This window comes from Brevibacterium sp. CFH 10365 (assembly GCF_009299785.1).
GTDB lineage: Bacteria > Actinomycetota > Actinomycetes > Actinomycetales > Brevibacteriaceae > Brevibacterium > Brevibacterium limosum.
Genome location: NZ_VIGO01000009.1, coordinates 1 through 57,671, shown reverse-complemented (window position 1 = coordinate 57,671; position 57,671 = coordinate 1). Strand labels below are relative to the sequence as shown.

Genomic DNA, 57,671 nt, shown 5'->3' with positions numbered 1-57,671 from the left:
CGGCAAGGACAAGCTCGAGAAGGACGATGTGCTCGCCGGCATCACCGCCGTCGTCACCGTGCAGCTGTCCGAACCCCAGTTCGAAGGGCAGACCAAAGAGGTCCTCGGCACCGCAGCAGTGCGACAGATCGTGGCGAAGACCGTCGAGACACAGCTCGGAGAGGTGCTCGCCTCGACCAAACGTGCCGAGAAGCAGCAGGCCGCGGTCCTCATGGAGAAGGTCGTGGCCGAGATGAAGTCACGCATCTCTGCCCGCACCCACAAGGAGAATCAGCGACGCAAGACCGCGTTGGAAGCCTCCTCGCTGCCGGCGAAGCTCTACGACTGCCGCGACAACGGAGTGGAGAACACGGAACTGTTCATCGTCGAGGGCGACTCGGCGATGGGCACGGCAAAGGCCGCCCGCAACTCCGACCACCAGGCGCTGTTCCCCATCCGCGGGAAGATCCTCAACGTGCAGAAAGCGACCTTGGCCGACATGCTCGCCAATGTCGAATGCTCAGCCCTCATCCAGGTCATCGGCGCCGGCTCCGGGCGCAGCTTCGATATCGATGCCGCCCGATACGGACGCGTCGTCATCATGACCGATGCCGATGTCGACGGTGCCCATATCCGCACTCTGCTGCTCACCCTGTTCTTCCGGTACATGAAGCCGCTGGTCGAAGCCGGTCGTGTCTTCGCCGCAGTGCCTCCGCTGCACAGAGTCGAAGTCGTGACGAAGCGCGGAACGCCCAACGACATCATCTACACCTACACCGAAGCGGAGCTCCATTCTCTGCTGAAGAAGCTCGAGAAGCAGAAGAAGACCTACAAGGAACCCATTCAGCGCTATAAGGGCCTGGGTGAGATGGACGCCGACCAGCTGGCCGAGACGACCATGGACCCTGGCATGCGCACCCTGCGTCGGGTGACGATGGCCGATGCCGAGATGGCGGAGAACACCTTCGAACTCCTCATGGGATCGTCGGTCGGTCCGCGCAGGGAATTCATCGTCTCCGGTGCCGCCGTCCTCGACGCCGAACGCATCGACAGCTGAGACCGACAGCTGAGTCAGTCCGTCCCCTCTGAGCCCAGGCCGATCAACGGCTCGGGCTCAGATGCCGAATGCGGACGGTGTGACGATGAGCAGAGTCGGCAGGAGCAGAAGCAGCACGGCCAGTCCGATCGACATCAGCCGCACGGGGATCCGCGCCGGATCCAAGGGACGTGACAGCCGTCGGATGCGCTGGGCGGACAGATCACTGCGGTGTTCGGGACTGATCGCCGCGGCCGAACTCACCGCCTGAGCCAGGATCTGCGGATCGACGTGGTCGCGCGCCTGATCATCGGCCATGAGTTCGATGAGCTGATTCACCGAATTCAACCCGATCGCCGTGGCCGAGAAGTAGGGCAGTGCCCGATGCCATGCGGCAAATGGAATGACGAGCACATCGTGCCGGAAATCCAGATGCGCCCTCTCGTGAGCGATGACGGCGGTGCGCTCATCCTCGTCGAGCGCCTTGAGCAGACCGGTCGACAGGACTGCAGTGCCCTTCCGCGGCCCCTTGGGCAGGCAGTAGGCAACGGCCTCATCGGTGGTGATGATGCGAGTGTCGGGGTAGGTGATCGACGGTTCGCTGAGCAGATGCAGGATCTCGTCGTGGCGCAGACGGGTCTTGCGCGCGGAATAGAGAGTCAGGACCAGGCAGCCGAGCAGCCGGCCGATGAGGAGCACGGCGATGACGAGGAAGATCCACGCCAGCAGCGACAGCTGAGTGTGGTCCTTGCCGCGCAAGAGGTCGAAGAGCCCCTGTGGAAGACTCGTCGTGCCCGGGGCGACGGCGAATGCGAGGGCAGCGCCGATGAGGGACAGTCCTCCGGAGAGTCCGACGGCCTGCCAGAGGACGACCTCGGAGATCGGGTCACCGCGGAAGCGAGCGAGTGCCGCAGGAATGGGCCATGCCAGCAGAAAAGCCAGCACGGCCAGAACAAGTCCTACGATGGTCATTGAGGTGACCGGCCTGGGTCAGGACTGCGTCGAGTGATTGCGCCCGAGCAGATTGCGCAGCGCCTTGGTGTCGGCCTCCGAGACGGTGCCGAGGAAGCGCGCGAGGACAGCCTGACGGTCCGGTGCCTGAGACAGCATCTCGGTCATCAGCTCCGCCACATGATCCTCACGGGTCGAGACCGCGATATAGCGGTGCGGACGGATGCTGCGATCACGAGTGACGAAGCCCTTCTTCTCGAGTCGAGACAGGACCGTATGGACCGTCGTCAGCGCGAGCTCGCGGTCCGAGAGGACTTCGCGGAGTTCGGCGGCGCTCAACCCGTCGTCGTGGACCCAGATGGCGTCCATGACGCTGCGTTCGAGTTCACCCAGTGTTCCCACAGTTCTTTCGCCCTCAATTTCTTTGTCGGTCTGATCGCTCCAGTATATCTCTACAGTCTGTCGAATTCCACACAGGCACCTGGGGTTTCGGCGGAGCGGTGATCCTGGTCAGGTGTCCTTGCGGGAAGGCATACTTGGAACCGGGAGTCTTGAATGATGAAACCATGAGGGCACTGTTTCTACGGGTTGTAGAATTCTACGTGACGTAGAAACAATGCTCTCGTGAAACCTGAATGGAGCGCCCATGGAGCTGGATCCGGTCCTCATCGGTCGGTGGCAATTCGGAATCACAACGGTCTACCACTTCTGGATGGTGCCGTTGACCCTGGGACTCGGCATGCTCGTGGCTGTCCTGCAGACGATCTACCACCGCACCGGCAATGAGGTGTATCTGCGGAGCACGAAGTTCTTCGGCAAGCTCTTCCTCATCAACTTCATCATGGGTGTGGCCACCGGCCTGGTCCAGGAATTCCAGTTCGGCATGGCCTGGAGCGAATACTCTCGCTTCGTCGGTGACGTCTTCGGGGCCCCCTTGGCTCTGGAGGCCCTGCTGGCGTTCTTCCTCGAGTCGACTTTCCTCGGCCTGTGGATCTTCGGCTGGGGTCGCCTGCCCCGCGCAGTCCACCTCGGCTCTCTGTGGTTGGCCGTCATCGGCACGTGGATCTCGGCCTACTTCATCATCGTCGCGAACTCCTGGATGCAGCATCCCGTCGGCGTCGACATGGTCGACGGTCGGCCTGTGATGACCGACGTCTGGGCGGTGCTGGGCAACAACACCGCCATCGCCGCCTTCACACACACGATCTTCGGTGCCCTGGCCGTCGGCGGGTCCTTCCTCCTCGGCATCTCCTGGTACCACCTCTACCACCGGCGCAAGGCTGGAATCGACAGCGTCGGAGCCGACGGCAAGGTCCTCGTCGGCTCGTCGGAGGAACTGCCCGGGCGGGACAAGACTGACCACACGGTGTGGATCAAGTCTCTGCGCATCGGCGCGATCGTCGGCGTCATCGCCTTCGCCGGAGTCTCGATCACCGGTGATGTCCAAGCCAAGCTGATGTTCGATCAGCAGCCCATGAAGATGGCCTCCGCCGAGGCGGCCTGCCACGACGGCACCCAGTTCTCCGTCCTCACGATCGCCGACCCCTCCTCGAACGACTGCGACGGAGTGCAGAACATCTTCGAGATCCCCGGTCTGCTGTCCTTCCTGGCCAACGGCGACTTCGACACCCCGGTCCACGGTGTGACGACGCTGCTGCCGGAATACCAGGAGCGCTACGGCACCCATATCCCCGACGATCCGCGGTACGGCGACCATGCCGGCGAACCGGTCGACTACCAGCCGATCATGATCGTCACCTACTGGGGCTTCCGCATGATGATCGGCTTCGGCGCCCTGGCCGCCGGAGTCTGCGTCATCGGACTGTGGCTGGCCCGCAAGGGCACGGTGCCCGAGTCGAAGTGGCTCAGCCGGGGCTTCGTCCTGGCCATCACGGCGCCGTTCCTCGCAAACTCGGCCGGCTGGATCTTCACCGAGATGGGTCGTCAGCCCTTCGTCGTCGCCCCAAACCCGGCACAGCTCGATGGGGTGTACATGTACACCCAGGCGGCACTCTCACCCGAGGTGACACCGGCGATGCTGCTGTTCTCACTGATCAGCCTCACCACCGTCTACGGGATTCTGATGGCCGTCGAACTGCGTCTGATCACGAAGTACGTCAAGGGCGGAGTCGCCTCGGCGATGCCTGAGCTCGACCAGACGAATACGAAACCCACGATCACCGACAACGGCGACGACGTCCTGTCGTTCGCGTACTGAGGGAAGGGAAGGTCACGATGGAAATTCTCGCCACTATCTGGTTCGTCCTCATCGTCGTGCTCTGGATGGGATACCTGTTCCTCGACGGCTTCGACCTCGGTGTGGGCATGATGATGCCCTTCCTCAGCCGCAGCGAACGCAGCAAACGCGTGCTGCTCAACTCGATCGGTCCGGTCTGGGAGGGCAACGAAGTCTGGCTGATCACCGCGGCCGGTGCGATGTTCGCGGCCTTTCCACACTGGTACGCCTCACTGTTCTCCGCGCTCTACATTCCGCTGACGCTGTGCCTGCTCGCGCTGATCTTCCGTGCCGTGGCCATCGAATACCGCGGAAAGGGCCACTCGGAGAGGTGGAAGTCCTTCTGGACCTGGGCGCTGGCGGTGGGCTCGGCCGGAACAGCCTTCTGCATCGGTGCGATGCTCGCACTGACGACCATCGGACTGCCGCTCAATGATCACGGCGATCTGATCGGCGGAGCCTTCGCCTGGATGTCCTGGCCGGTGCTCGCCGGCGGTCTCGGCGGACTCGGCTTCTCCCTGGCCCACGGGCTCATCTTCCTCGGTCTCAAGACCCAGGGCGAGGTCCGGACGAGGTCGCGGCGCTGGGCCGGAAGGATCATGCTGCCGGCCGCGATGCCGTTCCTCATCTGGTTCGCCTACTCGATCACACAGCGGACCTGGCTCGTCGTCCCGGTGCTCGTCGCTCTTGCCGCACTCATCGCCGCGTTCTTCGCGGTCCGCGCCGGTGCCGAGAAGCGGGCGTTCCTTCTGCACGGGATCTACCTCATCGCCGGTCTGGCCGCGGTCTTCGCCGGCGTCTTCCCGAACGTGCTGCCCTCGACGATCGATCCGGCGAACTCGCTGACGATCGCATCGGCCTCCTCGTCGGACTACACCTTGAACGTCATGCTCATCGTGACCATTGTGATCCTGCCGATCATCATCGCCTACCAGATCTTCAGCTACCGGATGTTCCTCGGCCGCATCGCCGAGACCCACATCCCGGAAGCGCACAAGCTGCCGGTGGCGATCCGGTCGTGAGCTCGCCCCTGTCGATCCTGCTCGAACTGCCCACCGGTCGGCGGGGGTTCGCGCTCTCGGTGTTCTCCGCCCTGTGCCGGGCGGTGGGAATCGTCCTCATCGCCGAAGCCCTGGTGCGAGCCGTCATCGGCCACACCACGCCCGGGCTGTGGCTGATCCTCGGAGCCCTCGGCGCCTTGCTGCGCGGCGGTGGCCTCTGGCTCGACCGGGGTCTGGGCACCTCTCTGGCCGCCGAATCGAAACGCGGTCTGCGCTCCTCGATCCTCGCGGGTCTGCTGCGCGGTCAGGGACGGCCAAGGACGAACGCGGCAGTGACGGTCACACGGGGAATCGACGATCTCGACGACTACTTCACCACGGTGGTGCCGGCCCTGACCGCAGCCGCAGTCGTGCCCATCGTGCTGCTGGCGCGCATCGTCTTCAGCGATGTGCTCTCCGCCGTCATCATCGCCTTCTGCCTGCCGCTGGTGCCGATGTTCATGGTGCTCATCGGCCGCTACACGGCAGAGTCGACCTCGGAGACGATGGCCGCTCTGGAGCGGCTCTCGGACCATCTGGCCGAGCTCGCCGAGGGGCTTCCCGTCCTCATCGGCCTCGGGCGCTCACGCGACCATGCGCGCCGGCTGCGCGAGCTGGGGGAGCGTTACCACCAGGCGAACCTGTCCACGCTGCGCATCGCCTTCCTCTCCAGCCTGGCTCTCGAACTCATCGCCACGATCTCGGTGGCACTCGTGGCCGTGGTCATCGGTCTGCGTCTGGTGAACGGGACGATGGATCTCAGCGACGGACTGCTCGTCCTGCTCATCGCGCCCGAATGCTTCATCCCGCTGCGCGAGCTCGGCGCCGGCTACCATGCGAGCGAGAACGGTCGTGAAGCCCGAGGGAGAGCCCAGGCACTGCTGTCAGAGACACAGCCGACAGATGCGGCGACGACGGTGGAGACCGGCCCTGAGACCGCCGGCCGGCCGGGTGAGCAGCGGGTCCTCTATGCCGACGGCACGCTCATCACCTGGTCGGGCACCATCGACACCCGGCCTGGAGTGACGACGATCAGCGGCCGGTCAGGGTCGGGCAAGACGACTGTGCTCAGTGCGTTGGTCGGCAGTCTGCCTGCCGATGCGCACACCACCGTCGCGCCCGTGACCGCGGCCTATGTGCCGCAGGCTCCACGCATGTTCGCCGAGACCATCGGCACCGAACTGGCCCTCTTCGGGCTCGACGAGGACAGAGCGCGGACTGCTCTGTCGGCCGCCGGGCTGCCCACCGATCTGCAGGTGCAGACGGCGGCGCTCAGTCCCGGCCAGCAGCGACGACTGGCACTGGTGCGTGTGCGAGACCACCTCGGTGACGGTGCCGAGGTGCTCGTCCTCGACGAACCGACCGCCCACCTCGATGCCGACAATGCCGACATCGTCATCGCGATGATCGCCGAGGCGGCCGCCACCCACCGAGTGATCCTCGCCAGCCATGACGAACAGGTCCGCGCCCTGGCCGACACCGAGATCCGTCCGGAGCAGGTCCGGACCGAAGCGGTCGGGAATGCGGATTCAGCGGCGTCGGCACCAACCGCGGCGGCGGACCAGGGCCGGGCCGACCCTGCCGAGGGTCCTGCCGCTGGGACGTGGGAGGGAGCTCGCGCGTCGGAGGCCCGGGCTGGCTCCGGAGACGAACCCCGCACTCGGTCCGTGACCGAGAGGCAGCCGGACGTCGAGAACCAGCAGTCCGCGGGCGAGACCTGGACGTCGGCTCTGCGTCGTCGTTGGTCGATTCTGCACTCGAGCCTTCCGCTCTTCACCCCGACCATGCTGGTGGCAGCCCTCACCGCCTGCGCCTCCAGCCTCGCGGCCATCGCATTGACCGCGGTCTCCGCGTGGCTCATCGTTGAAGCCTCCTACCAGCCGCCGATCATGCTGCTCATGGTCGCCATCGTCGGTGTGCGCTTTTTCGGACTCAGCCGGTCCGTGCTGCTCTACGTCAGCCGACTCAGGCTCCACTCGGCGATCTTCTCCGCACTCACGCGACTGCGCACGCGGCTGTGGAAGCACTTCGAACGCGTCGGTATGAGCGATCGGCGTCTGCTGACCTCGGACTCGGCGCTGCGTGCGATGGTCGCCGACGCCGATGACGTCCGCGACCTGGTGCCGCGGACCCTGTTCCCGCCGCTCGTCTCCGTCATGGTCGTCATCGGCGTGAGCATCACCGCGGCGCTCCTCGATTCGGGTTCGCTGGGCTGGTTCGTCCTCGTGGGCGCCTTCAACCTCGTCATCGTCCCGATCCTCGCCGTCCGGGCAGAGAGCCGGCTGGCATACGGAATCCGGAACGACCGCAATCGGATCCTGTCCGTGCTCACGCGTGCTCTGCACGCGAAAGACGATCTGCGCACGAACCGGATCGACACCCGAGTCCTCGACCTGTTGGCCGGTCTGGAGAACGACCTCGAAGCGAAGCAGAAGGCCTCTGCCCGAAATTTCGGGCTCGCCCAACTGTGGCTGCAGCTGAGCACGTTCGTCACCGCTGTGATCCTGGCAGCCACCACGGATGCTCCGACCGAGATCGTCGCCGTGCTCTCCCTCATGGCGCTGGGGTTGGGCGAAGTGTTCGCCTCGGCGCTCGAGGCATTCCGTCAGATGCCCGGCCTGGGAGCGGCACTGGACTGCCTGCCGACGCCGGACATGTCGCAGGATCGTGACTCCCAGAGGGCGGGCTTCGACGCCGATGCGACGGCCCCTGCGGCTGAGGATTCGACCCGTGGCCCCAGCGACGCGACGGAGCTCGATGGCGTCCGATCACTCGAGTTCGACTCGATCACCGTGGGCTGGGACGACCTCCCCGTCGTCGCAGGACTCGACCTGAGAGCCGAACGCGGCGGCTGGACCGTGCTGTGCGGCGACAGCGGAACCGGCAAGACGACGAGTCTGAGTGTGCTGCTGCGGTTCCTCGACCCCTGGTCCGGCCGCTACAGTGCCCGTGACCGGAACGGGACCGACCACGATATGCTCACGCGCTCACCGGCAGACCTGGTCGGCCGAATCGCCTGGTGTCCTCAGGAAGCACACGTCTTCCGCTCCACCGTGCGCGGCAACCTCGCACTGGCCCAGCCGACGGTGCCCGGAGACGACGAGATGATCTCTGCGCTGAGAGCCGCAGGACTGAGCGACTGGGCCGATGCCGAGGGGCTCGACCGGTGGGTCGGCGACCGAGGGGCGGAGATCTCCGGCGGTCAGAGGCAGCGATTGGCAGTGGCGCGAACCCTTCTGACCGGGGCTGATGTGATCGTCCTCGACGAACCGACAGCGCACCTGGATGATGAGACGGCGCGTCTGCTCATCGGTGACCTGCGGGGGAACCTGAGCGACCGCACGGTCGTCATGGTCACCCACGACAGGCGACTGATCACGGACGGCGACGAGGTCGTCGACCTCGGCACGCGCATTCCCGGCGCCGAGCACTCGGGTGTCTGAGGTCAGTCCCGCTTCGAGCCGAACATGATCTCGTCCCAGCTCGGGATCGAGGCGCGCGAGTTCTTCTTCGACTTCGGCTTCGAATCCTTCGTCGGAGCCGAGTCCTGGAACTGATCGGCGTGATCGCTCACCCCGGGCTCGTTGAGCAGCGAGAGCTGATTCTCATCGTCGAAGACACCGACCTTCTCGGTCGGCTCCTGCGGCTCATCGGCAGACGGAGCGGAATCCTCGAACGCGAAGACCTCGTCGTCGGTGGCGGCTTCGGGCTGCCCGGGAGCGGTGTGCGCACCCTGCGGATGAGTCTCGGGATCCTCGGTGACCGCACGCAGACGGGTTCTCGGCTCCTCCTCGGCGTGGCGGCGCTTGCGCAGGTTCTCCAGGATCCGACCGGTCTCGGCCTGGTGATCGCGGGCCTGCTGCGAAGGAGCCGAACCGGCGGTGGGACGGACCGGACCGTCCGCGGCGATCGAAGCGGAGGACTGATCCGCGCGGGGGAGGACGTCGACCTCCTCGGTGTTCTTCTGGCGTTCGGCACCGCTGCCGTAGTTCGGGATCGGGCCGGTGTCGGTGGGACCGGAATCGGCGAGCCACTTCGCCTCATCGTCGATCGGGGTCAGCGAACGGCGGTAGTAGTGCCAGCTGGCGGTGCGCACACGGTCGGCGGCAGTGAAGCTGAGCTGGATGTACCAGTTGCCGTCCTGCTGTTTCCACGAGTCCCACTCCATCGTCTCGATGTCGACATCGCGCATCGCCAGACGTTCCTGACAGAGCTCGATGAGCGGAGTCGGCTCACCGTTGGGATCATGATCGGAATAGATGGGGTGTCGGCTGGCGAGGTAGGCGGTGCGTGAGCGTTCGGCCTTGGCCGGACCTTCATAGGTGCGCACGTATTCGATGTCGGCACCGGTGGAGGCGACGACCTCCTCGGCGTCCATGCCGCCGCGGATCATGGCTTGGATCTCTTTGGGGCGCACGGGAGTCTCGGCCTTGGACTGGGTGCGGTCCTTACGGACCGCGGCGATGAGAGCCTCATCGAGGACGACTCGGTACTGAAGCCCGTTATCGTCGTTCAACAGCAGATGGGTGCCGTCTGCGTTGACTCCGTTCAAGATCAGTTCACGCATTGCCTTAAGCTCCTTTGTCGCGTCTCAGAAGCATCGTGTCACGTTCGGTGCGACGCGCCGGGCAGATTTCCGCGCGAGTCGCGAAATCACGGGCCGGTTCGGCTCTGAACGGAGTGAATCTGTGAGACCGGCCACGAATGTGTCGGACGCGACCGTTCGTGCCGGGCCGGTCGGCGCCTGTCGGCCCCGTCGGCGTCTATCGGGCCGGTCGGCGTCTGTCGGCCCGGTTCGCGTCTGCACCGTGAGTGGGCACGGCTCACTCTGCGGACAGCGGGCCGAGTTGAGGCGCAGTCTGTAAGATCGAAACCGTGAATACGACTGCACCCATCGACGCCCTGGTCCTCATGTCTTTCGGAGGACCGGAGGCCCCAGAAGAAGTGGTTCCATTCCTTCGCAACGTCACCGCCGGCCGCGGGATTCCCGAGGAGCGGCTCGAGGAGGTGGGGGAGCACTATTTCGGCTTCGGAGGCAAGTCGCCGATCAACGATCAGAACAAGGCTCTGCTGGCCGCGCTGCGTGCCGAACTCGATCGCCGCGACATCGAGACTCCGTTGATCTGGGGCAACCGCAACTGGGACCCCTATCTCACCGATGAGGTCCGCAGCCTGGCCGAAGACGGTGCCACGCAGTTCCTCTCGATCGACACCTCCGCCTACTCGTCGTATTCGTCGTGCCGTCAGTACCGCGAAGACTTCGCGAAGACGATCGACACGCTCAAGGACGAGGGCCTCACAGTCTCGATCGACAAGATCCGTCAGTTCTACAACCACCCCGGATACGCCGACGCCTGTGCCGACCGCCTGAGCGAAGGCCTCGCCGATTTCCGAGCCCAGGCCGGACAGCTCGACGCGGCCGAGCACCGGATCCTCTTCGTCACCCACTCGATCCCGAACGTCATGCAGGACGCCTCCGAGGTGACCACCAACGGCTACCGTGCCCAGCACGAAGAGCTCATCGACCACCTCATGGGGCGTGTGGACGAAGCGGATCGTGTTCCCTCCGAGCTCGTCTACTGCTCGCGTTCGGGTTCGCCCGAGGTGCCGTGGCTCGAACCCGATGTCAATGACCGGATGACCGAACTCGCCGAGGAAGGGGTGACCGGTGTCGTGCTCGTGCCCATCGGATTCATCTCCGACCATATGGAGGTCGCCTTCGACCTCGACACCGAGGCGAAGGAGACCGCCGCAGAGCTCGGTCTCGACTTCACCCGGGTCGGCACCGTCGGCACTCACGATGCCTTCGTCAGGGGGCTCGTCGACCTCATCGAGGAGCGTGTCGCTCAGCTGCGCGGAGAAGACGTCGACGCTCCCGCCCTGCCCGGAACGAAGGCCCTGGTGCCCGGCAGCGGAGCCTGCAGCATCGACTGCTGCCGCGGCCGCATCGAACGTGCGACCTACCCGAACTGGATCGTCGCGAACTGAGCTCGGACGCAGAGAACCCTCCCTCGCCGATTCGGCGGGGGAGGGTTCTTCTTCAGGTGTTTCTGTTCGTCAGCAGTCGTCCGGGCTCGGAATGACGGGCAGAGCGCCCGTCTCGGCCTGGATCACCTCGGCGATGGGGCCGGTGTCGACATCATTGCGACCGGCCAGTTCCATGAGGTTCTGCAGGTCGTCGATGAGATTTTCGACGAGGAAGTCGTCACCGGCGGACCGGGCCTCGTGAATGCGATGACGGACATCATCGATTCGGGTGTCGAGCTGATCAGCGAATTCACTCATTGTGGATCCGTCCTTCCTCGGGCCGCCTCCACAGGGGACGAACCCGGTAATCTGCCGACAGAGCGTGCTGCCGGCGCTGTCCATCACAAGCATTCTTGCAGAGGTCTTCGTGAACTCTATGTGTGCTCTGCCTCTGCAGACAAGCTGGTGACGAGAATCACCGTACTCGGTCTTCATTCCATCTTGCCAACGGCAAGCATACAGTGCACAATGCTGGGGACACATCCCGGAAGAGGAGAATATGCTCCTCTTCGGCACCCCCTCCGGACAGAGAGCGATGAGGCCACATGGCAACAGACTACGACGCACCTCGCAAGCAAGACGATGAGATCAAAAGCGATTCGATCGAGCAGCTGAAGGCCCAGCGTTCCCAGGACCAGGCGAGCAAGATCGACGAAGACGAGACTGCAGTAGCCGAAGGCTTCGAACTTCCCGGTGCGGACCTGTCGAACGAAGAGCTCTCCGTTCGGGTCCTGCCCAAGCAGAACGACGAGTTCACCTGCATGGAGTGCTTCTTGGTCCGCCATCGTTCGCAGCTTGCGACCGAAGAAGGCGGTGTCCCGATCTGCACGGACTGTGCAGGCTGATTCGCTTCTCTTCGCAGAAAACGGAACGCTTCTTAGGACGCGTTCCGTTTTTCTCTCCCCTTGCTACCTGACGGCGGCCCAGCAACCTCGCGCGAGGTTGCTGGGCCGCCGTCAGGTAGTAATTGGGGGTGTCAGGTGCTGAGGGCGGCTGCGAGCTTGTGCGGGTGCCGCGAGGATACGAGCCAGTACGGGGTGGGATCGGAGTCATCGTCGAGGTCGATGCGGACGACGGACTTCGCCCACGGGCGGATCTTGAGGAAGGCACGAGCATCGAGGTCGACACCGCGGGCCCGGCGGGCCTCCTCGCCGTCGAAGGCAACCGCACTCGGGACGAATGTGCGATCGATATGAGCCTCGCCCACGAACAGCTGACGTTCGGTGACGATGATCGTCAGCGTCAGCGAGTTCAGCCACCAGGCGAAGAGGATGAAGCTGACGACGGGAAGGATGATGGTGCCGAGCTGCCAGACGGGCATGACCATGAGCGCCGTCGACGCCGCCGCCACCACGACGAGGATCCACATGCCGATCGAGGGGCGGACCTTCTCCTGATAGACCACATGGGTTCCGGATTGAGTTGTTGCCATGGGCCCATTGTCCCACAGCGAGAAGTTTGGCCGCGCTCAGGCTGGAGCGTTAGAGTGCATCTTTGTGACGGAAACCCTGAAGATCAACCTCCAGCTCCTCGACGCGGGCATGAGCGCACCCGCCTACGCGCATGCGAGCGACGCCGGTGCGGACCTGCGTTCGACGATCGACTTCGTCCTCGAACCCTTCGAACGCCGAGTCGTGCCCACCGGAATCGCGATCGCGCTGCCGGAGGGCTATGCCGGCTTCGTCCACCCGCGGTCGGGACTGTCGAGCAAGCACGGGGTCACCGTCGTCAATGCGCCGGGCACCATCGATGCCGGCTATCGCGGCGAGATCAAGGTGCCGCTGATCAACCTCGACGCGAAGACTCCGCTGCGCGTCGTCCGCGGCGACCGCATCGCCCAACTCGTGATCCAGGCGATCGCCCACGCCGGCTTCGACATCATCGAATCCCTTGACGACAGCACCCGCGGTGCCGGGGGATTCGGATCGACCGGCGGATTCGACGCCGGTCTCAGCGAAAAGGAGAAGTGAGGACTCATGGGACTGTTCTCCCGGTTCAAGAAATCCACACCGACGACCGATGACGACGTCCGCACCGACGACGAACTCGCCGACGATGATGAGCTCGAGACTCAGGACGCAGCCGCCGAGGCTGACGATCGTGAGGACGATGACGCCGATGTCGACGACGCGGAGTCCGATGACGACCTCGACGACGAAGAGGCGCTGCTGGAGAAATCCGCTCCCTTCGACCGGTCCGAGAAGGGCCCGTTCGACATCTCCGAGGAATATCCGGAACATGACCGCCTCGACCTCGGCGCACTCAAAGTGCCCGTCGTCGACGGAATGCAGGTGCGTCTGGACACGGACGATGATTCCCAGCGCGTTCTGGCCGTGACCCTCATCCACGACGGGGGAGGCATCCAGCTCCAGGCTTTCGCGACACCACGGTCGGAAGGACTGTGGAACACGGTGCGTCGACAGCTCGCTGAATCCGTGACGAAGCAGGGCGGCGAATCGACCGAACTGCACACCTCGCTCGGCAAGGAACTGGCCATCGAGGTTCCGGCGAAGACGGAATCCGGTCGCCCCGGCAAACGCGCCATGCGCTTCGCCGGCATCGACGGCCCCCGCTGGTTCGTCCGCGCGGTGTTCTCCGGAAAGGCCGTGACCGATGACGAGGTGCGTGCCGAACTCTCCGCGCTCTTCCGCGGAGTCGTCGTCGACCGCGGTGACGAAGCCATGGCTCCGCGCGAGCTCATTGCGCTGACCGCACCGCAGGTCGACCAGGACGAGACGGAGGAGAAGGACGAGGACGAGCTCAACCCGTTCGAGCGCGGCCCCGAGATCACAGAGATCCGCTGAGCGACGATGCGGAACCTCATTCCCCGCCTCGTGCGCGACTTCGGATCCCGTGAGGCCGAGGCCCGGGCCGATCTGCGTCTGGTCAGTCAGATCCCGGGAGTCATTCCGGTCGAAGAGCTCGAAGCGCGCAAGACCGCACGCATCGCCGGAGTCGTCTCCGCGACCACGCAGTCGTGCAGCGCCGACAGCCCGCGCCTCGACATCACCGTCGCCGACGGCACCGGCGAAGCCCGGGCCCAGTTCCTCGGACGCAGGGAGATCAGCGGCATCCGTCCCGGATCCCTCATCGTCCTCGAGGGACGATTCTGCGGCAAAGACGGAGTGCTCACAGCACACAACCCCGTCTACGAACTGCTGCAGACGCGCGATGACTCAGACGACTGACGGGATTCGTCGGACTGGACAGTGCCGGTCGGACTGCCACCGTCGACCGAGCTGACACAGCCTCATGACCTGTCTCAGTCGTCGGCGTTGTCTGCCGTCGTCGTCTCCTGCAGCAGCGCCAGCAGCTCCGGTTCCTGATCGGGGGAGGAGAGGAAGAACAGTTCGTCTCCGGCTTCGATGACATCATCGGCACTCGGGGCGAACGCCCGCGAGTTGCGGATGATGGCCACCAGCACCGTATCGAGCGGGAAGGTGATCCCGCCGACGCGTTCGGCCACGAGTTCGGCGTTCTCGTGCACAGTGAACTCGAGCAGACCTGCCTGACCGCGTTCGAAGCTCATGAGATGGACCAGACCGCCGACCTCCACGGCCTCCTCGACGAGTGCCGTCATCAGACGTGGGGTGGAGACGGCGACGTCGACGCCCCAGTTGTCGTCGAAGAGCCATTCGTTCTTCGGATTATTCACTCGCGACACCGTCCGCGGCACCCCGAATTCGGTCTTGGCCAACAGGGACAGCACCAGATTGGTCTTGTCGTCTCCCGTCGCGGCCACGACGACATCGGCGTCCTCCAGCCCCGCCTCGGCGAGACCGGCGAGTTCGCAGGCATCGGAGAGCAGCCATTCGGCGCCCGGAATGCGCTCATGGCCCAAGGCCTCTTTGCTCTGGTCGATGAGCAGGACCGAATGGTCCTTGTCCAGCAGCTCCCTGGCCACCGAACGTCCGACGGAGCCGGCTCCGGCGATGATGACCCTCATTCTTCTTCCTCCACGGTGCGCACGGGCTGATCGAGGATCCGTTCGATCTCGCCGAGGCGGTCGACCGGAGCCATGAGATGAACGAGGTCCCCGTCCTGGAGGAGCAGATCATCGTGGGCGACGATGCCCTCGGACAGACGGGTGACATAGGCGACCCGGGCCTTGGTCCGTGTTTCGATCTCCTTGATCGGACGTGCCACCCACCCGGGATCCAGATGCACCTCGGCGAGGACGAGGTTGCCCGAAGGCTCGCGGTATTCGGTGATCGACCCCTGTGGGACGAGCTTGCGCATCACCTGCTCGGCCGTCCATCGCACCGTGGGCACGGTGGGGATGCCGAGGCGTTCGAAGACCTGAGCTCGGTCGGGATCGTAGATGCGGGCGGCGACATTGCTCACGCCGAAGGTCTCACGGGCGACACGCGCGGCGAGGATATTCGAGTTGTCACCGCTCGAGACCGCTGCAAAGGCGAAGGCCTCGGAGGTCTTCGCCTGGGACAGGGTCTCGCGGTCGAAACCGACTCCCGTGATCGTCGAGCCGCTGAAATCCCGACCGAGTTTGAGGAACGCGTCGGGGTCCCGGTCGACGACGGCGACGGAATGCCCATTCGCATCAAGGGCCTTGGCCAGGGAAGCCCCGACTCGGCCGCAGCCCATAATCACGAAGTGCATGGGTTTTCCTCTCCGCAGTGATCTACCATTGGTTGCCGTGGCCAGCAGTTTTTCTGATGCCGTCAAAAGACTACTCGTTGGACGGCCCTTCCGCAGTGAGGACAGGCGTGCGCCTGCGCTGAAGAAGCGCATCGCGATGCCCGTCTTCGCCTCCGACATGCTCTCCTCGGTGGCCTATGCCCCTGATGAGATCCTGCTGGCGCTGTCGCTGACCTCACTCGTGGCGCTGACCGTGGCCCCGTGGATCGGTGTGGCCGTGGGCATCGTCATCCTCGTGATCGTCGCCTGCTACCGCATCAACGTCAAGGCCTACCCCTCCGGCGGCGGAGACTACGAGGTGGCCTCGAAGAACCTCGGCTCCGGTGCCGGTCTCGTCGTGGCGGCGGCCCTCCTCGTCGACTACGTGCTCACCCTGGCCGTGTCGATGACGGTCTTCGCCGCCTATATCACCACGGCGTTCCCGATGCTGGCGCCCTACCGTGTGCCCGTGGCCATCGTCGGCATCCTGCTCATCAGCTTCGCCGGACTGCGCGGCTCACGTGCCACCCCCATGCTGCTGGCCGTGCCGACCTACCTGTTCCTGGGGGCCGTGTTCCTCACGATGTCGGTCGGTCTCATCCGGGTCGGGCTCGGCGACACCCCGCACGCCCAGACCGCCGACTACACGATCGTGCACAGCAGCATCAGCGACCAGGCGACGCTCGGACTGGCCACCGTGCTCATCGTCCTGCGCGCGTTCTCCTCCGGAGCCGTCGCTCTCGCCGGTGTGCAGACCGTGGCCACGGCCGTTCCGGCATTCAAGAAGCCGCGCGGCAAGAACGCCGGCAACACCCTGCTCCTGTCGGGTCTGCTCGCCGCCCTCATGCTCACGGGACTGACCTATCTGGCCTCGGTCACCGGCATCAAGTACGTCGACGACCCGCATCTCTACCTCGTCCGCTCAGACGGCAGTCCGGTCAGCGCCGAATACGAACAGGAACCCGTCCTCGCCCAGCTCGCGCACGCCATCTTCGACAACGCGCCGGTGATGTTCTTCATCGTCGTCCTCATCACCGCGCTCGTGCTCATCGCCGCTGCGAACACCGCGGTCGAAGGCTTCCCCGGTCTGGCCTCGCGTCTGGCCCGCGACGAATTCCTGCCCCGGCAGCTGGCGACGAAGGGCGACCGACTCACCTTCTCCAACGGCATCCTGCTGCTGGCCGCGGCGGCGATCGTCCTCGTCATCGCCACGTCCGCCTCGGCGACTGTGCTCATCCAGCTCTACCTCGTCGGGGTCTTCGCCAGCTTCGTCCTCGGCCAAGCGGGAATGGTCCTGCACTGGCGCAAACGGCTGCGGCTGGTCATCGACTCGAAGACCCGAATGCGGATGCACTTCAACCGGGTCGTCAACTCCCTCGGCTGCGCGCTCGCCGCCGGCGTGCTCATCGTCGTCATCGTCTCGAAATTCCTCGCCGGAGCCTGGCTGGCAGTCGCCGCCATGGCCGGGCTCTACCTCGTCATGGGCGCCATCCACCGCCACTACTCGCGAGTGACACGCGAACTCGCCCCCGATGCGGACGTGAACTCGCGGACGATCCCGTCGAACACCCACGCCATCGTCGTCGTCAGCGGAATCGACAAACCGACGATGCGCGCCCTCTCCTACGCCCGAGTGACCCGCTCGAGCCAACTCGAAGCCGTCACCGTCGCCGTGGACGAAGACGCCGCCGCCGGTCTGCAGAAGCGGTGGAACGAGATGGAGCTGCCGGTGCCGCTGACCGTGCTCGGCTCACCGTACCGCGAACTCGTCCGCCCGATGCTCGCCCATATCCTCGCCATCCGCCGCAGGTCGCCGCGGGACCTCGTCATCGTCTACATTCCCCAGTTCGTCGTCGGCCGCTGGTGGGAGCACATCCTGCACAACCAGGTGGCCCTCAAGCTGCGCACCCGACTGCTGCTGGTGCCCAACGTCGTCGTGGTCTCCGTGCCCTGGCGGCTGAAATCCTTCTCCCGACAGTACGGCGGAGACGGACCCGATTCCGACACTTCGCTGTACAGACAGGCATAGAACACGCATGAGCGACACCTCGGTCCCCGCCCAGGAACTCACCCTCGACATCGAGACACCCGCAGCCGGCGGCACCTCCATCGCCCGACATGACGGACAGGTCGTCTTCGTCTCCGGTGCCCTGCCCGGTGAGAAGGTCCGAGTCCGCACCGAGGCCGGACCGGCCGCCCGGTTCCTCCGCGCTACCGTCACCGAGGTGATCGAGGCGTCGGCCCACCGCGTGCCCGACCGTCGCCTCGACTATGCCGCCACCGGACCGGCCGGGTTCGGAGGCATGGAATTCGCGCACGTCGACCTCGCCCACTCCCGCACGCTCAAGGCCGAAGTCCTGGCCGACCAGCTCTCGCGCATCGGCCATATCGACCACGACGCCGAGGTGCTGCCCGCGCCGGGGGAGACCGATGGCACGGACTGGCGCACGCGTGTGCAGCTGGCCGTCGACGATGAGGGACGCGCCGGAATGCTCGCCCCCAGATCACACGAGGTCATCCCCGTAACCACGCCGCCTCTGGCCGCCGGGCCCCTGCACGACCTCGACATGACGACACTGCATGTGCCAGGAGTCCGCAGACTCGAATTCGCGTGGGCCGGCGACCATGGGGCGCTCATCGTCCGCGGTCGGCCCACCGCGCAGATCCTCGATGAGATCGAGTCCTGGCTGCCGACCTCCTTCTCCCTCCTCGCCGAGGCGTCCGAACCGGAGAAGAGTCGTCGCCGTGGGCGCGGTGGCCGTGCCCACGGGCGCGGTCGTGCCCATGCGTCCGCACCCGAACTGCGAGTGGCCCGCGGCGAGGCCACCCTGACCGAAACGGTCGACGGCCGTGACTTCACCGTCGGCGCCGATGGGTTCTGGCAGGTCCACCGGGATGCGGCCGCACTGCTGAGCTCCGAAGTCGTCGACGCCCTGCCCGCCGAAGTCGATGCGATCACCGACCTCTACTGCGGGGTCGGCCTCCTCGGCATCTCCGCGGCCAGGGCGGCCGGCGCACCTCTGTTCGGGGTCGAAGGAGTGGAGACGGCCATCGCACATGCTCGAGACAACGCCGCCGATCTCGACGCCAGGTTCCTCGCGCTCGGCGTCGACCGGGCCCGACTGCCCGATTCGGACGTCGTCATCCTCGACCCGCCACGGGCGGGGGCAGGGAGGAAAGCCACCTCGGCGATCATCGAATCAGCCGCGCGCACCCTTATCTACGTCTCCTGCGACCCGGCCACGCTGGCCCGGGACCTCGCGGCGCTCACGGGCGGGGGATTCACGATCGAGAGCCTCACCGGCTTCGATCTCTTCCCGCTGACTGCGCACGTGGAGACGGTCACCGTCCTGCGGCGGTGACCGTGCGGCGGGGGAGGAGGACGAGGACGATGAGGGCGATGAACGTCGTGAGGAATCCCCACAGCCCCCACCAGCCGCCCGACCGGCCCTTCTCTTTTGCGAAGGAGCTGCAGACGACGGCGAAGATGATGCCGACGAGCAGTGCGCCGAAGCCGAATCCGGCGCCGAGGGTGAACGGGTCCATGGGATCTCCTCGGTGGTGTTGAGCGAGCGCGATGATGTTCCGACCGCGGTTCTCACGCTAGGTCGTGGGGCCCGTCTGCGTCCCTGGTGATGCCCGCACGAGGGCCTGCGGAAAACCCGATCGAAGCGAATCGCGGCTCCGTGTGCCACGGTGGTCAAAGGCCCTCAAATGCGATAGAATTTATCTTGACGTCAAGATACTTTTGGAAACATATGTGTCGCGTAAATCGGTGCGCGATGCAAGGGTCCGACCGCCGAGTCGGACGGACCCGGTTTCTTGGATGAGTGTCGGATGAAACAGGAGAATCACGATGAGCAACGTCGATACGTTCAAATCGAAGAGCACCCTGACCGTAGGCGATAAGGATTATGAGATCTATCGCCTGGACAAGGTCAAAGGGTCGGAGAAGCTTCCCTTCAGCCTCAAGGTGCTGTTGGAGAACCTGCTGCGCACGGAAGACGGCGCCAACATCACTTCGGAACATATTGAAGCCCTCGGCAGCTGGGACCCCAATGCCGAACCCGATACGGAGATCCAGTTCACCCCGGCCCGCGTGGTGATGCAGGACTTCACCGGTGTGCCCTGCATCGTCGACCTCGCCACCATGCGTGAGAAGGTCGTCGAGCTCGGCGGCAGCCCTGATCAGGTCAACCCGCTGGCTCCGGCCGAGCTGGTCATCGACCACTCGGTGCAGATCGACCGCTTCGGCACCGCCGACGCCGTCGAGCTGAACATGGACATCGAATACCAGCGCAACGGTGAGCGCTACCAGTTCCTGCGCTGGGGCCAGACCGCATTCGAAGACTTCAAGGTCGTGCCTCCGGGCATGGGCATCGTCCACCAGGTCAACATCGAGCACCTGGCTCGCGTGGTCATGCCGCGCGAGGTCGACGGAGTCCTCCGGGCCTACCCGGACACCCTGGTCGGCACCGACTCGCACACCACGATGGTCAACGGCCTCGGTGTGCTCGGTTGGGGCGTCGGCGGCATCGAGGCAGAGGCCGCCATGCTCGGCCAGCCCGTGTCGATGCTCATCCCGCGCGTCGTCGGCTTCAAGCTCACCGGTGAGATCCCCTCCGGCGTCACGGCCACGGATGTCGTCCTCACGATCACCGATATGCTGCGCCAGCACGGTGCCGTCGGCAAGTTCGTCGAGTTCTACGGCAAGGGCGTCGCCGAGGTGCCGCTGGCCAACCGCGCCACCATCGGCAACATGAGCCCCGAGTTCGGTTCGACCGCCGCGATCTTCCCGATCGACGAAGTCACCATCGACTACCTCAAGCTCACCGGCCGTTCGGAAGAGCAGATCCAGCTCGTCGAGGACTACGCCAAGACGCAGGGACTCTGGCACGATCCGGAGAACGAAGTCGAGTACTCCGAGTACCTCGAACTCGACCTGTCCACCGTGGTGCCCTCGATCTCCGGACCGAAGCGCCCGCAGGACCGCATCGAGCTGTCTGATGCCAAGAGCCAGTTCGCCAAGGACATCCACAACTACGCCGCTCCCGGCGAGGAGTCGAAGTCCGTGGACGTGAGCACCGCCGACGGACGCAACTTCGAGCTGGCCAACGGTGCCGTGGCGATCGCTTCGATCACCTCCTGCACCAACACCTCGAACCCCTCGGTGATGATGGCCGCCGGCCTGCTGGCACGCAATGCCCGCAAGCGCGGACTCAACTCGAAGCCGTGGGTCAAGACCTCGATCGCACCGGGCTCGAAGGTCGTCACCGAGTACTACAACAAGGCCGGTCTCATCGAGGACCTCGAAGCGCTGAACTTCTACATCGTCGGCTACGGCTGCACGACCTGCATCGGCAACTCCGGTCCGCTGGACTCGGAGATCTCCGACAGCATCCAGGACAACGACCTCTCGGTCACCGCAGTCCTGTCGGGCAACCGCAACTTCGAGGGTCGCATCAGCCCCGATGTGAAGATGAACTACCTCGCTTCGCCTCCGCTGGTCATCGCCTACGCGCTGGCCGGAACCATGGACTTCGACTTCGAGAACCAGCCCCTGGGCAAGGACTCCGACGGCGTCGACGTCTACCTGGCCGATCTCTGGCCGTCGCCGGAAGAGGTCGAGTCGGTCATCGCCTCGTCGATCTCGACCGATATGTTCGACAACGAATACGGTCGCATCTTCGACGGTGACGAGCGCTGGCAGCAGCTCGACACCCCCGAGGGCAAGGTCTTCGAATGGGACGACGAGTCGACCTATGTGCGCAAGCCCACCTTCTTCGACGGCATGGGCCTCAAGCCCGAAGCCGTCAAGGACATCAAGGGTGCTCGCGTGCTCGCGAAGCTCGGCGATTCGGTGACCACCGACCACATCTCGCCCGCAGGTTCCTTCAAGGCCGACACCCCGGCCGGCAAGTACCTCGTCGAGCACGGCGTCGAGCGCAAGGACTTCAACTCCTACGGCTCGCGCCGCGGCAACCACGAAGTCATGATCCGCGGAACCTTCGCGAACATCCGCCTGCAGAACCAGCTCCTCGACGGAGTCCAGGGTGGCTTCACCCGCGACTTCTCGCAGGAGAATGGTCCGCAGACGACGATCTACGACGCCTCCGTGAACTACCAGGCCGCTGGCACCCCGCTGGTCGTCCTCGGCGGCAAGGAGTACGGTTCGGGATCCTCGCGTGACTGGGCCGCCAAGGGCACCAAGCTGCTGGGCGTCGAGGCCGTCATCACCGAGAGCTTCGAGCGCATCCACCGCTCGAACCTCATCGGCATGGGCGTTCTGCCGCTGCAGTTCCCCGCCGGTGAATCGGCTGATTCGCTCGGACTCGACGGCACCGAGACCTTCTCCATCGCAGGAGTCACGGAGCTCAACGAGGGCAAGACCCCGGCGACCGTCAAGGTCACCGCCGAGAAGGAAGACGGCACGAAGATCGAATTCGACGCCGTCGTCCGCATCGACACCCCGGGTGAAGCCGACTACTACCGCAACGGCGGCATCCTGCAGTACGTGCTGCGCCAGCTCGCCGACGCCTGATCACAGGAGTCGCGCTGAGTCACGGTGACTCTCCGGCTCGCGGCAGGAGGCCCGTGCTGAGTTGCTGAACCGGAACACAACGAGGGCCGGTGGGAATCTTCCCACCGGCCTTCGTCGTCCCCGGACGCAAGCGGCGCACACAGTGGTTCGCTCGACGTCCGGTGCCCTCCGCAGCACGTCCTACAGGCAGTTCGGCAACCGTCACCGTAAGCGCCGTCGCGCCCCGTTGCGACGGGGTGGTGTGCGGCCGACGGTGACGGGTGTTCACAATCGGGCAGGAAAGTGAGGGGCGTGAGCGATTCTGCGGGGGACGGGCGAAGGCGTCCGCCCGCCTCGGCGAAGGTGGTATCCGGTCGCGAGCACGAGAATCACGCACCGGTGGCCGCATAACGACCTGGTGCGGCGGGGTGGTGTGCTGTGACGGGTGAGTGATGCGTTGCCAACTGTATGAACTGCCGTCAGCAAGGTGGTGTGCGGCGAACAGTGACGGATGGGGCGGGGAGTCACCTGGGTTGGAGAGGCACCTGGGTGGGGGAGAGACCTGGGTTGGAGAGCCACCTAGGCCGCGGAGCGCGCTAGGCCGCGGAGCGAGCTGGGCGGCGGAAGTGACGTGCTGCGGCAGGGGCGCACGAAATGGGATGAGTCACTTCCTGCGGTGAGGGATAGGATGGGGCGAATGGAATCTGTCCGCCAACGATGCCGTCAGAAGAGTGAGACCGCATGACATTTCTCGACAACATCGGCTCACCGGCCGATCTGCGTCGACTCGACGCGCCGGAATGCGACGTGTTGGCCAAGGAGATCCGCGACCATCTCATCACAACCGTGTCCGGCACGGGCGGACACCTCGGCCCCAACCTCGGCGTCGTCGAACTCACCATGGGCATCCACCGCACCTTCGACTCGCCGCGCGACACCATCATCTTCGACGTCGGCCATCAGACGTATGTGCACAAACTGCTCACCGGCCGCCGCGAGGAATTCTCCACGCTGCGACAGCGCCACGGACTCTCCGGGTATCCGAGCCGGCGTGAGAGCGAGCACGACGTCGTCGAGAACTCCCATGCCTCGGCGTCCCTGTCCTGGGCCGACGGCATCGCGAAAGCCCGCCAACTCACCGGTGAGAACGACCGCCACGTCGTCGCCGTCATCGGCGACGGCGCCCTGACCGGGGGAATGGCCTGGGAGGCGCTCAACACGATCGCCGCCGACACCTCCACCCCGCCGAGGCGGCTGGTCATCATCGTCAACGACAACGGCCGCTCCTACGCCCCGACCGTCGGCGGATTCGCCGCCCACCTCGACGAACTGCGAACCACCTCGAGCTACGAGAAGCTCCTGAGCTGGGGCAAGGAGACCCTGCGCCAATCGGGTCGACCCGGCCGCGCCGCCTACAGCGCCATCCACGGCGTCAAACGTGGACTCAAGGACATGGTCAGCCCGCCCGAGACGGGAATGTTCGACGAACTCGGCATCAAATATCTGGGACCCGTCGACGGCCATGACCTGCCCTCCGTCGAAAAGGCCCTCCAACTGGCCGAACAGTACGACGCCGGGCCCGTCATCGTCCACATGATCACGCAGAAGGGCCACGGATACGATCCGGCCGTCAACGACGACGCCGACCAGTTCCACTCCGTCGGCGTCATCGACCCCGTCACCGGAAGATCGACGCCCTCGAAATCGACATCATGGACCTCCGTGTTCGGCACCGAGATCTGCGAGATAGCCGAAGATCGCGACGACATCGTCGCCATCACCGCGGCCATGCTCCTGCCCGTGGGACTGGCGAAATTCGCCGAGAAGTTCCCTCACCGCGTCTTCGACGTCGGCATCGCCGAACAGCATGCGGTCGCCTCGGCGGCAGGCCTGTCCTACGGGGGCCTCCACCCGGTCGTGTGCATCTACTCCACATTCCTCTCCCGCGCCTTCGACCAAGTGCTCATGGACGTCGCCCTCCACCGGCAGGGAGTGACCTTCGTCCTCGACCGCGCCGGAATCACCGGTCCCGATGGGGCCAGCCACCACGGAATCTGGGACATCGCCATGCTGCGCGTCGTCCCCGGCCTGCGCCTGGCCGCACCCCGTGACGCCGCCCGGCTGACCGAAGAGCTGCGCGAGGCCGTCACCGTCTCAGACGCCCCGACCGTGGTGAGATTCCCTCGCGGCAGCGTCGGCACCGACATCCCGGCGCTGAGGCGGCTCGACGACGGCGTCGACATCCTCCGTGAGGGACCGGCCGGGTCCGACGTCCTCATCGTCTCCGTCGGGCCCTTCGCCACGCTGGCCGGTGACGTCGCAGACCGCCTGGCAGAGCAGGGACTGAGCGCCACGATCATCGATCCCAGATGGGTGCTGCCCGTGCCCGGAACGGTCATCACCCTCGCTGCCGCACACAGCCTCGTGGCCGTCATCGAAGACGGAGTGAAGATCGGGGGCGTCGGTTCGCAGATCCGCTCCGACCTGCGAGAGGCCGATTCGCGGATCGGAGTGCTCGAACTCGGCGTGCCCGATGAGTTCCTCCCGCAGGGGACACGTGAAGAGATCCTCGCCGAGGTGGGCCTCGACGTCGACACGATCGTGTCCGATATTCTCCGGGCCCTGCCCGCCGAGGTGGCCGATCGAGCCGACCAGAGTTCCCGCCGCGCGGTGTGAGTCCAAGCCCTCAGGGGCGACGGAGGCCCGAAGCTCGACCCTCGGGACTTGAGCGTGAGCTCAGGCCCGGGGGAGTCCGACCAGGGTCTTCTCCAGCACGGGGGCGCTGAGTTCGATCTGCCAGGGCCGGGCTCCCGCCTCGGCGAGGTAGTCTTCGACGTCGACGCTCGACTCGGCGGCCAGCGACTTCACGATTGCCGGCTGGAGGAGCACATCGTGGGGGATCGTCAGCGCAACGGAGAGCTCCGACATCGCGGCCTTGAGCGCCGCCACCCGTTCCTTGAGCTCCGCCGGGTTGAACTCGCTGCGTTTCGTCCGTCCGCGTTCGAACCGGCCGGGCAGCTCCTCGGCACCCAACCGGGAGGCCTTGCGGTAGGCACGGAAGAGTCGGGCCGCCTCGGCGCGGGAGAGCCTGCGCCACTGGGCCAAGATGTCATCGCTGGACTTCACACCAGACTGTGCGAGCGCGACGAGGTCACGGTCGCGCAGGACCTTCGTGGGCGCCAAGTCGGCCTCGCGGGCCATGGAGTCCCGTGCCTGCCAGAGTTCACGGACCCGAGCGATGTCCCGGCGGGACTTGATCTTCGACAGCCCGTGCGTGCGCCGCCACGGCTCATCGAAATGCTTCGGCGTGAAATCGAGCAGGTGCCTGAACTCCTGCTGCGCATACTCCCACCGGTCGGAGTCGAGAAGCTGCTGGTGGAGGATATCGCGGATCGGCAGCAGCACCTCGACGTCGAGGGCGGCGTAGTTGAGCCACTCCTTCGGCAGCGGACGCGTCGACCAATCGGCGGCCGAATGCTCCTTCGCCAGTCGTACGCCCAGGGTGCGTTCGGCGACCGCAGCCAGACCGAACTTCTCCCAGCCGAGCAGCCTGGCGGCGAGCTCTGTGTCGAACAGGGCCGCCGGGCGCATTCCGCGCTCCTGCAGGCACGGCAGATCCTGAGTCACAGAGTGGATGACCCACTCATCGGATCCGAGGGCCGGATTGAGATCGCTGAGATCACCGAGAGTTTCGGAATCGAGGAGGAAGGTGCCCGCGCCTTCGCGGCGCAGCTGGACGAGAAAGGCGCGCTGGCCGTATCTGATGCCTGAAGCGCGTTCGGCGTCGATGGCGATCGGTCCCTCTGCGGCGGCCAGACCGGCAATCGTGGAGGAGAGGTCCTCCGGGGTGTCGACGACGTCGGGGATGCCGTTCGCGGGTGTTTCCAAAAGCGGTAGTTCAGATGTCATCGACGGCGCCCGGGCAGGGCTGTGACTCCTTCAGGAAGTGGTGGCAGTCCGGCGACTGTGCTGAGCAGATCGATCCAGGCTTCGAAGTGATTGCCGATCAGATCCGGCTCGTCAATCACGGGTGTCCACGAAGCGCGCAGCTCCAAGTCTATCGTGGCCGGGCGATCGGCCAAGGTGCCGAAGCTCTCGGACAGCACCCGTGTGGTGGTCCCGCCGGCGGCGAGCACCTGAGCGTCATTGGCCTCGAGGGCGTCTTCGAGCCAGCTCCACGCCACATGACCGAGCAGCGTCTCATTGCCGAGTTCGTGTTCGAGCTCGGCCCGGATGTAGGAGACGACTCGGAACGAGCCCTCCCATTCCTCCGGGACGGCGGGATCGTAGAGGACGACGATGCGGCCGGTCGCGAGTTCGTCGATGGTCTCGCCGCTGGCCCGCAGGAACGTCTCGTCGGCTCTGACTTCGGCCCCGAGCGCATAAGAATAGGGCGCGAGCCGGGCCGGGGCGGGAATCTCGGAAATCGACACGTTGTTCGTGCTGCGCGCCTGACGCAGCACCGACGTCACGGCGGAGAACTCCGCCGGAATGCGATTGAGAGGTGAGGTGTTGACCACAGTCGCCACGATAGATCAGCCATGCGGACAGGGGAATCATCCACGCCGAGGCGGCCCGGGACAATCCTGCGGACGGTGCCCTGGGCCGCATGCTGAGACGGCAAGACGACCCGTCTTGAAACCGACGCCGAGTGGGCAAGGGCGAGCGAAGAATGGGAAGATGGCCCCATGACATCACCCCTGTTGGCTGCCCTGCGTTCGGAGCCGGTTTCGCACACTCCCGTCTGGTTCATGCGGCAGGCCGGCCGCTCCCTGCCCGAGTACCGCAAGCTGCGCGAAGGCACTCAGATGCTCGAGGCCTGTCGTGACCCTGAGATGGTCTCCGAGATCACCCTCCAGCCGGTCCGCCGCCACGGCGTCGACGCGGCCATCTTCTTCTCCGATATCGTCGTCCCGCTCCAGGCCGCCGGGGTCGACGTGGAGATCGTTCCCGGCGTCGGACCGGTCATCGCCTCACCGGTGCGTTCTCGCGCCGACATCGACGCACTGCCCGGACTCGAGGACTCCGATATCCCCGATATCACCGAATCGATCCGACGGGTGACGACCGAACTCGGCGAGGCCACCCCGCTCATCGGATTCGCCGGCGCCCCGTTCACCCTGGCCAGCTACCTCATCGAAGGCGGACCGAGCAAGAACCACGAGAAGACGAAGTCGCTCATGGTCTCCGACCCCGAGGCGTTCTCGGCCCTGCTGAGCAAGCTTGCGAAGATGTCGGCGACATTCATCGACGTGCAACTGAACGCCGGCGCTAAGGCCTTCCAGCTCTTCGACTCCTGGGCCGGCTACCTCTCGCGCGAGGACTACGAGAACCACGTCCTCGAACACTCCACCGCAGTCTTCGACGCACTGTCCGGACACGACGTGCCCAGCATCCATTTCGGCGTGCAGACCGGTGAGCTGCTCGGCTCCATGGCACAGGCCGGATCGACGACCGTCGGCGTCGACTTCCGCGTCGACCTGGCCGATGCCGCCACCCGCGTCAACCCCGGCCAGGCACTCCAGGGCAACCTGGACCCGGCGCTGCTCTTCGCCCCGTGGAAGGCACTGTCGGCCCGCGTCGAAGCGATTGTGCGCCAGGGGCTCGAACTCGACCGCGGTTTCGTCTTCAACCTGGGCCACGGCGTCCTGCCCGACACCGACCCCGAGGTGCCCGGTCGCGTCGTCGACCTCGTGCACCGCATCTCGGCAGAGATCCTCGGCAGCCGCGGCTGATCGGATGGGACAGATCACCGTCGTCGGGGGAGGGGTCTCCGGTCTCGCCGCCGCCTACCGTCTATCCGCCGACCACCGCGTCACCGTGCTGGAGGCAGGCGACCGCCTCGGCGGCTGCCTGAGATCGACCACGCTCGACGGTGCCGTGTCCGTCGGCATCGACACCGGTGCCGAAGCGAGCCTCAACCGTCGGCCCGAGACCAGAGGTCTGGCCGCCGAACTCGGCCTCGACACGGTGTTCCCCTCGACCCGGCACAGTTCCCAGGTGCTCAGTCGGGGCAGCCTGCACGCGATCCCCAAACGCACGATCATGGGTGTGCCCGCCGGAGCGGCCGAGGTCGAATCCCTCATCGGCACCGAGGCGGCCAGTCGGTTGGCGGCCGAAGAGCTCACTGACCCGATCGACGCCGACGATGTCTCACTCGGGCAGTTCCTGTCCGCTCGCCTCGGCGACGCCATCGTCGACTCCCTCGTCGATCCGCTGCTCGGCGGGGTGTACGCCGGCCGGTGCCGGGATCTGTCGCTGGCCGAAACGGTGCCCGCGCTGCTGCCCGCCGCGGTCGAGGGCACCTCGGTGCTCGACCTCGTCGGCAGACTCCTCGCCGCTCGCGACGCCCAGGCGGCGTCTCCGGACCAACCGGCGGAACCGGTGTTCCTGAGCTTCGAAGGCGGAATCAACCGGCTCGTCCCGGCCCTGCGCGAGGCGATCGAAACCCGCGGGGGCGAAGTCCGCCTCGGTGCTGGTGTCGCCGGGGTCGACCGCGACGGTGAGAGGTGGATCGTCCGCGGCGAGGGGGACGACATCGAATCCGATGGGCTCGTCCTCGCCACGCCCGCGCATGTGACTGCAGGGCTGCTGACGTCGGTGGCCCCGGAATCGGCGAGCCGCCTCGGCGAGATTCCCTATGCCTCCACCGCCTTGGTCGCCGCCCTCGTCGACCTCGGGGGGACCGAGCTGAACGGTTCGGGGTTCCTCGTTCCCGCGACCGAGGACACGTTCATCAAGGCCTCGACTTTCGTGTCGAACAAATGGCCGTGGACGGCCGACCATATCCCCGCGGGGACGGCCCTGGTGCGGATGAGCATCGGACGCTTCGGCGACGGGCCCGAGGTGTGGAGCAGGTTCTCCGATGAGGAGATCATCGAACGCGCCTTCGCCGACTGGCAGACGATCTCCTCCCGCCCGGAGTCGCAGCTGGTGAGCGCCGAGGTCCAACGCTGGAACTCCGCCCTGCCGCAGTACCTGCCCGGCCATGCCGGACGCATCGCCGACATCGATGCGCAGATCGCGGCCCTGCCCGGCCTCGAACTCGCCGGATCCGCGTTCGAAGGAGTCGGCATCCCCGCCTGCATCGCCCGCGCGGACGCCGTGGCGCAGAGACTGAACCGACCCCACCGAGAATGAACAGATGACAGAAGGAGCAGCTATGAGCGAATTTACTCAGCCCACCGACGCCCAGATCGAGGAGGCGAACGAGCAGACGCGGTATATCGCCTACTCCGTCTTCGCCTCTGCGGGAGAACTCGGCGATGCCGACCGCAGGGAACTCGCCGATGAGCTGCACGCAGCTCTCGAGCCCCTGACAGAACGCGGCCTCGTCGTGCGCGGAATCTACGACGTCTCGGCTCTCCGCGCCGACGCCGATGTCATGTTCTGGTACCACGCCCCCGAGGTCGAGGTCGTCCAGGCAGCCTACTCGGCGATCCGCCGCAGCCTCATCGGCGGAGTGCTCGAACCCATCTGGTCCGTCGTCGGAATCCACCGACCGGCCGAGTTCAACAAGGCGCACCTGCCCGCTCTGCTGACCGATCCGGAGCCCGGCGACTACATCTGCGTCTACCCGTTCGTGCGGTCCTACGACTGGTACCTCCTCGACCCCGCCGAACGGGCGAAGATGCTGCGCGACCACGGAATGGCCGCCGCCGCATACAAGGACGTCAAAGCGAACACGATCTCCTCGTTCGCTCTCGGCGACTACGAATGGCTGCTGGCCTTCGAGGCTGCCGAACTGCACCGCATCGTCGACCTGATGCGCGACCTGCGCAACACGGAGGCGCGCCTGCACGTGCGCGAAGAGGTTCCGTTCTACACCGGACCGCGCCGCGAACTCGTCGACATCATCTCCGACTGGCGCTGACCGAGCGCTGCTCGCCCGCCGGGGCGTGAGAACGGCAAGAGAAGGGCCGCCGCACCGATTCGGTGCGGCGGCCCTTTCGGTCGACTGAGAAGCGCCCTCGGGCTACTTGCTGCCTTTCTTCACCACGTAGGAATGGCCGTTTGCGTCGGTGCGCATCTCCAGTCCCATGGCATCGAGCTGCTGGTGTCGCAAGGTCTCGTCCTCGTAGTATCCGCCCGGGCGAGTATTGTCGACCTGGGCCGGTCCGACGATCTTGCGGAAGAAGTTGTTCAGCCACCCGACTCCGCGCTGGGATTCCGGATGCTGATTCCTCTTCCGCACCGGATTCGTCTGCTTCCGGTTCTGCTTCCGGTTGGAACCATCGGCGGGAGTCTGCGAGGAGGGCGACATAGAGGGAATCCAATCGACGAGGCGCCGCATGGGCGAGAGGCTATGCAGGGTTCACCTGAAGTGTACACTAATCATTAGTGCACGAACTGTTTTGGCTGCACGACCTGATTGCCGACGCGGAGGATCGACGAAACACGATGCTGGAATCCGAAGGTTCGACAGAGCGGTTGGACAATCCGCTGGCGCTCGAGAGCCAGATCTGCTTTGCCCTGGCTGTGGCCTCTCGCGGAGTGATCGGCGCCTACCGGTCCGTGCTCGAACCGATCAGCCTGACCCATCCGCAGTATCTGGTCATGCTCGCGCTGTGGCAGCACGAGAAGCTGCCGATGCGTGAGATCGCTCGACTGCTGCGACTCGAGCCCGCCACGGTGTCGCCGCTGGTCAAACGTCTCGAAGCGCTGGACTATGTGATGAAGACCCGCAGTGACAGCGACGAGCGGATCGTCGAGGTCACACTCACCGACACCGGCCGCGAACTGCGCAGGACCGCCGAGGCGATCCCCGGGACGATGATGGCCAAGCTCGGCATCGACGTGGAAGGAGTCCGCGAGCTGCACGCCATGATGCAGAAGATCATCGCCTCCGTGGACGCCGCCGACGACTGACCGGTTTCAGCCGGCCGGGCGCTCCATCGGCGTGTGTTCGATCCCGTCCTCATCGAAGTGCGGACCATTCGGTGCGAACCCCAGCGACGCGTACAGCCCCTCGAGATGCGACTGCGCATTCAGCGTCAGCGGTGTGGTCGACCAGGCGTCGACGATGTCGCTGAGCAGTCGGCGGCCCCACCCCTGTCCACGGGCATCGGGATGGGTGGCGACGCGACTGATGCTGCGCGCGCCTTCCCTGGCTGCCGGTCCGTCAGGGACGTCCGCCGGCAGCAGACGGGCGTAGGCCCACGGCGCGAGGTCGCGTCCGTGCTCGGCGCCATGGGTGTCCGCCATCGGCGTCACCGGCCGTGGGCAGAAGAAATGCAGGGTCTCCGGCAGAGTGTCCACCCCGTCCGGGTCGAGGAACACGCACTCCTGTTCGACGACGAAGACGCGTGAGCGCAGCTGCAGAATTCCGTAGAGCTCTTGAGGCCGAAGCTCGGCGAAGGTCCGAACGATCGGTTCGGCAGGGGCTTCAGTTCTCAGCATCGACCGATCCGCCCTGAGCATCTGCGGGGTTGAGCTTCAGGGAGATCGAGTTGATGCAGTAGCGCTGGTCGGTGGGAGTGCCATAGCCCTCGCCCGAGAAGACGTGGCCCATATGCGAGTCGCAGTTCGCGCAGCGGACCTCGACGCGTTCCATGCCCAGCGTGGTGTCGCGGATGTAGCGGACCCGGTCCTCGGCCAGAGGCGCGTAGAACGATGGCCATCCGCAGTGCGAGGCGAACTTCGTATCGGCGGGGAACAGGTCGGCTCCGCAGGCTCGACACTGGTACATCCCGGCAGCCGTCTCATCGTTGTACTCACCGGTGAAGGGACGTTCGGTCGCGCCCTGGCGCAGCACCGCGAACTCCTCGGGAGTGAGCACGTCCTGCCAACGGATCTCCTCAGCCGCGGCCCCCTCGTTCGTCGAAGTTCCAGCGTTGATATCTGATGACTGAGTCATCGTGACCTCCGGTCTCTGTCAGTGTCGGTGATTGCGGTGAGGAGGAGACGATCTCCGCCCCTGGTGAGCGCAACAGCGAGTGATACTCGCTCATTCCGCATAACAGCGTTTGGTGCCTGATCATTCCGTAGGCAACAATGAACACAGGAGGTTTTCATGGTCCGCGACACGAAGTTCCCCGCCCGCCTGCTTGCCGCCGGTATCGGCGTCGGCGCCGGACTCGGTGCCCTGATCTCTGTTGCGTCGTCGGGTCTGGCCGCCTACTTCGCCCGCAAGATCATCGTTCCGGAGAACGCCCCGGAAGAACTCGACATCCTGCACATCGACGGTTTCCCGCCGAATATGCGCATTCAGCTGCCCGCCGATGAGGAGACCACGGTGCCCGGCACCTATGGTCTCTACTTCAACCAGGGTTCGGGACATGCCGTCGTCGGCGACATCGTCGAGTACGATCCGCGCTCGCGCACCGTCTCCCGTGAGATCCTCTCCGTCACCCGCGGTGACATCCGACGGGCCTGGCGGGGACGCTGGACCGGAGTCGTCTATCCTGATCCGATCGCTGCCGGAGTGAATTTCGAAGACATCGAGATCCGCTCCGATGCCGGGGGCCTGCCCGCGTGGCTGCTGCCGACCGACCATCCAGAACCGCACGAGACCTGGGCGATCCTCATCCACGGTCGTGCCAGCACCCGTGCCGAGGGACTGCGTGCCGCTCCCGTGCTCAACACCCTCGGGGTGCCGTCGATCGCGATGTCCTACCGCAATGACGCCGAGGTGCGGGTGGAGACCACATCGCGCTACGGACTCGGCGACACCGAATGGATCGACGTCGACGCGGCCATCGACTTCGCGGTCGAACACGGAGCGAAGAACGTCGTGCTCTTCGGCTGGTCGATGGGCGGAGCCATTGCCCTGCAGGCGGCCTCCCGCGGACGCAACCACAGATTCGTCACCTCACTGGTCCTCGACGGACCCGTCGTCGACTGGGTGAACGTGCTCGACGGGCAGGCGAAGAAGAACCTGCTGCCGACACCGATCGCCAAACTCACGCTCGAGATGATCACGCAGCCATGGGCACGGCCGATCACCGGACTGGAGACCCCGCTCGATCTCGATCGCATGGATTGGGTGACCCGTGCCGCCGAACTCGATGTGCCGGTTCTGCTCATCCACTCCGATGACGACGAATTCGTTCCCTCCGGCCCCTCTCATGCGCTGGCAGGGGTCAGGCGGGATCTGGTCACGATGCCCTCATATGGCAAGGCCCATCACACGAAGGAATGGAACGTCGACCCTGTGCGCTGGGAAGACGATGTCGCGAACTTCCTCGAAGCGAAGATCCTGCCCAAGGGCTGAATACCTGGCGAAGATCCTGGCTGAGGACTGATCACGGGGCGCGGGTGAAGACCCCGTGCCTCTGCCCTGTCCTCACGGCTCGAGCGTGAGCGTGTCCTCTGCCGCCGCTGCCACGGCCTGCTTCGAGTACGGCCACGGACGATTGACATTGGCGGCCCAATCATTCGTCTGATCGTCGTAATGCGGGTGAAAGGCATGCCCCGACGCGCCCGTGAGGTTGATCCAGTTCGAGGCGTCGAAGTTCGACAGATCGACCGTCTGGCGCATCGACGGCACCCAGTTCGTCTCATAGCCGACCGAGGCATCCCACCCGGTGGCATGGACGACGCCCGAACCGCCGGAGACCTCATAGGGGCCGCGGTTGAACAGCTTCTCCACCGGTGTGATCCCGGATTCGCCGAGGCTGGCGTTGCGGATCGTCAGCCGGTGCAGGATTCCCCACCGCCACGTCACGGGCTCCGGTCCCAGCAGGTCCTCCGTCTCCGCCCAGGCCGTCTTCATGGCCTTGCGCAGAGCCTCGTCCCGACCTTCGACGCCCTTGCTCGACCACCACTGGGAATGCGGGTCTTCGAGCAGCTCCGAGAGCACGAGGTACCACCGTGAACCGCCGGCAGGGGACACCCCCTCGGGCAGCTTCGAGCTGATCGTCTGCTCGAGCAGCGTCTTCGTGAGCACATTGAAGTAGGCGGCGCCCGCGCTGTTCGCGGAGTCGAAGCCATTCCAGCTCTTCAGCAGCTTCTTCGCCTCGAGGATGTCCTCGTCACCATGGGAGTGGATCTTCACCGCTTCGGGAACGAGCTTCGCGGCGAACGGATTCTGGTCGTCGTTCTGGATCTCCGCCATGTCCGTCGGCCGCAGCTTCCGGCCCTCGTCGACCGCATCCTTGATGCGTTTCGTGATGCGGCGGGCACGATCTCCGTAGTCGAAGTCCTCACCCAGCTGCACGGTCTCGCCGGGGGCGGCGACCGGGTTGTTCGCGGTGACGATCCAGCCGCGTTCGGGGTTGTACAGGCTCGGCAGGTCGTCGAAGTCGACCCAGCCCTGCCAATCCTCGTCGGATTTCCATCCGCGGCGGGGCACGGTGCCGTCGGCCTTGCCTCGGCGCGGGATCATCCCGGGGGCCTGATAGCCGATATTGCCGGCGACATCGGCGTAGACGAGGTTCTGAGAGGGCACGTCGAACTGGGAGGCCGCGTGCCGGAATTCCTGCCAGTTCGTGGCCTTGTTGATGGCGAACACCGCCGAGGCGGTCGTGCCCGGACGCAGAGCCGTCCAATCGAGGGCGAGACCATAGTGTTCCTCGGCCGGTCCCGTTTTCGGGTCCTGAGAATCCGCCCCGGTCGTCGCATCGAGAGCTTTGCGATACGTGCCGTCGAGCTTCGATACGAGTGGGCCGTTGCGGGTGGAGCGGATGGTGATCTCGCGCGGGTCCTCGCCCGCGACCTCGATCGTCTCCTTGCGCACCTGCAGCGGTTCGTCTCCGTCGTCGTGGATGACCTTGCCGTCGCGGATCTTCTCCACGACGAGGTCGGTGACATCGGCACCGAGGTTCGTCAGTCCCCAGGCGATCGACTGGTTGTGGCCGATGACGACTCCCGGCAGTCCGGAGAAGGAGAACCCGGTGACGTCGAAGGGGCACTCATCGGTGACTTTCTTGCACCGCAGTCCCACCTGATACCACACCGAGGGCATCGCCGGGGCGAGATGCGGGTCATTGGACAGCAGCGGCCGACCGGTGTTCGTATGCTCCCCGGAGATCACCCACGAGTTCGACCCGATATCGTCACTGTTCTGGCCCAGCATCGGCGGCAGAGATGTGAGCGTATTCCGCAGTTCGAGGAGATCATCGGTCGGTGCGGCCGCCTCGGTGTCGGTGGTCCCCGTTCGAGGAGCCTCGGTGACGGCGCCTCCGGCCTGTGCCTCATCGTCCTCCCGCGCACGGTCGTCGACTCGCGGCTCCTGTTCGACGTCGTCACCGCTGCGGTCCTTCGGTGCTTTGTCGCTGGCTCTGCCGCCGAGGATCGTCGGACGGGTGGCATACGGGTAGTCCGGGTAGAGGTCGCTCATCTGCTCGTCGGTGAGCTCCGAGCTGAGGATCGACCGGTCGATCTCGTCTTCGAGGTTCGATCGCAGATCCCACGCCATGGCCTTGAGCCAGGCGACGCTGTCGACCGGGGCCCATTTCTCGACCTCGGTGCTGCCGGTCTCGAGGCCGAGGACGGCGTATTCGAGGGACAGCTCGGTGGGGGATTTGTCCTTGAGGTAGGCGTTGACCCCGTCCGCGTAGGCCTCGTAGTAGCTCAGACTCGTCTTGTCGAGCTTCTTCACCTCCTGCTTGGCGACCTTCCGCCAACCGAGTGTGCGGATGAAGGTGTCGGTGCCCAGCTGGGATTTGCCGAAGAGTTCGGAGAGCCGTCCCGAGGTGACGTGTCGGCGGAAGTCCATCTCCCAGAACCGGTCCTGAGCGTGGACGAACCCTTGAGCCAGGAACAGGTCGTGGGCGGTTTCGGCCTCGATGGTGGGAACACCCGATTCGTCACGGTGGACGGTGACCGGCGCGTCGAGCCCCGGCAGCGAGATCTCGCCATCGGTGGTCGGGAAGGACCGGCGGACGAGGAACAGTCCGACGAGGGCGAGGATGAGAGCGAGGACGAGGACTCCGGCGATGACGCGCAGCAACACACGAGCACTGACTGACAGGTTGGATCCGCTGGATGGGCGGAGCACCTTGAGCAATGCGCTCGATTCCTTCTCATTCTGCGCATCGGGTGCCGCCATGAGTCTCCTTCGGCTGTCCTGAATGTTTCGGTTCTCAGCAAGTATAGGTGTCAGGAGGCTCGTGTCTGTGGACCTCAGGCGGCCTGGGTCTGTGGACGAAGGTCACGAGGACGACGGAGATCATCATGAGCAGGAACCAAGCCACCAGCTTCGTCAGCGGCACCAGATGCCAGCCGTCGTCCTGGCTCGGATACAGCCAGGCCCCGGCCGCGGTGCCGATGTTCTCAGCCACCCAGATGAAGAAGGCCACGAGGACGAAGGCCAGCAGCACCGGCATTCTCAGGGTTCTGCGGTGGACGCTGAAGTACATACGGCAGCGGAAGAAGACGATCACAGTGGCGGCGACGAGGATGAGGCGGACGTCGAGGATGAAATGGTGGGTGAAGAAGTTGATGTAGATGGCGGCGGCGATGATCACGGTCAGCCACCTCGGCGGGTATTGGCTGAACCGCAAGTCGAAGAGGCGGTACACGCGGACGATATAGGACCCGACGGCGGCGTACATGAACCCGGTGAACAGGGGCACGGCACCGATGTGGAGGACTCCGCCGGGGGCGTAGTCCCACGAACCGACGGCGGTCTTGAAGATCTCCATACCGGTTCCGACGATGTGGAAGACGATGATGACGATGAGTTCGCGGCCGGTCTCGAGTCGGGCGGCGAGCATGCCGATCTGGATGAGCACGGCGAGGACGACGAGGAAGTCGTTGCGTGCCACCGCCGCGTCGTCGGGATAGAACCACGAGGCGGCGATGATCGCGGCGAGCATGAGAGCACCGAAGAGGCACGCCCACGCCTGCTTGATGCCGAAGGCGAGGAACTCTCGGACACCGGCGGGGACCCGGGGGAGGAGCCTGTCGGCGAAGGCGTCGAGGACGGCCTCGAGGCGAGTCAGTTCGCGGCGATCGGCCATCTGCTGAGTACCCACTTCCGTAATACTGGGAATACCCTTACGATAATCCTGCGGTCACGCTGGGTGCCCGTGATTCGGCCCCCATCCAGTGAGGAACACCCTCACTCGGTCATGGATGACCTCAAGGACCCCACCTGATGAAACCGTTGCAATTCTGCGCCTCGGCACTCACCGGAATTCTCCTCACAGCGACCCTATCGGGATCCGCGCTCGCCGCCACACCGGAAACACACACGAACACGCCCGGCGTCTCTGCCGCGGACGTGTCAGAGACGGCGCCCGGACTCGGCGACGCCGGACTCGGCGAGGGCGACAGCGGGGACGTCACCACCGCTGACGACTCGGCACAGGGCGGCGATGCTGCCGCCGATGACACCGACGACACCCCCTCCGAGACGACCGTCGATGCCCGTACCGATGAGGTCACGACTGTGCCGCTCGACACCTCGGACGTCACGATCATCGGTGCCACTTGGGAAGGGGAGGACCCCGAACTCGAGATCCGCACCCGTGACGGAGACGGCTGGACGGCGTGGGAGAGCCTGCCGACCGATGACGAGGGAGGCCCCGACCTCACCTCCGCAGAAGCCGCTCAGATTCCCGCCGACTCACACCGGTCGCAGTCCGTCGCCCTTCCGGTGCTCGATGCGGATGCCGTCGAGGTGCGCGCCGCCGACGAGCAGGCTGATACCGATGATCTGCAGATCACCCAGGTGTCCACGGCGGTCACGAGGGCCGACGCACAGGTGGCGAAGTCCGCCGGAGGCCTGAGCACACAGGCGGCCACGGGACCGGCAGTCGACGCGCAGATCTCGGCCAAGGATCTGCGAGCGAAGATCGTCACCCGCAAGCAGTGGGGTGCCGATGAGAAGCTCGTCCGCTGCGCTACGGACAAGACGTCGTCGGCCAAGGGCGTGTTCATCCACCACACGGCGGGGTCGAACTCCTACTCGAAAGCGCAGGCACCGGCGATCATCCGCGGCTACCTCGCGTACCACACTCAGAATCGCGGCTGGTGCGACCTCGGGTACAACTTCCTCGTCGACAGATACGGCACGATGTACGAGGGCCGGGCCGGCAGCCTCGACAAGGCAGTGACCGGTGCTCATGCTTCCGGCTTCAACTCGTGGACCATCGGCATCAGCGTGCTCGGCACCTATACATCGTCGGCCCCGAGCACAGCAGCACAGAACTCGATCAAGCAGCTTGTCGCCTGGAAGTCCGGACAGTACGGCTTCAATCCGACCGGGAAGATGACCTTGACCTCGGGTGGAGGCGCGACGAGCAAGTACGCCCTGGGCAAGAAGGTCAGCCTCAATGTCGTCTCCGGACACCGGGACACCAGCTACACCGAATGCCCGGGAATCGCGTTCTACAACAGGCTCGGCAGCATCCGCACCGGAGCCAAGGCGCTGGTGCCGGGACTGACCCCGCCTCCGACGAAGGCGCCCGCGCCGAAGCCGAGCCCGAAGACGAAGTCGTACAAGACGAAGGGCGCGATCGGCTCGTACTACAAGAAGCATTCGGCGAAGACCGGCAAACCGGTCGGCCCGGAGAAGAAGCTGACGAATCCGAACGGCGCCTACCAGACGTTCTCAGAGGGCACCGTCTATTGGTCGAAGAAGACAGGAGCGCACTTCCTGACCAAGGGCGCGATCCGCAAGGCCTACAAACGGGTGAAGTACGAGAAGGGCGTCATCGGATTCCCCAGCAGCGATAAGCAGACCTTCAAGCACCGCAAAAGCGCGCGCTACCAGAACTTCCGGTCCGGAATGATCACCTGGTCGCCGAGCACCAGCAGCCATGTCATCTACGGAGGGTTCCTCACGAAGTGGAAGAAGATGGGCTGGGAACGCAGCAAGCTCGGCCTGCCCACCGCTGACCGCACTGTCAAGAACGGCACGAAACGCCAGAACTTCGAACGCGGGCACATGACGTACACGAAGAAGACGGGCATCAAGGTCTACATCCGCAAGTAGCGGAGCAGTCCTCGACCTCAGCGGGCCGAAGAGGAGAGAGAGTCTAGACTCGCATCATGCACATCCTCCTCTTCGGCGCGTCCGGCCACGTCGGGACCGGACTCGCCCAACGGCTCAGCTCACACCACACAGTCACCGGCATCGTGCGCCGCCGACCGGAGACGCAGACGGCCTACGAACCGGTGACTGTGCCGGAGTGGGTGGACGAACCGGAAGCGGTCGCCTCGGCGCTCGCCTCCGCGGACCTGCCCCCGGTCGATGCCGTCATCGCGGCCCTTGGCGGGTGGTACATCGATGAACCGGTGCTCGAACGGGGGCTGGCGAAGTTCGATGAGGACTACGACGCCTACCTGCGGGCGCACTTCACGGCATGCGCGATCTCGCAGCGCCTGGCGGCCGAACGCACGACGCCCGGACGACCGGCCTCCGACCACGCGGAGTCTGCCAACTCTGCGCCCACGCGCTTCGTCCACCTGGCCCTCAACGGGGTCGCCAGCGTCGAGCCGCTGGCCGGGTCCGGGGCGATCAGTGTCTTCGGCGCCGCGCAGAAGATGCTCCTCGAGGTCGCCGCGGCGGAATCGACGACCGTGGACTTCCGGGAACTGCGGATCATGGCCCCCGTCGGCGGTGATGATCGCAACGATCTGACCGGGGGAGTCGAAACCGTCCATCTCGCCGAGGTGGCCGATGCGGTCACAGCGATCCTGGCCTCACCCGAGCGCTTCGATGTGGGCACGGAGATCCACGCGAACGCCGGGACCTATGAAAGCTGGGACCTCGAAAACCTGAGGCTCCCGAAACATGAGACTGCGGAGAGCTGAGATCTCCGAGGACTGAGCGTCCCGTTCAGGCGCGTCTGTAGCGCAGGAAGACCTGATCGTCCTCGACGCGCACATCGATGAGGCGCAGATCGATCTCGGCCTCGAGCCCGGAGAGATGGCTGCCGGGCGTTCGGATATAGCGCGGACTCACGCTCAGATGCAGTTCGGCCCTCGGATAGTGCTCGAGAAGCCGGAATGCGAGATTCGGACCCGATTCGCACAGGAGCATCACTTCACCGGATTCCTCGGGCTCCGTCCCCACGGACGGCAGGGCTGAGTGGGCGTCGGACTGTCGCGATTCGGGGGATGGGGCCGTCGGGAGGGCGGCGGCCACCTCGGTGATGGTGTCCGCACTGAAATGCTGGGCACGGTAGTCGAGGCCGCGGGCGTCGAGCTCGCTCTGCAGCGCGGCAGGATCGGACTCGGTGAGCACATAGACGGGTGTGTGTTCGAGCGTTTTGCCGACGGCGTTGATGACGGGCAGCCGCGGATTCAGCGCGGTGCGGCGGTCGATGATGATCGCATTCGCGCTGCGGCGAAGAGCGAGGAAGCGCCGGAAGTCAGCGTCCGTGGACACCCCGGTCGACCAGCCGTCCTCGGCGAAGGACCCGTTGATCGACTGGACGAGGGAGATGATGAGACGGCGCACGGGATCCTGCTCTGCTGCTTCTTCGACTCTGCTATTTCTTCAGTTCGGTCGCCGGCCCCATGGCGATGCGCGGATGGGCGTCGGGGTCGATGGTGCGCATGATCCACTTGAGATCCGCCTCGTCGAGGGTGACGCAGCCGTTCGTGCCCGAATCATGGTCGAGGTGCAGCCAGATTCCGCCGCCCTTGTCCCAGCCCAGCGGACGCGTCTTGTCCGTCGGCGCGGTGCCGGGCTTGCGGTTGTAATCGATGGCGATGATGTAGTCGAAGACCGATTCATAGTCCGCCCCGTAGGCCACCGTCGCCGAGGAGGGCAGACGATCGTCCTGGGTGTACGGAAGATCGGTGCCCGGGTTCGCCTTGGAACCGCCCGCGTCGCTGAGTGTGAACACGCCGATCGGGGTGGTCTTGTCACCCTCGCGGCGATCCTTCAGCCACCCGTTGCTGCCGTTGTGGGTGTCGAACGTCTTGAGCTTCTTCCACTTCTTTTCCGTGAACTCATAGAAGCTCAAGCTCGACTTCTCCGAGGCGGCTGTCGGTGAGGTGGCGACGAGGATCTGTGAGGTCTCTGCCGGGATCTGGTCCGTGAACTCCTTCGTCAGACCGGGGACAGGGACGGGATGGACCGGGCCGGTCGCCTCGGTGCCGGACCGGTCGGAGCCGGAATGATCGGTGGCGGACTGCTCGGTATCAGTTGCAGGGGAGCCGGTTCCGGTGGGGGAATCCTGTGCCGGAGCCGCGAAATCACCGAAACTCGTCTGCTGTGCGGGAGCGGCGAATCCTGCGGATTCGACAGTCGCGGAGTCGGCCTCGCCGTCATCGGCATCGGCGCCGCAGGCGGTCAGGAACAGAGCGCAGGCGAGAAGCGCGGGCAGGCCCGCGTGCCGAGAGACTCCATTGGACATGAGGTCATCATCTCACGAGGTATGAGAACCGGCCGGTAGTGACTATGCGAAAATATGCTCATGAGCATTCCACCTGTGCCGAACCATCCTCCGCGCCCCGGGCGTCGGAAGCCGGCCGAGGAGTCTCCGGAGTCGATCACAACCCAGTTGTTCATCGGCGAGGATGAGTCCGCGGCCGCCGATGGCTCCACCCAAGCGCTGACTCCCGCAGAACTTCAGAGGCTGCGGTCGATGGTCGAATCCGACGGCACCGATGCCACCGAGGTGCTCAGCCTCGAAGAGCTGCGCGGACTCGCCGCCGCTGAAGGATACGAGACCGGCGGTCTGCCGGCCGCGACGCGCAAAGTGAACTCCGATGACATCGCCGCCGCCGAGGCCGCCTCGGCGCCGAAGCAGTGGAACCCGCTGCCCGATTCGCAGCCGGCCACCGCGGATGCGCCTCAGGCACAACCGCACCAGCCCGAACCGCACCCGCACCAGGGACAGTGGGGAGGGGAGTTCGGTGCTGCCGGCCAGGCAGCGGCCCCACAGCCGCAGTCCGCCGGTCCGGTGCAGTCACCGGCCGGACCGGAATACAGTCAGCCCGGATCGGGCCAGTCCGGTGGACCCGGATACGGGCAGGCAGGCCACGGCCCTGCCTATGCCGCCGCACCGGCCGGCTACGCTGCCGGCTACGGCCCCGGCGGGCCCGGTGGTCCGGCAGCGCCCGGCGGACCAGGCGGCCCGGGAGGACCCGGTGGTCCGGGAGGCCCCGGCGGACCGGGGAGCCCCGGCGGACCGCGCGACCCCTATGGTCGGCGCACCGACACGAAGAAGGTCCCCGCGTGGCTGTGGGTGCTCGCAGCCATCGCGCTCATCCTCGCCCTCGGCATCGTCGGCTATATCGTCTGGGACTCCACTCAGGGGGAGGAGACCACCACGGTCGGACCCACGGACGAACCTTCGATCGGTCAGTCCGATGACCCGGAGCCGTCCGATTCGGCCAGCTCAGAGGCTCCCGTCGCCGAGGAGACCTTCACTTCGCCGTCGGGCAACATCGCCTGCACCATCGATGACGAACGTGCTCGCTGCGTGATCAACGACTACGAGTACTCGCCGCCGGAGAAACCCGATGACTGCAAGCTCGACGACTGGGGCTCCATCGTCGTGGCGAACAGGGAAGGCGCAGGATTCTCCTGCCTCGATGCCCCGGAGAGCAACGGACCGGCACGCGTCCTCGGCTACGGTGATTCGATCTCCGCCGCGGGAATGACATGCACCTCCAGCGAAGAGGGCATGACGTGCAGATCCGACGACACGGGAGTCGGATTCAACGTCCGACGCGCCTCGGTCGACTTCCTCAAGTAGATCGACCTCCGCGGCCCGGGTCGGACCGATGAGACACGGCCCGGGCGGTGCCGCCTCGGCGATCTTAGGATGTGGACCGGATTCGGACGGAACGAGGGAAGAGGACTACGGTGATCACGTGGCTCACAGGTTCCTCCTCCTTCCTTGCCGCGACGAGTCCTGAACGGACAGCACGCTCGTCGCGGAGTCCTCGTATGCTGGTCAAGCGTTGAGAAACTGAGATAGAGGAACAATGAAACTGCAGAAGCCTTCTCCCATGCCGTTCGGCAAATACAAGTCGTTCCAGGACCGCATCGCTCTGGACATGCGCGACCGCACCTGGCCGGATCAGATCATCCGCAAGGCGCCTCGCTGGCTGAGCACCGACCTGCGCGACGGCAATCAGGCCCTCATCGATCCGATGACCCCGGACCGCAAACGCAAGATGTTCGATCTGCTCGTGCGTCTCGGCTTCAAGGAGATCGAGGTCGGGTTCCCCGCCGCCAGCCAGGTCGACTTCGACTTCGTCCGCGAGATCATCGAACAGGACGCGATCCCCGACGATGTCCGCATCTCCGTGCTCACCCAGGCCCGCGAGGACCTCATCGAACGCACCGTCGAATCCCTCGTCGGCGCGAAGAAGCCCACCGTCCACCTCTACAACGCGACAGCCCCGGTCTTCCGCAAGGTCGTCTTCGGCTTCGACGGCGACGGCTTCGACCAGACCCGCGACATCGCACTGCAGGGCACTCAGGCCGTGATGAAGCACGCCGAGACGCTGCTGTCCGACGCGGACTTCGGCTACCAGTACTCGCCGGAGATCTTCGTCGACACCGAACCCGAGTTCGCCCTCGACATCGTCGGCAGCGTCCTCGACATGTGGCAGCCCGCCGACGGCCGCGAAACCGTCGTCAACCTGCCCGCCACCGTCGAACGCGGCACCCCTAACACCTACGCGGACCAGATCGAATGGTTCTGCCGGAATATGCCCTACCGCAACGAGGTGGCCGTCTCCCTGCACCCGCACAACGACCGGGGCACCGGCGTGGCCGCAGCGGAACTGGGAATGATGGCCGGCGCCGACCGCATCGAAGGCTGCCTGTTCGGCAACGGTGAGCGCACCGGCAACCTCGACCTCGTCACCGTCGCCCTCAACCTGTACACGCAGGGAGTCGATCCGGAGCTCGACTTCTCCGATATCGACGAGGTCATCCACACCGTCACCGAATGCAACCAGATCGGTGTCCACGAACGTCACCCCTACGGCGGCGACCTCGTCTTCACCTCGTTCTCGGGCTCCCACCAGGACGCGATCAACAAGGCATTCGCCGATCGTGAGAAGAAGGCGAACGCGCAGGGCACCCCTGTCGACCTGATGGAATGGGACATGCCCTACCTGCCGGTCGATCCGAAGGACCTGGGGCGCTCCTACGAGGCGATCATCCGCGTCAACTCGCAGTCCGGAAAGGGCGGAGTGACCTACCTGCTCAAGAGCGAGCACGGACTCGACCTGCCGCGTCGCATGCAGGTTGAATTCTCCCGCGCCGTGCAGCAGCACACCGAGGGCGGCGGTGAGGTCACGTCCGAGGAGATCCGCCGCATCTTCAACTACGAGTACCTGCCTGCCGACGACCCCGAGAAGGCATGGGGCCGCTTCCAGATCGTGGGGCTGCGCACCGAGTCGGGCACCGTCGACGCGTCCGGCTCCTCCGCCGAACGCATCGAGGTCGACCTCATCGTCGACGGCCAGGAACGCACCTACGAAGGACGCGGCAACGGACCGATCGATGCGCTGGTGAAGATCCTCATCGACCAGTTCGACGTCGACGTCCGACTCCAGGACTACTCCGAGCACGCCATCGGCTCCGGCGCCGACACCAACGCCGCGGCCTATGTCGAACTCGCCGTCGAAGACCGGGTCGTCTGGGGCGCCGGACTGCACCCGAACATCACGAAGGCCTCGCTCAAGGCCGTCGTCTCGGCCGTCAACCGTGCGGCACGGGACCGCCAGGACTGAGCAGCGCGTTTCGACGCGGTCGTGCGCGGTGCTCCGGGGTCGTTTCGGCCGCGCCGGCGCTCGGGGGACGCGAAAGTCGAAAGAGTCGTCGCCGGCGACGTGATCTTCGACTTTCGCATGACCTGAGGCAGTCTGCGCCCGGAGGCGCGCTGCCGGAGCGGACGCGAGTCTGAGCGGTCGATCTCACAGCAGTCGCTTAAGCGCGGCGGGATGATTCCCCGCCGCGCTTAAGCGATAATGGGCGGGTGCACAACTATCGTGATGAAGGCATCGTGCTCCAGGGGCACAAGCTCGGCGAAGCCGACCGCATCGTCACCGTGCTCACTCGCGGCCACGGCCTCGTCCGTGCCGTCGCGAAGGGGGTGCGCCGGACGAAATCGCGGTTCGGCTCCCGCCTCGAGCCCTTTATGCTCGTCGACGTCCAATGCCATGTCGGGCGCAGCCTCGACATCGTCACCCAGGTCGAGCTCATCGAACCCTTCGCCCGCGGAATCGCCACGGACTTCGATGTCTATTCGGCCGCCTCGGTGATGGCCGAAACGGCACGCAGCATCACCGAGGCCGAACCCCAATCCCGGACGCATTTCCTCCTCCTCGTCTCCGCGATCCGCTCGCTGTGCAACCGCGAACACGCGCCGAGGCTGTCCCTCGACGCGTACCTGCTGCGCGCGATGTCCGTGGCCGGGTGGGCGCCGAGCCTGCTCGACTGCGCCCAGTGCGGGAGCCCCGGGCCCCACCGCGCGTTCTCAGCCTCCTTGGGTGGGGCCGTGTGCACGAACTGCCGCCCCTCCGGTGCGGCACTGCCCGACACCGATGCGCTTGAGCATATGGCCGCGTTGCTGTCCGGAGACTGGGAGCGGGCGGAGGCCTCTGACCTGCACGATCAGATCGACGGGTCGAAGCTGGTCTCGGACTGGGTGTCCTGGCACCTCGAGCGCAATATCCGATCACTGAGAGTTCTGGAGAGCACATGAGCTACCCCGCACCACCGGCCCACCCCAGCGGAGCGAGGCCTCCGCGCATCGACGCGAAGTTCGTGCCGGGGCACGTCGCGATCGTCATGGACGGCAACGGTCGGTGGGCGAACCAGCGGGGATTGCCGCGCACGGAAGGGCACAGAGCCGGAGAGGCGTCGCTGCTCGACGTCATCCACGGCGCGATCGAGATCGGCGTGGACTATCTGTCGGCGTATGCGTTCTCGACGGAGAACTGGAAGCGCTCACCCGACGAGGTGCGGTTCCTCATGGGCTTCAACCGCGACGTCATCCGCCGCCGTCGCGATGAGCTCAACGAGCTGGGGGTGCGCATCGTGTGGTCGGGTCGTCCCGGTCGGCTGTGGCGTTCGGTCATCAACGAACTCGAAACCGCCGCGGAGATGACGAAGAACAACACCGGACTCGTGCTCCAGTTCTGCGTGAACTACGGTGGACGCTCCGAGATCGTCGATGCGATCAATGAGATCACCGCCGAGGTGGCCGCCGGGAAGCTCAGACCCGGCAAGGTCTCGGAGAAGACCGTCCGCTCCCGCCTCTACGCACCCATCGTGCCCGACGTCGACCTGTTCATGCGGTCGTCGGGGGAGCAGCGGACCTCGAACTTCCTGCTCTGGCAGTCCGCCTACGCCGAGATGGTCTTCCAGGACGTGCTGTGGCCCGACGTCGACCGGCGCACCCTGTGGGCGGCGATCGAAGAGTACGCCCGTCGCGACCGTCGCTTCGGCGGCGCCGTCGACACACCCTCCGCCTGAGACCGTCCCGCTCCGGCACGGAAACGGCCCCGCAGCGCAGTGCTGCGGGGCCGATCTGTCAGGGGCCGATCTGTCACGTCAGAGCGAGCTCACGCCGGGCGAGTGCGTCCGCGACGCTGACGCCTCAGTAGCGGTCGCGGGGACGGTCGCCCCGACCGCCGAACTTCTTGCCGCCTCGGCGATCGCCGCGGAAGTTGCGGCTGTCACCGGGCTGCTTGTCGAAATTGCGCTTCTTGAACGGGCGTCCCGGGCGGCCCGAATCCGGACGGATGTCGATGGGACGACCTTGGATCTCGGTGTGGGAGAGCTTGCGCAGCACCGACGGATCGAGGTCCTTGGGCAGGTCGACGAGCGTGTGGTTCGAACGAATGTCGATATGGCCGATCTGCTTCGAGGTGATTCCGCCTTCGTTCGCGATCGCGCCGACCACGGCGCCCGGCTGCAGACGCTCATTGCGCCCCACGGCCAGACGGTAGGTCGTCATGTTCTCGTCACGGGCACGTCCGCCGCGGCCCGGACGACCGCCGTCACGGCCGCCGTCGCGGTCGCGGTCACGACCTTGGCGACGTGCCGGCTCGGGCATCGGTTCGGCCTTGAGCGTGTTCGACTCGAGGACGAGGGAGGCCAGAGCAGCGGCGATGTTCGAGGCAGGCACATCGCGGGAGAGCGAATACTGCTCGATGACCTCGGTGAGTTCGGACAGTTCGGTCTGAGCGAGCACATCGTCGATGCGCTTCGTGAACTTCTCGACACGAGTGTTCGTCAGCTCTTCGACGCTGGGCAGAGTCAGCGGTTCGACCTTCTGCTTCGTGGCGCGCTCGATCGAACCGAGCATGCGCTGCTCGCGCGGGGTCACGAAGAGGATCGCCTCGCCGGAGCGTCCGGCACGACCGGTGCGGCCGATGCGGTGGACATAGGATTCGGTGTCGTGCGGGATGTCATAGTTGACGACCAGCGTGATGCGCTCGACGTCGAGACCGCGGGCGGCCACATCGGTGGCGACGAGGATGTCGATCTTGCCCTCACGCAGCATGTCGATCGTGCGCTCACGTGCCTGCTGCGGGATGTCGCCGTTGATCGCGGCGGTCTTGAAACCGCGGGCACGCAGCTTCTCCGCCAGCTCCTCGGTTGCCTGCTTCGTGCGCACGAACATGATGATGCCCTCGTACTCCTCGACCTCGAGGATGCGGGTCAGAGCGTCGAGCTTATGCGAATGCTGGACCATGAAGTAGCGCTGACGGATGTTCGCTCCGGTCTGCGACTTCGCGGCGATCCGGACTTCCTTCGGATCGTTGAGGTACTTGCCGGTGATCCGGTGGATCGAGGTCGGCATGGTGGCCGAGAACAGTGCGACCTGACGGTCCTCACCGACCTGGCTGAAGATCTCTTCGATGTCTTCGGCGAAGCCCATCTTGAGCATCTCGTCGGCCTCATCGAGGATGAGGTGCTGGAGGCTGCCGAGCTTGAGGGAACCGCGCTTGAGGTGGTCGATGACACGCCCCGGGGTGCCCACGACGACCTGCGCACCGCGGCGCAGGCCGGCCAGCTGCGGACCATAGGCCTGACCGCCGTAGATCGGGAGCACGGAGAAGTCGGAGAGCTCGGTGGCGTAGGAGGTGAATGCCTCGGCGACCTGGATCGCGAGTTCGCGAGTGGGGGTGAGCACGAGAGCGAACGGGCCGTCGTCGGCGCGGCCCGCCTCGGCGAGGTCGGACAGAGCCGGCAGGGCGAAGGCCGCGGTCTTGCCGGTTCCGGTCTGGGCGAGACCGATGACGTCACGGCCCGACAGGAGGGTCGGGATGGTCTCGGCCTGGATGGGGGTGGGGATCTCGTAGCCCTGCGCCTCTACGGCCTTGAGCACGAGCGGGTGAAGTCCCAGTTCGGAGAATCTCGGAGTGGTTTCGTCGTTTGCGGACACATCGGTCATGAGTGATCTCTCTCACGTCGGCACACACTTGATCGCAGATGACTGTAGTGGCGATCTACCCTGCGGCCGCTTGTGCAATCATCGTGAGCAATCCGGGCCGAAACCGTAGAGATCCAAGAACTCGCTTGGACAGACGTGGAAACGTCGGTACGGAGAAAGGTTTGGGTGTACCCCAAGTCTACATGCCGTCCCCTCGCCGAGGCGGCCCCGGACCGAGAAACCGAGTGTGAGATCAGTCGCCTCCCGCGGTCCCTTCTTCCCACCGTGATTGGGCGTCGGGGCTGGTCGGACCGGCGTTGAGGAAGCGGCAGTGTGACCAGTTAGGCTGGTACCTGCGAGCCACGGCAGCCGGCCGTCGGCGAACTGAATCAAGGAGAGAACAAGTGGCACAGTCCAAGTTGGATGCCGTCATCGCCCTGGCCAAACGCAGAGGATTCGTCTTCCAAGCCGGAGAGATCTACGGCGGTTCCCGCTCGGCATGGGACTACGGACCCTTGGGCGTTGAGCTCAAAGACAACATCAAGGCCCAGTGGTGGCAGCAGTTCGTGCGCGGTCGCGAAGACGTCGTCGGCCTCGACTCCTCGATCATCCTGCCCAAGCGCGTCTGGGAAGCCTCCGGCCACGTCGAGACCTTCGTCGATCCGCTCGTCGAATGCCTCAACTGCCACAAGCGCCACCGCGAGGACCACCTCGTCGAAGCGTACGAGACGAAGAACAAGAAGGCTCCGGAGAACGGAATGGCCGATATCGTCTGCCCCGACTGCGGCACCCGCGGTCAGTGGACAGAGCCGCAGGAGTTCTCCGGCCTGGTCAAGACCTTCCTCGGTCCCGTCGATTCCGAAGCAGGCCTGCACTACCTGCGCCCGGAGACCGCTCAGGGCATCTTCGTGAACTTCAACAATGTGCTCACCGCGGCCCGGAAGAAGCCTCCGTTCGGCATCGGCCAGATCGGCAAGGCCTTCCGCAACGAGATCACCCCCGGCAACTTCATCTTCCGCACCCGTGAGTTCGAGCAGATGGAGATCGAGTACTTCGTCCACCCCGATGAAGCCGATGACTTCTACAAGCAGTGGGTCGAAGACTGCTGGGCCTGGTTCCTCGACCTGGGCATCTCCGAGGACAACGTCCGCCGCCTCGACGTTCCTGCCGAGGACCGTGCGCACTACTCGGCCGGCACCATCGACATCGAATACCGCTTCGGCTTCCAGGGATCCGAATGGGGCGAGCTGATGGGCGTGGCCAACCGCACCGACTACGACCTCGGCACCCACACCGAGGTCTCGGGAGCGAAGCTGCAGTACTTCGACCAGGCCAGCGGCGACCGCTACACCCCCTATGTCATCGAACCCTCCTTCGGCCTGACCCGGTCGATGATGGCATTCCTCGTCGAGGCCTACAGCGAAGACGAGGCACCGAACACGAAGGGCGGTGTCGACAAGCGCGTCGTGCTGGGGCTCGACCCGCGCCTGGCTCCGGTCAAGGCTGCGGTGCTGCCGCTGAGCCGCAACGAGAAGCTGACACCGGCCGCCAAGGATCTGGCTGCCCGTCTGCGTCGCCGCTGGAACATCGACTTCGACGATGCCGGTGCCATCGGCCGCCGCTACCGTCGTCAGGACGAGATCGGCACCCCGCTGTGCATCACCGTCGACTTCGACACCCTCGATGATCAGGCAGTGACGATCCGCAAGCGTGATGACATGACTCAGGAACGCGTGAGCATCGACCAGGTGGAGAACTACCTGGCCGACCACCTCGGCGGAGCCTGACCCCAACTGCTACCCGACGGCGGCCCAGCAACCTGGCGCCAGGTTGCTGGGCCGCCGTCAGGTAGTCCCGATGATGGCTGGCCGCTCTCGGCGGGCAGCTGCCGCCCATCCGCCCTTGGTCGGCCGCAACTGCACCTCCTCGGTCAGCCCTCCCTCTAAGGACCGCCATGCATATGACGTCCCGACACGAACCGAAGGCCTCGCCAAGGGTTCGCCTGATCATGCTCGCCTGCCTCGTCCCGCTGATCGTGGTCACTCTCGTGGGGCTGTTCGTATTGTGGCCGTCGAGCCCCGACACCGAGCTGCCCGGAGGCGGACCGACGACGAACGCGGCCGAAGGCACGACGGATACGAAGGTCACCGTCACCGCCGTCGACGCCTCGGACTGTGAGACGGGGGAGACGGACCCGATGGTGCGGGCCGACTGCACGAAGTACACGGTGGAGGCGAACGGGCAGGATGGCAGTCTGTACGTCACCCCCGATGCGGTCAAGGCCGGCGTGGACGTCGGGGACACGATCAAGGTCCTCGATTTCACGCAGTCACCGGATCGGGCGGAGATGGGCACCGACTATGTGTTCATCGATTTCGACCGCAACGTCCCGATGCTGGCGCTGGCGATCATATACGCGATCGTCGTCCTCCTCGTTGCCGGTCTGCGGGGGCTGCGCGCACTGATCGGGCTCGGGTTCGCCGGTGCTGTGCTGTTCGTGTTCATGCTCCCGGCGATGCTCGACGGCAAACCCCCGGTGCTGGTGGCGATGGTCTCGGCGAGTCTGATCATGGTCATCGCTCTCTATCTGGCGCACGGGATCTCGACGCGGACGTCGACGGCGCTGTTCGGAACGGTGCTCGGCATCGTGATCACGGGCATCCTCGGCGCGTGGATGACCTCATGGGCGAATCTGGGCATCGCCTATTCGGAGGACGGGTACCTGCTGGTCGACACGACCGATCTCGGAATGACCGACATCATCGTGTGCGCGATCCTCATCACCGGGCTCGGAGTGCTCAACGACGTCACCATCACTCAGGCTTCGGCAGTGTGGGAGCTGGCGGCTGCGGCTCCGGAGATGAAGCCCGGTCAGCTGTTTGCCCGGGCGATGCGCATCGGCCGTGACCATATCGCATCGACCGTCTATACGATCACGTTCGCCTATGTGGGCTCGGCGCTGATGACGCTCATCATCGTCTCCGCACATGATCAGCCGCTGCTCGACACGTTCACGCTCGGGGACATGTCGGTGGAGGTGGTGAGCATCCTCGTGTGTTCGATCGGCCTGGTCATCGCGATCCCGCTGACGACCGGGCTCGGCGTCCTCGTCGTCCGCTCCGGCCTCCGCTCACCGAGGCGGCCCGTCGCACCCGCGGTTTCGCCGGTACCAGCCGAGCAACGTGGAGAGACGACCGAGCGCGGGGCAGCCGTGACAGCCAGAGCGGCGGAAGGGCACTCTGAAGCCGAGCGCGCCGAACCCGCGGGGGAGCGACCTCCGATGACCCGCCGCGAGGCCCGCGAACGTGACCGAAACCGCTGACCTTCACCCCACAACAACCTGACGTCGGCCCAGCAACCTGGCGCGAGGTTGCTGGGCCGCCGTCAGGTAGTAAGGGGAGGTCAGAACATGGTCCAGGCTTCCTGCAGGACGCCGCGGATGATCTGCTCCATCTCGTCGAACTCGGGCTGACCGACGGTCAGCGGAGGCGAGAGCTGGATGACCGGGTCTCCACGGTCGTCGGCGCGGCAGTACAGGCCGCTGTCGTACATCTTCGCCGACACGAAGTTCTTCAGGATCCGCTCGGACTCCTCTTCGGTGAACGACTCCTTCGTGTCCTTGTCCTTGACGAGTTCGATTCCGTAGAAGAACCCCTCACCGCGGACATCGCCGACGATCGGCAGGTCCTTGAGCTTCTCGAGCGTGAACTTGAACGCCGCAGCGTTCTCGTGCACGTGATCGTTGAGCTTCTCCTCTTCGAAGACGTCGAAGTTCGCCATCGCGGCGGCACAGGCGACGGGGTGACCGCCGAAGGTGTAGCCGTGGTAGAAGGTCTCATCGCCGCCGGGGCCGAAGGGCTCGAAGAGACGATCGGAGGCGATCATCGCACCCAGCGGCGCATAGCCGGAGGTGATGCCCTTGGCCGAGGTGATGATGTCGGGAACATAGCCGAAGTCGTTGCAGGCGAACATGTCGCCGATACGGCCGTAGGCGCAGATCGTCTCGTCCGAGACCAGCAGCACATCGTACTCGTCGCAGATCTCGCGGACCCGCTCGAAGTACCCGGGAGGCGGCGGGAAGCAGCCGCCGGAGTTCTGCACGGGCTCGAGGAAGACGGCGGCGACGGAGTCGGCGCCCTCGAACTCGATGGCCTCACCGATGCGGTCGGCAGCCCAGCGGCCGAAGGCCTTCTCGTCGTGGGCGAGGTGCTCCGGTGCCCGGTAGAAGTTCGTGTTCGGCACCTTGTGAGCTCCGGGAACCAGGGGAGCGAACTGCTCACGCAGGCCCGGCAGCGAAGTCACCGACAATGCGCCGTGCGGAGTGCCGTGGTAGGCGGTGGCCCGCGAGATGATCTTGTGCTTGCCGGGTTTGCCAACGAGCTTGAAGTAGTTCTTCGCCAGCTTCATCGCCGACTCGACCGAATCGCCGCCGCCGGAGGTGAGGAAGACCCGATTGAGGTCGCCCGGGGCATAGCTGGCCAGACGCTCCGAGACCTCGATCGCCTGCGGGTGGGCATACGACCACAGCGGCATGAACGGCAGCTTCAGCGTCTGGTCGTACATTGCCTTCGCGATCTGCTCGCGACCGTGGCCCACCTGGACGGTGAACAGGCCGGCGAGACCGTCGAGGTACTTCCTGCCCTTGTCATCGAAGATGTGGTGGCCTTCGCCGCGTACGATGACCGGCGCCTCACCACCGTTGAACAGTGCTTGGTGTGGTGACATGTGCATCCACACGTTGTTGCGGATGGCATCCTGATAAGGAGTGCCGGCTCTGGTGACATTCTCTGTCATCGCGTCCCCCAATTGTATTTCTGCTTTTCGAGTGAGAGGTACATGAAGAGCTCCGTATCCACGACGGCATCGATCGAGCGGAGCTCCTCATTGACGAACTCGATCAGATGCCGATCCGATTCACACACGATCTCGACCAGGAGGTCGAACGAACCGGCGGTGACGACGAGGTAGTCGATCTCGTCATAGTCGTGCAGCTGCTCGGCGACCGCGGAGATGTCTCCACGGACCTTCAGCCCCACCATCGCCTGCCGCGCGAATCCCAGACTCAGCGGGTCCGTCACGGCGACGATCTCCATGACACCCGACTCGATGAGCCTCGACACCCGCTGGCGCACGGCGGCCTCGGACAGGCCGACGGACTTGCCGATGGCCGAATAGGATTTCCTTCCGTCGTGCTGCAGTTCGACGATGATCGCCTTAGACTTCTCGTCGAGATTCCCCAGTCGGGAACCGCTGCCGTTCGGCAGGAGCGGGTCCATTCTTCACCTCCGTGATGTGCGTCTCCGAACAACCTATCACTGAATCTGCTGAAATGCGCTGTTTCGGATGCGAATTCCGTCGAAACTGAAATTGTTTGATTCTGGATTCGTCAGAAATCGCCGAGGCGGCGGACGAGTATGCGTGTGCCCGCGCCGCTCTCGCGACGACCGGAGCTTGCGGTGCCGAGTGCTGACAGGATCGCCGTCGTCGAGACCCGCGGATTCGCGCCGACATCGTGATCTGCAGACCGCCGACAACACGCGCATCGACAGTGATTGACAGTATGTGAGCGGGATCACCACACTGGGAGCATGAATGAGGGTGAGCTGTTCTCCGCCGGCGACGACAATCGCCCGGATGTGTATGGGATGCGTCCCGGAGCCGAGCAGGGGCAGGCCGGCAAAGAGGTCAAGGCTCGCCCGCAGCCGATTCCCGGCGAGGTCGATTCGATCGGTGCGAACGAGCTGTCGTTCAGCGCCGAAGAGTATCTCGGCCGGATCGCCTCGGTGCGCAATCGCATGGTCGACCAGGGTCTGGCCGCGCTCATCGTCACGGATCCGGCGAACATCTACTACCTCACCGGATACAACGCATGGTCCTTCTACACCCCGCAGCTGCTCTTCGTTCCCTCATCGGGGCCGATGACCCTGTTCATGCGCGATATGGACGCCCGCGGCGCCTCGCACACCTCGTGGCTGCCGCCCGAGGACATCGTCGGCTACCCCGAACGCTATGTGCAGCGCCCCCATATCCACCCCTTCGACTGGGTCGCCTTCGCCCTGCGCCAGCGGTGGGAGGTGGCCCGCGCCTCCACCTCGCCGGTCGGGGTCGAGATGGACTCGCACTTCTTCTCCCCGCGAGCCTTCCGGGCGCTGGTCAACGGTGTGCCCGAATGGCGCCTCGTCGACTCCTTCGAGCTCGTCAACTGGATCCGTGCGGTCAAATCCCCGGCCGAGATCGAGCTCATGCGCAAGGCCGCGAAGGTGACCACCGCAGCCATGGATGCGGCCCTGGGGACCATCGGCATCGGCGTCGGACAGCACGAAGTGGCCGCTGCGATCGCCGAGGCTCAGACCCGAGGCGGCGACGGCATCTGGGGTGACTATCCCTCGATCGTCCCGCTCATGCCCACCGGCGAAAGCGCGGACACCCCGCACCTGAGCTGGACCGATAGGAAGTTCTCCGCCGACGAATCGGTGAGCATCGAGCTCGCCGGAGTTCACCGCCGCTATCATGTCCCGCTGGCCCGCACCGCGGTGACCGGTCGACCGAAACATGAGCTCGTGCGTCTCGAGGGCGTCGTCGCCGAGGCGCTGTCCGCGGTCCTCGACGTTGCCGCACCCGAGGTGCCGACTGCGGAACTCGCCCGCACCTGGAATCGCGTGCTCGCGCTGTCGGGGCTCGAGAAGCCCAGCCGCCTGGGCTACTCGATCGGCATCGGCTACCCGCCGGATTGGGGTGAGCGGACGATCTCGATCCGCACCGAGGACGATCAGATCCTCGAAGCGGGAATGACCTTCCACCTCATCGGCGGAATGTGGATGAACGGCTACGGAATCGAACTGTCCGAGGCGGTGCTCATCACCGACACCGGCTGCGAGCCGTTCACGAACTTCCCCCGTGAGATCATCCGCGTCTGAGACGGGCGCGGCCTGGGCTCGGGCCGGCCGCCGTTGCTCAGGAGAAGAACTGGATCCACAGGCCGATGAACAGCGCATTGATCCCGGCCACCGCGAGTGCCCGACCCTGCACCCAGGTGATGTCCTGCGCCGAGGCGGCCGTTCGGGAATCGGCGATCTGCACAGCCATGGCGACCCGTGGGGGAGCGGCGAGGGCGGCCAGCGACCCCGCGGCGTTTCCGGCCGCGACCACGGGCAGAGCCGACACATGCGAAGACGCAGCGACCGCGGTCAGGGTGCCGGTGAACATCGAGTTCGCTCCAGTGTTCGACCCGGTGAGGACCGCTCCGATGGAGTTCAGCCACGGGGTCAGGAGGACGAGCCCGGCCGGCAGCAGACCGCCGATCGCCTCGCTCATCCCCGTCGTCGTCATGATCCAGCCCATGAGCATGAACGCGGCCGTGCCCACCCCGATGGGGACCCAGGAGCGCAGTGCCGCGACGGAGACCTCGCGCCTGCCCTCGACGGCGAAGGCTGCGATGAGACAGGCAGCCGCCAGCCAGAACGGGGGAGAGGCGACGAGCTGCGTGAGAAGTGACGGCAGCGCCGAATGCAGCGCCCGTGCCACCAGCAGCCCGATCGTGAGCACCCCGTAGGGCAGAATGGCCGCACCGAGACCACGGGTGAGCCCCGAGGTCTTCTTCCGGATCATGAACAGCACACCGACGACGAGGATGACGAGCAGCGATCCGATGACCCCCGAGGGAGCCATGCCGATGACATAGCTGGAGCCGAGGATCCCCAGCCACATGAGTGCGGCGGCCCCGACGATCCCCAGCGCCGAGGCGGGAGAGGGACGCATGATCGTGACCACCGCGATCGCGACGATGGTGACTGGAATCGCATTGATCCACGCAGTGGCCAGACCGAGTTCGTCGACGTCGAATCCGGCCAGAGCCGCCGCGACCGTGGTGCCCGGCCCCAGAGCGCCCCAGGGGACGGCGATGAGGCCGAGGAGACCGAGAATCGCCGACTGTCGCAGTGTGCAGCCGAGGTGGCGCAGAATCGGCACGCCGACGGTGACGCCGATGCCGAAGCCGGTGACCGATTCCGCGAAAGGGACGATGCCGAAGACGACGAGCGCGACACCGAGCGGTCGGCTCGGTGACAGCGATTCGACCCAGGAGGAGATCTGCGACATCGACCCGGCGGACTCGAGCAGCCGGGCCAGCAGCATGCCGAAGAGCAGGATGAGCGCGACCTCGAGGATGAGCGGAAAGTAGTCGATCCCCGACTCCAGCAGCACCGAGGCGGGGGTGGGGAAGGCGAAGGCGACGAGGACGGCCGCGAGCACGGCTCCGACCAGAGCCGCGACCCAGGAACTCTGCTTGAGCAGGAGCAGGACGATGGCGAGGAGGATCGGAGTGAGAGCCAGCACTGCCGCCATACGAGTGAGTTTCCTTTGTGAGATGCGATTCTATGATCCAAGAATAGATTATGATGTTCCAATGGTGAAAGAAGAGGATCTCGGCGCTCGTGTCTTCGGCGCCCGCATCAGAGCACGGCGCAAATTCAACAACCTCACCCTCAACGAACTCGCGGTCCGGGCAGGACTGTCCCGGGCTGCTCTGTCGAAGATCGAGCGGGGAGAGCAGGACACCTCCGTGTCGAACGCCATGGGCCTCTCCCGAGCCCTCGGCGTCGACGTCGGCGAACTCCTCGCCGCCCCCGAGGTGACCATCACCCGCTCCGATGCTATCCCCACGACCACGACCTTCGGGAAGGGGATCTGGCGACGGGACCTGCCGTCGGCGATCGAGAACATGGACGTCGTCCACTACCGCCTCGATCCGCGCAGCGAGACCTCGGCCTTCGCCGCCCACCGCAGCGGTTCGCGTGAGAGCTTCTTCGTCCTCGAAGGCAGCATCGAGGTCGTCACCATCGACCGGCGCACCACTCTGCACGCCGGTGACTGCGCTCACGCCCCCGGCGACGTTCCGCACCAATTGGCGAATCCCCACGACGAGCCCGCCGAACTCATGCTCATCATCGTCTGAACCTGCCGTACCCCTTCTTACTACCTGACGGCTGTGAGTCTT

Annotated in this window: 49 protein-coding genes (1 of these 49 running past the window's edge); 28 read left to right on the top strand and 21 right to left on the bottom strand. The window is 65.5% G+C overall.

Annotated elements, in window-relative coordinates; genetic code table 11:
- Positions 1-1,036: the 3' end of a DNA gyrase/topoisomerase IV subunit B gene (locus tag FHG09_RS16910; protein ID WP_152348814.1), read on the top strand. 1,076 nt of this gene lie to the left of the window's left edge; 1,036 of the gene's 2,112 nt are visible here — the last part of the coding sequence; its start codon lies beyond the left edge, outside the window; its stop codon occupies positions 1,034-1,036.
- A gap of 57 nt (positions 1,037-1,093) precedes the next feature.
- Here the strand turns inward: FHG09_RS16910 and FHG09_RS16905 are convergent, their stop codons facing one another.
- Positions 1,094-1,987, bottom strand: a complete 894-nt coding sequence (locus FHG09_RS16905) for a M56 family metallopeptidase (protein ID WP_152348813.1) — start codon at positions 1,985-1,987, stop codon at positions 1,094-1,096.
- 18 nt (positions 1,988-2,005) lie between these two features.
- Entirely contained in the window at positions 2,006-2,368 is a 363-nt protein-coding gene (locus FHG09_RS16900; protein ID WP_039210305.1) for a BlaI/MecI/CopY family transcriptional regulator, read from the bottom strand.
- A 244-nt stretch (positions 2,369-2,612) separates the two neighbouring features.
- On the opposite strand from FHG09_RS16900, the gene FHG09_RS16895 reads away from it, so the two are divergent.
- Genes FHG09_RS16895 through cydC form a run of 3 tightly spaced genes read left to right on the top strand, consistent with a single transcriptional unit; the run spans position 2,613 to position 8,685 of the window.
- Positions 2,613-4,184, top strand: a complete 1,572-nt coding sequence (locus tag FHG09_RS16895) for a cytochrome ubiquinol oxidase subunit I (protein ID WP_193627423.1) — start codon at positions 2,613-2,615, stop codon at positions 4,182-4,184.
- Between the two features lie 17 nt (positions 4,185-4,201).
- On the top strand, positions 4,202-5,224 hold the full coding sequence (cydB, locus tag FHG09_RS16890) for a cytochrome d ubiquinol oxidase subunit II (RefSeq protein ID WP_152348812.1): 1,023 nt from the start codon (positions 4,202-4,204) through the stop codon (positions 5,222-5,224).
- A complete protein-coding gene (cydC, locus tag FHG09_RS16885; RefSeq protein WP_152348811.1) occupies positions 5,221-8,685 on the top strand; it encodes a thiol reductant ABC exporter subunit CydC in 3,465 nt (1,154 codons plus the stop codon). The genes cydB and cydC overlap by 4 nt, the downstream gene beginning before the upstream one ends.
- Before the next feature lie 2 nt (positions 8,686-8,687).
- On the opposite strand, the gene sepH is transcribed toward cydC, so the two are convergent.
- On the bottom strand, positions 8,688-9,809 hold the full coding sequence (gene sepH, locus FHG09_RS16880; RefSeq protein ID WP_152348810.1) for a septation protein SepH: 1,122 nt from the start codon (positions 9,807-9,809) through the stop codon (positions 8,688-8,690).
- A 308-nt stretch (positions 9,810-10,117) separates the two neighbouring features.
- Between sepH and FHG09_RS16875 the strand changes: the two genes are divergently transcribed.
- The gene (locus FHG09_RS16875; RefSeq protein ID WP_152348809.1) at positions 10,118-11,230 is read left to right on the top strand and encodes a ferrochelatase; all 1,113 of its coding nucleotides are present in this window, start codon (positions 10,118-10,120) and stop codon (positions 11,228-11,230) included.
- Positions 11,231-11,299: 69 nt separating this feature from the next.
- Here FHG09_RS16875 and FHG09_RS16870 read toward each other — a convergent pair whose 3' ends face one another.
- Positions 11,300-11,527: a hypothetical protein gene (locus FHG09_RS16870; protein WP_152348808.1), complete on the bottom strand. Its 228-nt coding sequence runs from the start codon at positions 11,525-11,527 to the stop codon at positions 11,300-11,302.
- 287 nt (positions 11,528-11,814) lie between these two features.
- On the opposite strand from FHG09_RS16870, the gene FHG09_RS16865 reads away from it, so the two are divergent.
- Positions 11,815-12,114, top strand: a complete 300-nt coding sequence (locus FHG09_RS16865; protein ID WP_101546971.1) for a DUF4193 domain-containing protein — start codon at positions 11,815-11,817, stop codon at positions 12,112-12,114.
- Positions 12,115-12,245: 131 nt separating this feature from the next.
- On the opposite strand, the gene FHG09_RS16860 is transcribed toward FHG09_RS16865, so the two are convergent.
- Positions 12,246-12,701, bottom strand: coding sequence for a DUF3093 domain-containing protein (locus tag FHG09_RS16860; protein WP_152348807.1), 456 nt, complete (start codon positions 12,699-12,701; stop codon positions 12,246-12,248).
- A gap of 64 nt (positions 12,702-12,765) precedes the next feature.
- Here FHG09_RS16860 and dut point away from each other — a divergent pair, with 64 nt between their 5' ends.
- From dut to FHG09_RS16845, 3 genes are read left to right on the top strand one after another with little or no spacing between them, the layout of a single operon-like run.
- A complete protein-coding gene (gene dut, locus FHG09_RS16855; RefSeq protein WP_152348806.1) occupies positions 12,766-13,239 on the top strand; it encodes a dUTP diphosphatase in 474 nt (157 codons plus the stop codon).
- 6 nt (positions 13,240-13,245) lie between these two features.
- Entirely contained in the window at positions 13,246-14,073 is an 828-nt protein-coding gene (locus tag FHG09_RS16850) for a DUF3710 domain-containing protein (RefSeq protein ID WP_152348805.1), read from the top strand.
- A 6-nt stretch (positions 14,074-14,079) separates the two neighbouring features.
- Positions 14,080-14,457, top strand: coding sequence for an OB-fold nucleic acid binding domain-containing protein (locus FHG09_RS16845; protein WP_152348804.1), 378 nt, complete (start codon positions 14,080-14,082; stop codon positions 14,455-14,457).
- Positions 14,458-14,531: 74 nt separating this feature from the next.
- On the opposite strand, the gene FHG09_RS16840 is transcribed toward FHG09_RS16845, so the two are convergent.
- Positions 14,532-15,215: a potassium channel family protein gene (locus FHG09_RS16840; RefSeq protein ID WP_152348803.1), complete on the bottom strand. Its 684-nt coding sequence runs from the start codon at positions 15,213-15,215 to the stop codon at positions 14,532-14,534.
- Positions 15,212-15,886, bottom strand: coding sequence for a potassium channel family protein (locus FHG09_RS16835; RefSeq protein ID WP_152348802.1), 675 nt, complete (start codon positions 15,884-15,886; stop codon positions 15,212-15,214). The genes FHG09_RS16840 and FHG09_RS16835 overlap by 4 nt, the downstream gene beginning before the upstream one ends.
- 136 nt (positions 15,887-16,022) lie before the next feature.
- Here FHG09_RS16835 and FHG09_RS16830 point away from each other — a divergent pair, with 136 nt between their 5' ends.
- Both FHG09_RS16830 and FHG09_RS16825 read left to right on the top strand, forming a co-directional pair.
- Positions 16,023-17,933: an APC family permease gene (locus FHG09_RS16830; RefSeq protein WP_152348801.1), complete on the top strand. Its 1,911-nt coding sequence runs from the start codon at positions 16,023-16,025 to the stop codon at positions 17,931-17,933.
- A 7-nt stretch (positions 17,934-17,940) separates the two neighbouring features.
- Complete coding sequence (locus FHG09_RS16825; protein WP_152348800.1) at positions 17,941-19,266, top strand: class I SAM-dependent RNA methyltransferase; 1,326 nt, start codon at positions 17,941-17,943, stop codon at positions 19,264-19,266.
- On the opposite strand, the gene FHG09_RS16820 is transcribed toward FHG09_RS16825, so the two are convergent.
- A complete protein-coding gene (locus FHG09_RS16820) occupies positions 19,247-19,450 on the bottom strand; it encodes a hypothetical protein (protein WP_152348799.1) in 204 nt (67 codons plus the stop codon). The two genes, FHG09_RS16825 and FHG09_RS16820, sit on opposite strands and share 20 nt — an antisense overlap.
- Before the next feature lie 310 nt (positions 19,451-19,760).
- Here FHG09_RS16820 and acnA point away from each other — a divergent pair, with 310 nt between their 5' ends.
- Together acnA and dxs are read left to right on the top strand one after the other, a co-directional pair.
- Positions 19,761-22,445: an aconitate hydratase AcnA gene (acnA, locus tag FHG09_RS16815; protein ID WP_152348798.1), complete on the top strand. Its 2,685-nt coding sequence runs from the start codon at positions 19,761-19,763 to the stop codon at positions 22,443-22,445.
- A gap of 720 nt (positions 22,446-23,165) precedes the next feature.
- Positions 23,166-25,100: a 1-deoxy-D-xylulose-5-phosphate synthase gene (gene dxs, locus FHG09_RS16810; RefSeq protein ID WP_152348797.1), complete on the top strand. Its 1,935-nt coding sequence runs from the start codon at positions 23,166-23,168 to the stop codon at positions 25,098-25,100.
- Between the two features lie 60 nt (positions 25,101-25,160).
- Here dxs and FHG09_RS16805 read toward each other — a convergent pair whose 3' ends face one another.
- Both FHG09_RS16805 and FHG09_RS16800 read right to left on the bottom strand, forming a co-directional pair.
- Positions 25,161-26,312, bottom strand: coding sequence for an HRDC domain-containing protein (locus FHG09_RS16805; protein ID WP_227492828.1), 1,152 nt, complete (start codon positions 26,310-26,312; stop codon positions 25,161-25,163).
- 17 nt (positions 26,313-26,329) lie between these two features.
- Positions 26,330-26,944, bottom strand: coding sequence for a DUF3000 domain-containing protein (locus FHG09_RS16800; RefSeq protein ID WP_152348795.1), 615 nt, complete (start codon positions 26,942-26,944; stop codon positions 26,330-26,332).
- A 168-nt stretch (positions 26,945-27,112) separates the two neighbouring features.
- Here FHG09_RS16800 and hemE point away from each other — a divergent pair, with 168 nt between their 5' ends.
- The 3 genes from hemE to hemQ are packed head-to-tail and all read left to right on the top strand — an operon-like array spanning position 27,113 to position 30,297.
- The gene (hemE, locus tag FHG09_RS16795) at positions 27,113-28,159 is read left to right on the top strand and encodes a uroporphyrinogen decarboxylase (protein WP_152348794.1); all 1,047 of its coding nucleotides are present in this window, start codon (positions 27,113-27,115) and stop codon (positions 28,157-28,159) included.
- Positions 28,160-28,163: 4 nt separating this feature from the next.
- Positions 28,164-29,564 carry a protoporphyrinogen oxidase gene (hemG, locus tag FHG09_RS16790; RefSeq protein ID WP_152348793.1) on the top strand — a complete coding sequence of 467 codons (1,401 nt, stop codon included), beginning with the start codon at positions 28,164-28,166 and terminating at the stop codon, positions 29,562-29,564.
- A gap of 22 nt (positions 29,565-29,586) precedes the next feature.
- The gene (gene hemQ / locus FHG09_RS16785; protein ID WP_152348792.1) at positions 29,587-30,297 is read left to right on the top strand and encodes a hydrogen peroxide-dependent heme synthase; all 711 of its coding nucleotides are present in this window, start codon (positions 29,587-29,589) and stop codon (positions 30,295-30,297) included.
- Between the two features lie 102 nt (positions 30,298-30,399).
- Here hemQ and FHG09_RS16780 read toward each other — a convergent pair whose 3' ends face one another.
- Complete coding sequence (locus tag FHG09_RS16780; protein WP_227492827.1) at positions 30,400-30,717, bottom strand: hypothetical protein; 318 nt, start codon at positions 30,715-30,717, stop codon at positions 30,400-30,402.
- Positions 30,718-30,824: 107 nt separating this feature from the next.
- Here FHG09_RS16780 and FHG09_RS16775 point away from each other — a divergent pair, with 107 nt between their 5' ends.
- Positions 30,825-31,292: a MarR family winged helix-turn-helix transcriptional regulator gene (locus FHG09_RS16775; RefSeq protein ID WP_152348791.1), complete on the top strand. Its 468-nt coding sequence runs from the start codon at positions 30,825-30,827 to the stop codon at positions 31,290-31,292.
- A gap of 6 nt (positions 31,293-31,298) precedes the next feature.
- On the opposite strand, the gene FHG09_RS16770 is transcribed toward FHG09_RS16775, so the two are convergent.
- Both FHG09_RS16770 and msrB read right to left on the bottom strand, forming a co-directional pair.
- Positions 31,299-31,823: a GNAT family N-acetyltransferase gene (locus FHG09_RS16770; RefSeq protein WP_152348790.1), complete on the bottom strand. Its 525-nt coding sequence runs from the start codon at positions 31,821-31,823 to the stop codon at positions 31,299-31,301.
- A complete protein-coding gene (msrB, locus tag FHG09_RS16765; RefSeq protein WP_152348789.1) occupies positions 31,810-32,280 on the bottom strand; it encodes a peptide-methionine (R)-S-oxide reductase MsrB in 471 nt (156 codons plus the stop codon). The genes FHG09_RS16770 and msrB overlap by 14 nt, the downstream gene beginning before the upstream one ends.
- A gap of 156 nt (positions 32,281-32,436) precedes the next feature.
- On the opposite strand from msrB, the gene FHG09_RS16760 reads away from it, so the two are divergent.
- A complete protein-coding gene (locus FHG09_RS16760; protein ID WP_152348788.1) occupies positions 32,437-33,636 on the top strand; it encodes an alpha/beta hydrolase family protein in 1,200 nt (399 codons plus the stop codon).
- A gap of 72 nt (positions 33,637-33,708) precedes the next feature.
- Here the strand turns inward: FHG09_RS16760 and FHG09_RS16755 are convergent, their stop codons facing one another.
- A complete protein-coding gene (locus FHG09_RS16755) occupies positions 33,709-36,414 on the bottom strand; it encodes a penicillin acylase family protein (protein ID WP_152348787.1) in 2,706 nt (901 codons plus the stop codon).
- Positions 36,415-36,448: 34 nt separating this feature from the next.
- Positions 36,449-37,327 carry a DUF817 domain-containing protein gene (locus FHG09_RS16750; protein WP_152348893.1) on the bottom strand — a complete coding sequence of 293 codons (879 nt, stop codon included), beginning with the start codon at positions 37,325-37,327 and terminating at the stop codon, positions 36,449-36,451.
- Between the two features lie 137 nt (positions 37,328-37,464).
- On the opposite strand from FHG09_RS16750, the gene FHG09_RS16745 reads away from it, so the two are divergent.
- Both FHG09_RS16745 and FHG09_RS16740 read left to right on the top strand, forming a co-directional pair.
- Positions 37,465-39,306, top strand: coding sequence for an N-acetylmuramoyl-L-alanine amidase (locus tag FHG09_RS16745; protein ID WP_152348786.1), 1,842 nt, complete (start codon positions 37,465-37,467; stop codon positions 39,304-39,306).
- 56 nt (positions 39,307-39,362) lie between these two features.
- Positions 39,363-40,127, top strand: coding sequence for an NAD(P)-dependent oxidoreductase (locus FHG09_RS16740; RefSeq protein WP_193627421.1), 765 nt, complete (start codon positions 39,363-39,365; stop codon positions 40,125-40,127).
- A gap of 25 nt (positions 40,128-40,152) precedes the next feature.
- Here the strand turns inward: FHG09_RS16740 and FHG09_RS16735 are convergent, their stop codons facing one another.
- Positions 40,153-40,776: a hypothetical protein gene (locus FHG09_RS16735; RefSeq protein WP_152348785.1), complete on the bottom strand. Its 624-nt coding sequence runs from the start codon at positions 40,774-40,776 to the stop codon at positions 40,153-40,155.
- 31 nt (positions 40,777-40,807) lie between these two features.
- Positions 40,808-41,680 carry a L,D-transpeptidase family protein gene (locus FHG09_RS16730; protein WP_152348784.1) on the bottom strand — a complete coding sequence of 291 codons (873 nt, stop codon included), beginning with the start codon at positions 41,678-41,680 and terminating at the stop codon, positions 40,808-40,810.
- Between the two features lie 60 nt (positions 41,681-41,740).
- Between FHG09_RS16730 and FHG09_RS20110 the strand changes: the two genes are divergently transcribed.
- The 4 genes from FHG09_RS20110 (at position 41,741) to FHG09_RS16710 (ending at position 46,770) form a co-directional block, all read left to right on the top strand.
- A complete protein-coding gene (locus tag FHG09_RS20110) occupies positions 41,741-43,027 on the top strand; it encodes a DUF6636 domain-containing protein (protein WP_152348783.1) in 1,287 nt (428 codons plus the stop codon).
- A 232-nt stretch (positions 43,028-43,259) separates the two neighbouring features.
- Positions 43,260-45,023 (top strand): 2-isopropylmalate synthase, encoded by a 1,764-nt coding sequence (gene leuA, locus FHG09_RS16720; protein WP_152348782.1) that lies wholly within the window; start codon positions 43,260-43,262, stop codon positions 45,021-45,023.
- A gap of 245 nt (positions 45,024-45,268) precedes the next feature.
- Positions 45,269-45,997, top strand: a complete 729-nt coding sequence (recO, locus tag FHG09_RS16715; RefSeq protein ID WP_152348781.1) for a DNA repair protein RecO — start codon at positions 45,269-45,271, stop codon at positions 45,995-45,997.
- Complete coding sequence (locus tag FHG09_RS16710; protein ID WP_152348780.1) at positions 45,994-46,770, top strand: isoprenyl transferase; 777 nt, start codon at positions 45,994-45,996, stop codon at positions 46,768-46,770. The genes recO and FHG09_RS16710 overlap by 4 nt, the downstream gene beginning before the upstream one ends.
- A 124-nt stretch (positions 46,771-46,894) precedes the next feature.
- On the opposite strand, the gene FHG09_RS16705 is transcribed toward FHG09_RS16710, so the two are convergent.
- Entirely contained in the window at positions 46,895-48,697 is a 1,803-nt protein-coding gene (locus tag FHG09_RS16705) for a DEAD/DEAH box helicase (RefSeq protein WP_152348779.1), read from the bottom strand.
- Between the two features lie 383 nt (positions 48,698-49,080).
- Between FHG09_RS16705 and FHG09_RS16700 the strand changes: the two genes are divergently transcribed.
- Positions 49,081-50,463, top strand: coding sequence for a glycine--tRNA ligase (locus FHG09_RS16700; protein ID WP_152348778.1), 1,383 nt, complete (start codon positions 49,081-49,083; stop codon positions 50,461-50,463).
- A gap of 167 nt (positions 50,464-50,630) precedes the next feature.
- Positions 50,631-51,998, top strand: a complete 1,368-nt coding sequence (locus FHG09_RS16695) for a YibE/F family protein (protein WP_152348777.1) — start codon at positions 50,631-50,633, stop codon at positions 51,996-51,998.
- Positions 51,999-52,078: 80 nt separating this feature from the next.
- Here FHG09_RS16695 and FHG09_RS16690 read toward each other — a convergent pair whose 3' ends face one another.
- Together FHG09_RS16690 and FHG09_RS16685 are read right to left on the bottom strand one after the other, a co-directional pair.
- The gene (locus tag FHG09_RS16690) at positions 52,079-53,470 is read right to left on the bottom strand and encodes an aspartate aminotransferase family protein (RefSeq protein WP_152348776.1); all 1,392 of its coding nucleotides are present in this window, start codon (positions 53,468-53,470) and stop codon (positions 52,079-52,081) included.
- A complete protein-coding gene (locus FHG09_RS16685) occupies positions 53,467-53,952 on the bottom strand; it encodes an Lrp/AsnC family transcriptional regulator (RefSeq protein WP_025780565.1) in 486 nt (161 codons plus the stop codon). Before FHG09_RS16685 ends, FHG09_RS16690 begins: the two co-directional genes overlap by 4 nt.
- Before the next feature lie 312 nt (positions 53,953-54,264).
- On the opposite strand from FHG09_RS16685, the gene FHG09_RS16680 reads away from it, so the two are divergent.
- On the top strand, positions 54,265-55,593 hold the full coding sequence (locus FHG09_RS16680; RefSeq protein WP_193627420.1) for a M24 family metallopeptidase: 1,329 nt from the start codon (positions 54,265-54,267) through the stop codon (positions 55,591-55,593).
- Positions 55,594-55,630: 37 nt separating this feature from the next.
- On the opposite strand, the gene FHG09_RS16675 is transcribed toward FHG09_RS16680, so the two are convergent.
- Positions 55,631-57,019 carry an L-lactate permease gene (locus FHG09_RS16675; protein ID WP_152348775.1) on the bottom strand — a complete coding sequence of 463 codons (1,389 nt, stop codon included), beginning with the start codon at positions 57,017-57,019 and terminating at the stop codon, positions 55,631-55,633.
- Between the two features lie 61 nt (positions 57,020-57,080).
- Here FHG09_RS16675 and FHG09_RS16670 point away from each other — a divergent pair, with 61 nt between their 5' ends.
- Positions 57,081-57,629 carry a helix-turn-helix domain-containing protein gene (locus FHG09_RS16670; RefSeq protein WP_152348774.1) on the top strand — a complete coding sequence of 183 codons (549 nt, stop codon included), beginning with the start codon at positions 57,081-57,083 and terminating at the stop codon, positions 57,627-57,629.
- The last annotated feature ends 42 nt before the right edge of the window (positions 57,630-57,671 follow it).

Coding starts and splice junctions, on each gene's coding strand:
- FHG09_RS16905 (WP_152348813.1), bottom strand. CDS start 1,987: ATGACCATCGTAGGACTTGTTCTGGCCGTGCTGGCTTTTCTGCTGGCA.
- FHG09_RS16895 (WP_193627423.1), top strand. CDS start 2,613: ATGGAGCTGGATCCGGTCCTCATCGGTCGGTGGCAATTCGGAATCACA.
- cydB (WP_152348812.1), top strand. CDS start 4,202: ATGGAAATTCTCGCCACTATCTGGTTCGTCCTCATCGTCGTGCTCTGG.
- sepH (WP_152348810.1), bottom strand. CDS start 9,809: ATGCGTGAACTGATCTTGAACGGAGTCAACGCAGACGGCACCCATCTG.
- FHG09_RS16870 (WP_152348808.1), bottom strand. CDS start 11,527: ATGAGTGAATTCGCTGATCAGCTCGACACCCGAATCGATGATGTCCGT.
- FHG09_RS16865 (WP_101546971.1), top strand. CDS start 11,815: ATGGCAACAGACTACGACGCACCTCGCAAGCAAGACGATGAGATCAAA.
- FHG09_RS16860 (WP_152348807.1), bottom strand. CDS start 12,701: ATGGCAACAACTCAATCCGGAACCCATGTGGTCTATCAGGAGAAGGTC.
- FHG09_RS16850 (WP_152348805.1), top strand. CDS start 13,246: ATGGGACTGTTCTCCCGGTTCAAGAAATCCACACCGACGACCGATGAC.
- FHG09_RS16845 (WP_152348804.1), top strand. CDS start 14,080: ATGCGGAACCTCATTCCCCGCCTCGTGCGCGACTTCGGATCCCGTGAG.
- FHG09_RS16840 (WP_152348803.1), bottom strand. CDS start 15,215: ATGAGGGTCATCATCGCCGGAGCCGGCTCCGTCGGACGTTCGGTGGCC.
- FHG09_RS16835 (WP_152348802.1), bottom strand. CDS start 15,886: ATGCACTTCGTGATTATGGGCTGCGGCCGAGTCGGGGCTTCCCTGGCC.
- FHG09_RS16830 (WP_152348801.1), top strand. CDS start 16,023: ATGCCCGTCTTCGCCTCCGACATGCTCTCCTCGGTGGCCTATGCCCCT.
- FHG09_RS16825 (WP_152348800.1), top strand. CDS start 17,941: ATGAGCGACACCTCGGTCCCCGCCCAGGAACTCACCCTCGACATCGAG.
- FHG09_RS16820 (WP_152348799.1), bottom strand. CDS start 19,450: ATGGACCCGTTCACCCTCGGCGCCGGATTCGGCTTCGGCGCACTGCTC.
- acnA (WP_152348798.1), top strand. CDS start 19,761: ATGAGCAACGTCGATACGTTCAAATCGAAGAGCACCCTGACCGTAGGC.
- dxs (WP_152348797.1), top strand. CDS start 23,166: ATGACATTTCTCGACAACATCGGCTCACCGGCCGATCTGCGTCGACTC.
- hemE (WP_152348794.1), top strand. CDS start 27,113: ATGACATCACCCCTGTTGGCTGCCCTGCGTTCGGAGCCGGTTTCGCAC.
- hemG (WP_152348793.1), top strand. CDS start 28,164: ATGGGACAGATCACCGTCGTCGGGGGAGGGGTCTCCGGTCTCGCCGCC.
- hemQ (WP_152348792.1), top strand. CDS start 29,587: ATGAGCGAATTTACTCAGCCCACCGACGCCCAGATCGAGGAGGCGAAC.
- FHG09_RS16780 (WP_227492827.1), bottom strand. CDS start 30,717: ATGCGGCGCCTCGTCGATTGGATTCCCTCTATGTCGCCCTCCTCGCAG.
- FHG09_RS16775 (WP_152348791.1), top strand. CDS start 30,825: ATGCTGGAATCCGAAGGTTCGACAGAGCGGTTGGACAATCCGCTGGCG.
- FHG09_RS16770 (WP_152348790.1), bottom strand. CDS start 31,823: ATGCTGAGAACTGAAGCCCCTGCCGAACCGATCGTTCGGACCTTCGCC.
- msrB (WP_152348789.1), bottom strand. CDS start 32,280: ATGACTCAGTCATCAGATATCAACGCTGGAACTTCGACGAACGAGGGG.
- FHG09_RS16760 (WP_152348788.1), top strand. CDS start 32,437: ATGGTCCGCGACACGAAGTTCCCCGCCCGCCTGCTTGCCGCCGGTATC.
- FHG09_RS16755 (WP_152348787.1), bottom strand. CDS start 36,414: ATGGCGGCACCCGATGCGCAGAATGAGAAGGAATCGAGCGCATTGCTC.
- FHG09_RS16750 (WP_152348893.1), bottom strand. CDS start 37,327: ATGGCCGATCGCCGCGAACTGACTCGCCTCGAGGCCGTCCTCGACGCC.
- FHG09_RS16745 (WP_152348786.1), top strand. CDS start 37,465: ATGAAACCGTTGCAATTCTGCGCCTCGGCACTCACCGGAATTCTCCTC.
- FHG09_RS16740 (WP_193627421.1), top strand. CDS start 39,363: ATGCACATCCTCCTCTTCGGCGCGTCCGGCCACGTCGGGACCGGACTC.
- FHG09_RS16730 (WP_152348784.1), bottom strand. CDS start 41,680: ATGTCCAATGGAGTCTCTCGGCACGCGGGCCTGCCCGCGCTTCTCGCC.
- FHG09_RS20110 (WP_152348783.1), top strand. CDS start 41,741: ATGAGCATTCCACCTGTGCCGAACCATCCTCCGCGCCCCGGGCGTCGG.
- leuA (WP_152348782.1), top strand. CDS start 43,260: ATGAAACTGCAGAAGCCTTCTCCCATGCCGTTCGGCAAATACAAGTCG.
- FHG09_RS16710 (WP_152348780.1), top strand. CDS start 45,994: ATGAGCTACCCCGCACCACCGGCCCACCCCAGCGGAGCGAGGCCTCCG.
- FHG09_RS16705 (WP_152348779.1), bottom strand. CDS start 48,697: ATGACCGATGTGTCCGCAAACGACGAAACCACTCCGAGATTCTCCGAA.
- FHG09_RS16695 (WP_152348777.1), top strand. CDS start 50,631: ATGCATATGACGTCCCGACACGAACCGAAGGCCTCGCCAAGGGTTCGC.
- FHG09_RS16690 (WP_152348776.1), bottom strand. CDS start 53,470: ATGACAGAGAATGTCACCAGAGCCGGCACTCCTTATCAGGATGCCATC.
- FHG09_RS16685 (WP_025780565.1), bottom strand. CDS start 53,952: ATGGACCCGCTCCTGCCGAACGGCAGCGGTTCCCGACTGGGGAATCTC.
- FHG09_RS16680 (WP_193627420.1), top strand. CDS start 54,265: ATGAATGAGGGTGAGCTGTTCTCCGCCGGCGACGACAATCGCCCGGAT.
- FHG09_RS16675 (WP_152348775.1), bottom strand. CDS start 57,019: ATGGCGGCAGTGCTGGCTCTCACTCCGATCCTCCTCGCCATCGTCCTG.
- FHG09_RS16670 (WP_152348774.1), top strand. CDS start 57,081: ATGGTGAAAGAAGAGGATCTCGGCGCTCGTGTCTTCGGCGCCCGCATC.